Genomic DNA, 56,975 nt, shown 5'->3' on the forward strand with positions numbered 1-56,975 from the left:
GGGGGGGGGGGGGTGTTTTGGTTTTTTGGGCGTGGGCCCGGCGCGCGGTTGTGGTCGCTCCCCCCCCCCCCCCCCCCCCCCCCCCCCCCACGACCAACTCGACCCAGGACCATGGCGGCTTCTGGTTGGATGAGCGAGTGAACTTCGTGATCGGCGTCTTCGATCTCTTCGCCTACACCATCCCCGGCGCGCTGTACGTCGCGTTCTTCGGGTATCTCGGGGCGAAACTCCACATCCTGACCGCGGCGAGCGTCGGCGGCGTGCCCACCGTGGTACTGGTCGTCGTGATCGTGGTGCTGAGCTTCCTGCTGGGCTATTTGGCCTATCCGCTCGGTGAAGCGATGGAGCGGATCGTGCCGCGGAGGCGGAGCAGGAACGCCGCCGAGGAGTTCCTCCGCCGGATGCCCGCGGCCAAGGATCGCGCGTTCCTGAAGGAGAACACGCATCTTCTGCTGTGCGCGCTGCAACTGCACGACAAGGAGGTCGCGGCCGACGTCACGCGGCTGCGCGCGTCCGGGCTGATGGTGCGCAACTGCGCGCCGCCGTTGCTGTTCGGCGCGGTCGCCGCGATCGTCGAGATCTTCGCCGGGAAGCATCCGTTCATCGCGGCCGGGCTCGCGGCGCTGTTCCTGTTCGCGTCGCTCACGTTGGTTTCGCAGAGCCGGAAGCTCGGGCTCTGGGCCGGGATGAAGACCCTCGAGCTGTGCTTCTGGTTGCCGGAAATCGACGAGAAGCTGGTGGCTCCTCAGAAGGACGAACCCAGCAAGACCCCGGCGACGGCGACTTCGACGCAGCCACCGAGCACGTCCCCGGTGACTCCGCCCAGCCGCTGAACGCACCGCGCCAGCAGCGCCGACGCCGCCAGGTATCCCAGCGTCACCGCGACCAGCCCTTGCCACCACGGAAGTACCAGTGCCGCCGTGCCCGCTAGGACGGCGAACACGACCGCGGCCGTCCACACCGGCACCGAACCGGCGACGGTCGCGCCCAGCCCCTCGGGCCGGGCCGAGGGGACGCCGCGCGCGCAGCACAGCGACAGCACCCCGCGGCCGGCGACGACCGCGATCGCGACCGCCGCGATCCCGTGTCCGGCTGAGATCGCCCCGGCCAGCGCGCCGACCTGCACCAGCAGCGTGAGCACCAGGGTCGCGATCCCGGTCGGCCCGGAGTCCCCGCGCCGCATGACCTCCAGCGCGCGTGCGCGGTCGTACGAAGCGCCGAGTCCGTCGGCGGTGTCGGCGAGCCCGTCGAGGTGGAGCCCGCGGCTGCCCAGCGCCACCGCACCCAACGCGAGTGCTGCCGAAGCGAAAGCGGGCAGGCCGACCAGTTCACCCAAGAAGACGATCACCGAAGCGACGGCGGCGAGCGGCAGCACGGCCAGCGGGCCGAGCACCATCGCGCCGCCTGCCACCCGCCGGTCGATCAGGCCCGGCGCGGGCACCCGGACCGTGGTCAGGGTGCCGACGGCCATCTTCAGCGCGTCGGCGATCAAGCCAGATCCGCCAGCAGACCCATGTCCGCGAGGATCGCCCGCGCCGCCCTCAGTGTCGGCACCGCCTGCACGGCCCCGCTGCCCTCGCCGAGCCGCAGCCCGAGGTCGAGGATCGGCTCCAGCGCGAGCGCCCTCAACGCGAACGCCTGCGACGGCTCGGTCGACCGGTGCCCGGCCAGCCACCACTGTTCGGCACCCGGCGCGATCTCGCGGGCGACGAGCGCCGCGGCCCCGGAGAACACGCCGTCGAGCAGCACCGGAACCCCGCGGACCGCGGCCTGCACGAGGAAACCCGCCGTCGCGGCGAGACAGGCGCTGCCGAGTGACGTCAGCACCGCGAAGGGGTCTTTCACCGCACCGGCCCTGATCAACGCGGCCTCGACGACCGCGAGCTTCCGTGCCCGCCCGTCCTCGTCGATCCCGGTGCCCGTACCGACGACGTCTTCCGGGAAAAGGCCGAGCAGCGAGGCGACCACGGCCGCGCAGATCGTCGTGTTGCCGATCCCCATGTCGCCGGGGATGAGCAGATCCGCGCCGCCGTCGATCTCCTCGTCCGCGATCGCCAGCCCGTGCTCGAACGCCGTGCGCGCCTCACCCTCGGCGAGGGCGTCCTCGGCGTCGATCGCGCCGGAACCCCGGCGGACCTTGTGCGCGGTGACCTGGGCGGGCACGTCCGCGCCGTCCCAGTCCACCGCGATGTCCAGCACCCGCACCGTCGCTCCGGACAGCCCGGCCAGCACGCCGACCCCGCTCTTCCCGGCCAGGAACACCCGGACCATCGCCGCGGTGACCTCGCGCGGATACGCCGACATCCCGGAGACGCCGTGGTCACCGGCGAACACGACCACCCGGACGTCGTCGAGCGGCCGCGGCGGGACGACGCCGTGCGCCGCGCTGAGCCAGGCGGCCAGGTCTTCGAGCCGCCCGAGCGAACCCAGCGGCTTGACCAGACCGTCCAGCCTGACGCGAGCCGCGGCTTCGGCGGCGGCGTCCGGGGTGGCGATACGCATGGCGACTCCTGAGTGTCTGGTGACCCGCCTCAGCGAGGTGGCAGGACCACCGTGAGGTGGACGACCAGGCAGCGTCCTGCCTCCGTCGATCGTTGCCGCGGGTTCACGCGTGTGTTTACTTTCCGGACAAAACCTCGGCTCCGCCCACTGATCTCCTAGGGCAGGTCCAGCATCCGTCCGGCGACGACCAGCACGGTCCGGTCGGACCCGGCGGACACCCGGTTGTTCAACGCGCCCAGCACATCACGGAACACCCGTCCGGACACCGTCCGAGGCACCACACCGCTGCCGACCTCGTTGCTCACCGCGATCACCGGCACGTCGGCCTGCGCCCACGCCGCCAGGAAGTCCTCCAGCCGGTCGTCGAGCCGTCGCTCCCAGCCGTCGCGTTGCTCCCAGGCGCCGACCTCGTCGAGCACCCGGCTGATCCAGGTGCCGAGGCAGTCGATGAGCAGCGGCTGCGTCGCCGTCCGCAGCACCGTGGCCAGGTCGGTGGTCTCGACCGTCTTCCAGTTGGCCGGTCGCCGCGCCCGGTGCGCGGCCACGCGAGCGGCCCATTCCGGATCGGCGGCGCTCGGCGGCAGCCCTGGCGCGATGTAGGTCAGGTGCGGGTGGCGGGACGCGAGCCGCTCGGCGTGGTGTGACTTCCCAGAGCGGACGCCACCCAGTATCAGCACCTTGCCGTCGTCGCGCGAATAGCGGCGAAGTGCCCGCGCGAGAGTCTCCAGGACACCCGCGAGGCGATGCGTCAGCTTGGTCATACCCCGCATTCTCGTGCACGCGCTACGGTTCGCCACGTGCCACTCCGACAATCCGCCACCGCGGCCGGACTCGTTACCGGTTACGTCGCCGACGTTGTGTTCGGAGATCCACGGAAGAGGCATCCGGTCGCCGGCTTCGGCCGCGCCGCGCAAGCCCTCGAACAGCGGGTTTACGCCGATTCGAAGGTGAGGGGCGCGGCGTACACCGCGATCTGCGCGGGCAGCGTCACCGGATTGGGGGTCGCGGCCCAGATCTTGACCCGTAAGCGGCCGTTCGCCCGGTTCGCGCTCACGGCGGCGTCCACGTGGGTGGTTCTCGGTGGACGCGGGCTCGCGGCCGAGGGCACCCACATGGCCAGGCTGCTCGACGACGGCGATCTGCCCGGCGCGCGGCAGCGGCTTTCGCATCTCTGCGCCCGCGACGCCACCGGCCTCGACACCGGCCAACTCGCGCGCGCGACCGCCGAGTCCATCGCCGAGAACACCTCGGACGCCGTCGTCGCGCCGCTGCTGTGGGGAGCGGTCGCCGGGATTCCCGGCCTGCTGGGCTATCGCGCGCTCAACACACTCGACGCGATGGTCGGCTATCGCTCGCCGAAGTACGCGAACTTCGGCTGGGCGTCGGCCAGGACGGACGACCTGGTCAACCTGGTCCCGTCCCGGGTCGGCGCGGCGCTCACGGCGGCGTCGGCGCCGCTGGCGGGCGGTTTCGCCAAACCCGCGTTCCGGATCTGGCGCCGCGACGGGAAACACCATCCGAGCCCCAACGCGGGCCAGGTCGAGGCCGCTTTCGCCGGCGCGCTCGGGATCAGGCTTGGCGGGACGAACAGTTACGGCGGCCGTACCGAACGCCGGGGCGTCCTCGGCGACGGCCGCGAGCCGGAACCGGTGGACGTGCGGCGCGCGGTCCGGCTGTCGCGGGCGGTCGGTCTGGCCGCGCTCGCCGTCGCGGTGGCGATCACCCGATGAACGGCCTGCTCATCGCGGGGACGACGTCGGACGCGGGCAAGAGCCTGGTCACCGCCGCGTTGTGCCGCTGGCTCGCGCGCCGGGGCGTGCGGGTCGCGCCGTTCAAGTCCCAGAACATGTCGAACAACTCGATGGTGTGCGCGGACGGCGCCGAGATCGGCCGCGCGCAATGGTTGCAGGCGCGGGCCGCCCGCGTCGAACCCGAAGCCGCGATGAACCCGGTGCTGCTGAAACCCGGAAGCGATCGCCGCAGCCATGTCGTCGCGCTCGGGAAGCCGTTCGGCACGCTGGAAGCGGGGGAGTACGCGACCGGCCGGGCCGGTCTCGCCGAGATCGCCTTCGACACCTTCGCCTCACTGCGAAAGCGCTTCGACGTCGTGCTGTGCGAAGGCGCGGGCAGCCCGGCCGAGATCAACCTGCGGGAGGGCGACTACGTCAACATGGGGCTGGCACGGCGCTTCGGCCTGCCCGTTGTCGTCGTCGGCGACATCGACCGCGGCGGTGTCATGGCCGCGATGTTCGGCACCCTCGCCCTGCTGTCCGCCGAAGACCAGGCACTGGTCTCGGGCTGGCTGGTCAACAAGTTCCGCGGTGACGTCGGCCTGCTGCGGCCGGGACTGGACACACTGGAGAAGCTCACCGGCCGCGAGGTCTTCGGCGTGCTGCCCTGGCTCGACCAGGTGTGGATCGACTCGGAGGACGCGCTGGCCGCCGCGGGCTGGGGCGCCTCGGGCGGGTCTCTGCGGATCGCCGTCGTGCGGTTTCCGCGTGCCTCCAACGCGACCGACGTCGACGCGCTCGCCGCCGAGCCCGGGGTTTCGGTCGCGTTGACGGCCGACCCGGACACGGTCCGTTCCGCCGACGTGGTGATCCTGCCGGGTTCCCGCGCGACCGTGGACGATCTGGCGTGGCTGCGGGCGCGCGGCCTGGCGGACGCCGTCCGCGCCCGGGCCGAGGCGGGGCGTCCGGTACTGGGCATCTGCGGCGGCTACCAGATGCTGGCCGCCGAGATCGAGGACGACGTCGAGTCCGGCGCCGGAACGGTCCCCGGTCTCGGGCTGCTGCCGACGCGCGTCTCGTTCGGCGCAGACAAGGTGCTGGCCCGGCCATCGGGCGAGTGGCACGGCCAACCCGTGGAGGCGTACGAAATCCACCACGGCACGGTGACCGCCACCGGCCCCGCCGAGTCCTTTTTGGACGGATGTCGGCAGGGCCCGGTGTGGGGCACGATGTGGCACGGCGCCTTCGAGAACGACGGTTTCCGCCGCGCCTGGCTGGGCGAGGTGGCGGACTGGTCACCGGTCGACGGCGCGCCCGGCTTCGGCCTGCTCCGGGAGAGCATGCTGGACCGGCTCGCCGACGCCGTCGAAGACCACGTCGACACCGCCCGGCTCCTGCGCCTGATCGAGGACGGTGCCGACGGCGGTCTTCCGTTCGTGCCGCCCGGGGTCTCGTGAGTGGTGAGGACGGCACCTTTCCTCGGCCTTCGCATTGTTCCCAGTACATGAAGGCCCCCTTCCTGGCGCCCAGGTACAGGAAGGGGGCCTTCCTGTACTGGCATCAGGCGAAGGAACGCCGCAGGCGGCGGTGTCGCTCACGCGTGTCGTCCATCCCGTCACGCGAAACGACCGGCACCGCACATTACGGGCTCGTGAGGACGGTTAGAGCCATCCCACCACTCAGGAGCCCAGAGCGGCCTTGCTCTTCAACGCCTTCTCGGCCAAAGCACCGAAGGTCAGGCCGAGCGCGGTCCAGAGCACCACCTGCGTGCCCGCCGAGGCCAGCCGGAAGGTCCACAGCGTGGAACCGGGGAACCCGGTGGGAACTTCGTCGATCGACGGCAACAGCGCCGCCGCCACCGCGATCAGCACGACGTACCCGCCCGCGGCGATCAGGCCACCGCGCCAGGCGCCGAGCCTGTCGGCCAGCTTCCGGCCGAACGCCGCGGCGAGGATGCCGATCAGCAGCGAAAGCGCGACGAAGCCGAAGTACAGCGAAGTCCGGCTCCCGATCGTGCCCGACTGCCCGACCGCGGGCGGATTCCCCGGATACTTCAGGAACGGCACCAGGAACACGACCACGAAGGCGCCGCCCGCGAGGAGCGCCGCGGTCACCCGCGGCCGAAGGGTGCCGAGCCGTCCGTAGACGAAGGCGAAAGCGAGCGAGAACAGCCCGCCGACGGCGACCCCGTACAGGCCGACACCGGTCAGCAGGCCCACCGTGCTCTGCACACCACGGGTGACGAGCTCTTCCTCCTCCGCCCCGGCCTCGGCGGGGGCGTGTTCGTGGGCACCCGGAGCACTGTGCGAATGCGCGGCGGCGCCTTCGAGACCGATGGCGGTATCGACCGAAGGCTCACCGAAGAAATAGGCGAAAAGGGTCGCCAGGACACCGGCGACCAGGCCCGCGAGCATGCCGCGGACCAGCAAGGTCCTCATCATGGGTCGGGTGCCCGCCTAGTGGCAGGGGAAGGCCAGCAGGTGCCGGCCGTCGTGGACGAACTCGTGGACGTACGAGTTCGCGAACACCGACACCGCACCCTGTTCGGCGCTGATGAAGTACAGCGTGATCAGCGAAAGGAGGATGACGAGCACCGCCCAGGGCAGGATCTCGCGGACGGGGATCCGGACGGGGACGGGTACTGCTGCTACCGCTTCGGACATGGCGGTGGGACCTCCTCGGGCTAGCGCGGCCTCTTCAGGGGTTACACGACGGCTCCGGGTCTGGCTTCCCCGATGGCTCGGGGTCACAGTGGCGCGACCGCGCGGATTCTCACCGCGTTCCGGGTGCCGTCGTCTGGCCGGTCGAGCGTAGGTCGTCACGAAGTGTCAGGTCAATGTGACCGAACCCAATCGGCGCAGGCTCGTTACGCCGGGGATCAAGGCGGCGGGCATCCACCGATCGGTTGATGACGGCTCCACCGTCTTCCGCCTCAGCCGTGGCCACGCGGTGGATTCGGCGCACCCCTGCCGCGCGGCAGGGTCTTCGTATGGCAATCATCGAGGTGGAAAACCTCGTCAAGCGCTACGGCGACCACACCGCGGTGGACGGGGTCGGTTTCGCCGTCGAGCAGGGCGAGATCTTCGGCATTCTCGGCCCCAACGGGGCGGGCAAGACCACGACGGTCGAGTGCGTCGAGGGACTGCGCGTCCCGGACGGCGGGACCATCCGGGTCTGCGGGATCGATCCGCGACGCGAAACCGGTGAGCTGCGGCAGCTGCTCGGCGCGCAACTGCAGGAAAGCGAGTTGCCGGACAAGCTCAAGGTCGGCGAGGCGATGGAGTTGTACGGCTCCTTCTACCGTGAACCGGCCGACTGGCGGGAACTGCTGGCCACCCTCGACCTGACCGACAAGGTCGACACCCAGTTCCGCAAACTGTCCGGCGGGCAGAAGCAACGGCTGTCGATCGCGCTCGCACTGATCGGCGATCCGAAGGTGGCGGTGCTCGACGAGCTCACCACCGGCCTGGACCCGCAGGCCCGCCGTGACGCGTGGGACCTGATCGAGCGCGTCCGCGAGCGCGGCGTCACGATCCTGCTGGTCACGCACTTCATGGAGGAAGCGGAACGACTGTGCGACCGGCTCGCGGTGATCGACTCGGGCCGGGTCGTCGCGCTCGACACCCCGGCCGGGCTGGTCTCCAGCGTCGACGACCGGCAACGCATCCGGTTCCGTCCTTCCGCCCCGCTGGACCACTCCACGCTGACCGCGCTGCCCGAGGTCACCTCGGTCGACCGCGCGGGCGACCAGCTCGTCGTGACCGGCACCGGGAACCTGCTGCTCGCCGTCACCACCGTCCTCGCCCGCAACCAGGTCACCGCGGCCGGCTTGCGCGTCGAGCAAGCGTCGCTGGACGACGCGTTCGTCGCGCTCACCGGCCGCACCATCGACTCCTGAGGAGAACACCGTGTCCGCCCTCGCCCGGCTCACCGTCACCGAGACCAAGCTGTTCTTCCGCGAACCGATGCTCGTGTTCTTCGTGCTCGCGTTCCCCCCGCTCCTGCTCGTCGTCCTCGGCGCGTTCCCCGCGCTGCGAGAACCCAGCGAAGACCTCGGCGGCGCCAAGGCGATCACCCTGTATCTGCCGATCATCGTCGCGATGGGCCTCGCCATGTTCGCGCTCAACAGTGTGTCCCAGCTGCTCGCCACCTACCGGGAGAAAGGTGTGCTGCGGCGCATGCGGACCACCCCGGTCGAACCGCGCGTCCTGCTCGGCGCGCAGCTGCTGATGTCCACGATCATGTCCGTCGCGACGACGCTGGTCGTGCTGGCCATCGGCAGGGTGCTGTTCGACGTGGGACTGCCCCGGCAGCTGCCCGCCTACCTGATCGCTTACCTGCTGACCGCGCTCGCGATGTTCGCGATCGGCCTGCTCGTCGCCTCCGTCGCGCCGACCGGCAAGAGCGCGGGCGCGATCGGGACCCTGCTGTTCTTCCCGATCCTGTTCTTCGCCGGTCTCTGGGTGCCGCGCGCCGAGATGAACGACGTCCTGCGGAAGATCAGCGACTTCACCCCGCTGGGCGCCGGCGTGCAATCATTGCAGGACGCCGCCGCCGGTCACTGGCCGCAACCACTGCAGGTGGCGGTCTTGCTGGGGTGGACGATCGTGGCGGGCGGGCTGGCCGCCCGGTACTTCCGCTGGGAGTGAGTCGTGGGCATCGAAGCGGAGCTGCGTGCGGAGTTCGACCGCTGGGAACGGGTCGAGACGGCGGTCTTCAAAGTCCTTCCGTACGTCCTGCTGGCGATCGGCGTCCTCATCTCGGTGCTGCTGCCGATCTGGCGGGTGCCGGTGCTCCTGCCGGCGGTGCTCGCGCTTTCGGCCGGGATCCTGGCCTGGTCCTTCTGGTTTCACACGCTTCACCCGGAATGGCACCGGAACGGCCCGCTGATGGGCCTGTACTACACGGGGCTGATGGTGCTGACGGCCTCCGTGGTCGCCATAGCGCCTTGGTACGGCCTGTTCGCGTTCATCGGCTACCCCCAGGCGTTCCATTACCTGAAAGGCCGCTGGCGGTACGTGGGGGTCGCGGCCACGTCCGTGATCTCGGCGGTGGCGTACCTGGGCGGGCTGAGCGGCATCCAGGACGAGGACATGTGGGTGGCGTGGGTGGCGCTCAGCGTGATCATCACCGTGCTGGCCGGGGCCTTCTCCCATATCGCCGAGCAGTCCGACCAGCGCAACCTCAAGCAGAAGCAGGCGCTCGTCGAGCTGCACGAGGCGAACGCCAGACTGGAAGCGGCGCTGGAGGAGAACGCCGGCTTGCACGCCCAGCTGCTGGTCCAAGCCCGTGAGGCCGGGGTGCTCGACGAGCGGCAGCGGATCGCCAGGGACATCCATGACACCCTGGCCCAAGGCTTGGCCGGCATTCTCACCCAGCTCCAGGCCGCCGAGCAGACCTTGAGCGAGCCTCCGGTGCTGCACCGGCACGTGACGAACGCGATGAACCTCGCGAGGGAAAGCCTGACCGAGGCACGCCGGACGGTGCACGCGGTGCAGCCGGAGCCGCTCGCCGAGGGCAGGCTCCAGGACGCGATCGGCGATGTGACCAGACGCTGGTCGGAGGTGAACCACGTCGACGCGGTGCTGACCACCACCGGCGACCCACGGCCGATGCACGCCGATGTCGAGGTGACGCTGCTCCGGGCCGCGCAGGAAGCACTGGCCAACGTGGCCAAGCACGCGAAGGCGGGCCGGGTCGGCCTGACCCTGTCGTACATGGAGGATCTGGTGACCCTCGATGTGCGCGACGACGGGGTGGGCTTCGAGCCCACCGTCAAGCGCGCCAACGGTTCCGCCCACGGCGGGTTCGGGCTGGCCGGTATGCGGCAGCGCGTGCAGCGCCTCGCCGGCCGGCTCGACATCGAGTCGGAGCCGGGTGGGGGCACCGCGATCTCGGCCTCCGTACCGGCGATCCCGGCCGGAGCCGAGCGGTGATCTCGCTGCTGATCGTCGACGACCACCCGGTCGTACGGGACGGGCTGCGGGGCATGTTCAGTGCCGACCCGCGCTTCGAGGTCCTCGGCGAGGCCGGGAACGGCGAGGAGGCCATCACCGCCGGGGTGAAGCTCCGGCCCGACGTGATCCTCATGGATCTGCGGATGCCCCGGATCGACGGCGTCACGGCCATCGAGGAGCTGGCGAAACGCGGGGTGACTTCGCGGATCCTCGTGCTCACCACGTACGACACGGACAGTGACGTGCTGCCCGCCATCCAGGCCGGTGCCACCGGTTACCTGCTGAAGGACGCGCCGAGGGAGGAACTGTTCCGCGCGGTGGAGGCGGCCGCGCAGGGAAAGGCGACGCTTTCTCCCGCCGTCGCGACCCGGCTGATGGGGCAGATGCGGCGGCCGACCTCGGGGCCGCTCTCACACCGTGAACGGGAAGTACTGGAATTGATCGCCCAGGGCTCGACGAACCGCGAGGCGGCGAAGAGGCTGTTCATCAGCGAAGCGACAGTGAAGACACATCTGCTGCACGTGTACGCGAAACTCGGCGTCAACGACCGGGCGGCGGCCGTGGCCACCGCGTTCTCCCAGGGATATCTGACACCCCGCGGCTGAGGCGAGGGCGTTGGCGGAAGCCCTGCCGTCCACGGCGGGCCGCATGCCAAAATCCAGCTATGACACCTGCGGTGGCGGCACTCGACGTCGGCGGAACGTCCATCAAGGCGGCCCTGTACGACGCGGACCTGAAAGACCTCGCCAGCCTGCGCGAGCCGACGGCGCGCGGAGCGGACGGCGAGGCGCTCGCCGATCAGGTCGCACGGATCGTGGAAACGCTCGGCAAGCAGGCGGGCACCGGCACGCCCGACGCGGTCGGCGTGGTCATCCCGGGCATCGTCGACGACGTCGAGCGGGTGGCCCGGTTCTCGGCGAACCTCGACTTCCGGAACGTGCCGTTCGGCGAAATGCTCGACAGCAGGCTGGGGCTGCCGTTCGCGTTCGGGCACGACGTTCGCGCGGGCGGGCTCGCGGAGTTCCGTGTCGGCGCGGGCAAGGGCTGCTCCGACGCCGCCTTCATCCCGGTCGGCACCGGGATCGCGGCCGCGCTCCAGCTCGACGGGAAGCTGTACGCCGCGGGCGGGCAAGGCGGCGAAATCGGGCACATCGACGTCGGCCACCGGTTGCCGTGCGGGTGCGGGGCGACCGGGTGCCTCGAAGCGATCTCCTCCGCGTCGGCCATCGCCCGCCGCTACAGCGAGCACACCGGGCGTCCGGCCGAAGGCGCCGAGCAGGTGGTCGACGCCGCCCGGCACGGTGACGAAGCCGCGATCTCCGTGGTCGACGACGCGCTCGAGGGGCTCGGCCACGGCATCAAGACCTTGGTCACCTTGCTCGCGCCCGAAGTCGTCGTCCTCGGCGGTGGCCTGTTCACCGCGGGCGACTACGTCCTCGAGCCGGTGCGGGCGTGGCTGGCGGCGAACCTGCAGTTCCAGCGGATGCCCGAACTGCGGATCGCGCAGCTCGGCGACGAGGCGGGCAGGCTCGGCGCGGCGCTACTGGCGCTCGACCGGCTCAAGCCTTGACCACCCGCACGCCTTCCTCCTCGAAGGCGTGCACTCGCTCGGGGTCCGCGCGGCCGTCGGTGACGAGCACGTCGACATCGGTCGTCGCGCAGATCTTCGCGAAGGCGTGACCGCCGAGTTTCCCGCTGTCGGCGAGCACGACGACCTGCCGGGCACGGGCCGCCATCAGCCGGTTCGTGCTCGCGTCGCCTTCGTGGTGCGCCTGCGCGCCGTGCACCGGGTCGAAGGCGTCCACCCCGAGGAACACCAGATCCAGCGAGATCTGGTCGAGGAACAGCTGGGACAGCGGCCCGGACAGGTCGAACGACTGCTGTCGCGCGACCCCGCCGGTCACCACGATCTTGATATTGGGCCGTACGGCGAGTTCGTGGGCGATGTTGAGCGCGTTCGTCACCACGGTGAGCGATGGCCCGCCGGTCGGCTCGCCCATATCCGGCCGGGTCGCGAGCGCGCGGCCCACCTCGGTGCTCGTGATGCCGCCGTTGAGCCCGACCACCATGCCGGGGTCGACCATTTTGGCCGCGGCGGCGGAAATCCGTTGCTGTTCCGGCGCGTTGCGCGCCGCCTTGTGCCGTAACGGAAGGTCGTAGGCCACGTTGCTCGCGACGGCACCGCCCCGCGTGCGGACCACGAGATTCCGGCCCGCCAAGTGATCGAGGTCCCGGCGAATCGTCGCGGGAGAGACACCGAGTTCGCCCGCCGACACCTCGACGTCGACTTTTTCCCGCTCTCCCACCATGTCCAATAAAGCCGTCAGCCGTTCATGGCGATTCATCTCCAGCTCCCTCCCCGAAGCGCGATGTCGCTTACCGCACCGGACAAAGTACTACGCGTCGCGAAACGGGCGGAGGGAAGCAGCAGGTTTGGCACATCGAGGAGAAAAAGCGAAGAGAGCGGGCGCCGGCCACCCCCAGTATGACCGGCGTCCGCTCGGTGGCCGGTACGCCCAGGACCGGCCCGTTTTCGCCGGCCGTCACCGACTCCGAACTGAGATCCGATTTACGTCCGTTCCGGTGACGTCCAGCGGATGACCCGCCATCCGCTCACCGGAACCGGCCACGGGGGGTGAAAAATCAGCCCTTCCGCCGAGTCCGCGCAAGAAGGCGAGGGACGGCATGAAGAAGTAGTCGCCACCCTTCAACGTCACCGCCTGCGGGAACGGATCCGCGGTCACCGTTCGCGTGCCCGCCCATTCCGTAATGTAGACGGATTCCGGGCGCGGGCCGTGACCGATCACCGGATCGAGCCCCGGCGGCTTGACCCCGTCGCCCGGGATCGGGAACCCGGGGTTGTTCGACCAGTTCGCCTGGGTGAACTCGAACTGGTCGCCCAGTGCCGAATTGAAGGCCATGAACAACGGGCCGAACCCGCCGCTCGGCCGGGCCGACGGCGGCAGGTCGGCATTCGGGTCGTCGGCCCGTTCGCCGTACGGCACGCCTCGCCGCGCCATCAGGTGCGGACGCTCCTGCGGTGGCTCCTCCGCGCCTCCGCTGCCCCGCGGATTCGTCTTCCGGATATGGACTTGGAAGGGACACTTGGCGCCGGCGGCGTCGTTTTCGTAGTCGAAGTTGTTCGGTACCGGACTTTCCGCGCCTTCTTCCCGTTGCGCGGTCAGTGGTGTGCCGTCCTCGAACCGGCCGACGATCATCGCCCCCGCCCGTTCCCGGTCTTCGCCGACGAGACCCAGCTGATCCGCCAGAACCTCCTCCGACTGCTTGAATCGCCGCACATTCTGTTCCAATTCGCGGAAAACGAAGTAGCTGCCGAAATGCACTCCGGGATCGGGAGCCGCGTGATCCGGGACGAGCACCTGGTTCAGCGGAGCGGTCGGAACCCAGACCTCTTTCTCACTCACGACCCTTTCGCGTAACGCCCAAATCGGGCACCTTCAACCCGGAAGCGTCCCCTATGGACAGTCGAGGTGACCAGCGGTTATACGACCATGAAGGCCCCCTTCCTTGCGCTGGACGCAAGGAAGGGGGCCTTCAGGTACTTGAAGTCGCCTAGGTGAGCGGACGGTCGGTCGGCGCGATCGGCGCGGGCAGGACGTCCCGGCCGGTGAGGAAAGCGTCCACCCCGGCCGCGGCGGAGCGGCCTTCGGCGATCGCCCATACGATGAGCGACTGGCCACGGCCCATGTCGCCCGCCACGAACACGTTGTCGACGCTGGTCTTGAAGGACTTGTCGCGGGCGACGTTGCCGCGCTGGTCCAGTTCGACGTCGAGCGACTCCAGCAGGCCTTCCCGCTCCGGGCCGACGAAGCCCATCGCGAGCAGCACCAGCTGCGCCGGGAGTTCGCGTTCCGTACCGGGCACGGGGACGAACTTGCCGCCCTCGTTGCGCACCTCGACGAGCTTCAGCGCCCGCACGCGCCCGTCGGCGTCGGCCAGGAACTCCTGGGTGTTGACCGAGTACAGTCGCTCGCCACCCTCTTCGTGCGCGGACGAGACGCGGTAGATCATCGGGTACGTCGGCCACGGGTGCACGTCGGACCGCGAAAGCGGCGGCTTCGGCATGATCTCCAGCTGCGTCACCGATTTCGCGCCCTGGCGGTGCGAGGTCCCGACACAGTCCGCGCCGGTGTCGCCACCGCCGATGACGACGACGTCGAGGCCCTCGGCGCTGATCGGCGAGACGTCCAGCTCACCGGCGGCGACCCGGTTGGCGTGCGGGAGGAACTCCATCGCCTGGTGGACGCCGTTGTGCTGGCGGCCGTCGATCGGCAGGTCGCGCCACGCCGTCGCGCCACCGGCGAGGACCACGGCGTCGTACGACGACTTCAGTTCCTCGACGGTGAGGTCGACGCCGACGTTCACCGAAGTCCGGAACTCCGTGCCTTCGGCTCGCATCTGGTCGAGACGCCGGTCGAGGCGGTGCTTCTCCATCTTGAATTCGGGGATGCCGTAGCGCAGCAGCCCGCCGATCCGGTCGGCCCGCTCGAAGACCACGACGCTGTGGCCCGCGCGCGTGAGCTGCTGCGCCGCGGCGAGTCCCGACGGGCCGGATCCGACCACCGCCACCTTCTTGCCGGTGAGCGCCACCGGTTTCCGCGGCGTGACCCAGCCTTCTTCGAAGGCCCGGTCGATGATCGAGATCTCGACCCGCTTGATGGTGACGGGATCGTCGTTGATCCCGAGCACACACGCCGTCTCGCACGGCGCCGGGCAGAGGGTCCCGGTGAACTCCGGGAAATTGTTGGTCGCGTGCAGCCGCTCGGCCGCCTCGCGCCAATCATCACGCCAGGTCAGCGTGTTCCACTCCGGGATGAGGTTCCCGAGCGGGCAGCCCTGGTGACAGAACGGGATGCCGCAGTCCATGCAGCGGCCGGCCTGCTTCTGCAGCTTCGACGTCGCGAAGTTCTCGTACACCTCGCGCCAGTCCATCAGGCGCAGGTCGACGGGACGGCTCTTCGGCGTCTCGCGAGTGGTGGTCAGAAAGCCCTTGGGATCAGCCATGAGCTGCCTCCATGATCGCCTCGTTCACATCACGCCCGTCGCGCTCGGCCTTCGCCTGCGCCGCGAGCACCCGCTTGTAGTCCTTCGGCATGACCTTGCCGAATCGGTCGACGGCGGTGTCCCAATCGGCGAGCAACGCACGCGCGACCGCGGATTCCGTTTCGTCGTAATGCTTTTCGAGTGCCTCGCGCAGGAAGTCCACATCGGACGAATCCAGCGGGTCGACGTCGACCATCTCCGGGTTGATCCGGTGCGCGGGCAGGTCCAGCACGTAGGCGACGCCACCCGACATGCCCGCCGCGAAGTTGCGGCCGACGTTGCCGAGCACGACGACACGGCCACCGGTCATGTACTCGCAGCCGTGGTCGCCGACCCCCTCGACGACGGCCAGCGCGCCCGAGTTGCGCACGCAGAACCGCTCGCCGACCTTGCCGCGGATGAAGATCTCGCCGCTGGTCGCGCCGTAACCGATGACGTTGCCCGCGATGATGTGCTCTTCGGCGTTGTACCGCGCCACCTTCGGCGGCCGCACGATGAGCCGCCCACCCGACAGACCCTTGCCGACGTAGTCGTTGCCGTCACCGTAGAGCCGCAGGGTGATGCCCTTGGGCACGAACGCGCCGAACGATTGACCGGCGGTCCCGGTGAAGGTGACGTCGATCGTGTTGTCCGGCAGGCCCTCGCCGCCCCAGCGCTTGGTGAGCTCGTGGCCGAGCATGGTGCCGACGGTCCGGTTCACGTTGCGGACCGGCAGTTCCAGCCGCACCTTGTCCCCGGAGGACAGCGCGCCCTCGGCGAGCTGGATCAGCGTGTTGTCGAGCGCCTTCTCCAGCCCGTGGTCCTGCACGGTCTGCTGGTGACGCAGCCCGGCCGGGGCCATGTCGGGCACATGGAAGATCGGCGACAGGTCGAGTCCGGCGGCCTTCCAGTGATCGATCGCCTTGCGCTTGTCGAGCATCTCCGCATGGCCGACGGCCTCGGCGATGGACCGGAAACCCAGCTCCGCCAGGTACTCCCGGACCTCCTGGGCGATGAACTCGAAGAAGTTCACCACGTACTCCGCCTTGCCGCTGAACTTCTCCCGCAGCTTGGGGTTCTGCGTCGCGACGCCGACCGGACAGGTGTCGAGGTGACACACCCGCATCATGATGCAGCCGGACACCACCAGTGGCGCGGTCGCGAAACCGAACTCCTCGGCCCCGAGCAGCGCGGCGATGACGACGTCCCGGCCGGTCTTGAGCTGGCCGTCGGTCTGCACGACGATCCGGTCGCGCAACCGGTTGGCCAGCAGTGTCTGCTGCGTTTCGGCGAGCCCGAGTTCCCACGGGCCGCCCGCGTGCTTGATCGACGACAGCGGGGAAGCACCCGTGCCGCCGTCGTGCCCGGAGATGAGCACGACGTCCGCGTGCGCCTTGGACACTCCGGCCGCGACCGTGCCGACGCCGACCTCGGACACGAGCTTCACGTGGATGCGCGCGGCCGGGTTGGCGTTCTTGAGGTCGTGGATCAGCTGGGCGAGATCCTCGATCGAGTAGATGTCGTGGTGCGGGGGCGGCGAGATCAGCCCGACGCCGGCCGTGGAATGCCGCGTCTTCGCGATCCATGGGTACACCTTCGCGCCGGGCAGCTGGCCGCCCTCGCCGGGCTTCGCGCCCTGCGCCATCTTGATCTGGATGTCGTCGGCGTTGACCAGATACTCGCTCGTGACGCCGAACCGGCCGCTCGCGACCTGCTTGACCGCGCTGCGGCGCTCAGGGTCGTAGAGCCGGTCCGGATCCTCGCCACCCTCACCGGTGTTCGACTTGCCGCCGAGCCGGTTCATCGCGATGGCCAGGGTTTCGTGCATTTCCGCCGAAATCGATCCGTAGGAGATCGCGCCGGTGGCGAACCGCTTGACGATCTCGGCGACCGGCTCGACCTCCTCGATCGGCACCGCGGGCCGCTGCCCGACCTTGAAGTCGAACAGGCCGCGCAGCGTGTACAGCTTCTGCGCCTGGTCGTCGACGGCCTTCGTGTACTCCTTGAAGACCTCGTACTTCCCGGCACGGGTGGAGTGCTGCAGCTTGAACACCGTCTGCGGGTTGAACAGATGCGGCTCGCCCTCGCGGCGCCACTGGTAGTCCGAGCCGGTCTCCAGCTCGCGATGGTTCGCGCGGAACCCGTCGCGCGGGAACGCGCGGCGATGCCGTTCGGCGACCTCCAGCGCGAGCGTGTCGAAGCCGACGCCGCCGAGCCGGGAAGTGGTGCCGGTGAAGCAGTTCTGAATGACCTCGTCGCCGAGCCCGACCGCCTCGAAGATCTGCGCACCGGTGTAGGAGGCCACTGTGGACACTCCCATCTTCGACATCGTCTTGCGGACGCCCTTGCCCAGCGCCTTGATCAGGTTCGCGGTGGCCTGCTTGGCGGTGAGACCGGGGATCAGGCCACGGTCGGCCATCTCCTCGACGGTCGCCATCGCCAGGTACGGGTTCACCGCCGCGACGCCGTAGCCGATCAGCAGCGCGATGTGGTGGACCTCGCGCGCGTCACCGGCCTCGACGATGAGGCCGACCCGCGTGCGGGTCTTCTCCCGCACCAGGTGGTGGTGCACCGCACCGGTGAGCAGCAGTGACGGGATGCCCGCGTGGTCTTCGTCGATCCCGCGGTCGGACAGCACGATCAACCGCGCGCCCTCGGCGATGGCCGCGGACACCTCGGCACGGATCTCGTCGAGCCGTCGCACGAGCGCCTCGCCGCCGCCGTGGACGTCGTAGGTGCCGTGCACGGTGACCGCCTGGAACTCTGGCAGGTCACCGTCGTCGTTGACGTGCACGAGTTTCGCGAACTCGTCGTTGTCCAGCACCGGGAAGGGGAGCACGATCCGGCGGCACGACTTCGCGTCGGCCTTCAGCAGGTTGGGCTGCGCGCCGAGCTGGGTGCCGAGCGAGGTGACGAGTTCCTCGCGGATCGCGTCCAGCGGGGGATTGGTCACCTGGGCGAAGAGCTGGATGAAGTAGTCGAAGATCAGCCGCGGGCGGCTGGACAGCGACGCGATGGGCGAGTCGTTGCCCATCGAGCCGATCGGTTCCGCGCCGGTGCGAGCCATCGGTTCGAGCAGGACGTCGAGTTCCTCTTCGGTGTAGCCGAAAGCCTGCTGACGGCGCACGAGCGCGGCGTGCGGGGGAATCTCGCGCTCACGCTCGGGAAGCCCGTCGAGCGGGAGCAGCCCGTCCTCGACCCATTCGTCGTACGGATGTTCGGTGGCGAGCCGGTCCTTGATCTCCTCGTCCTCGACGATCCGGCCGGCGGCCGTGTCCACGAGGAACATGCGGCCCGGCTCCAACCGTCCTTTCCGGACGATCGTGGACTGCTCCAGCTCCAGCACGCCGACCTCGCTGGCGAGGACGACGAGGCCGTCTTCGGTGACCCAGTACCGGGCGGGGCGCAGGCCGTTGCGGTCGAGCACGGCGCCGATCTGGGTGCCGTCGGTGAAGGAGACCAGCGCGGGACCGTCCCACGGCTCCATCAGCGTCGAGTGGAACTCGTAGAACGCGCGGCGCGCGGGGTCCATCTCCTGATGGTTCTCCCAGGCCTCGGGGATCATCATCAGCACCGCGTGCGGCAACGGCCGTCCGCCGAGGTGGAGCAGCTCCAGCACCTCGTCGAAGGACGCCGAGTCGCTCGCGCCGCGGGTGATGACCGGGTAGATCCGCTTGAGGTCACCGGGGATCAGGTCGGATTCGAGCAGCGCCTCACGCGCGTCCATCCAGTTCCGGTTGCCGCGCAGGGTGTTGATCTCGCCGTTGTGGGCGACATACCGGTACGGGTGCGCCAGCGGCCACGACGGGAAGGTGTTGGTGGAGAAGCGGGAGTGCACCAGGCCGATGGCGCTGGTGACGCGCTCGTCGGTGAGGTCGGCGAAGAACTTCTCGACCTGCGGCTCGGTGAGCATTCCTTTGTAGACGATCGTGCGCGAAGACAGGCTCGGGAAGTAGACAGTGCCCTCCCCGTCCTCGACCAGTTCGTGCTCGGCGCGTTTGCGCACCACGAACGCGGCGCGTTCCAGGGCCAGGCCCGCCAGCGCGTCCTGCCCGGCCAGGAACAGCTGGCTGAAATGCGGCATGGTCTCGGCCGCGCCGGTGCCGACGTGTTCGGTGTGGACGGGAAGGTCGCGCCAGCCGAGCACGCGCATGCCCTCTTCGGCGGCGACGCGCTCGATGGTCGTCATCGCCCGGCCACGGGCGATTTCGTCCTGCGGAAGGAAAGCCGTGCCGACGGCGTACGCGCCGGGCTCGGGAAGTTCGAAGCCGACGACCTCGCGATAGAACTCGTCGGGGACCTGGATGAGGATCCCGGCGCCGTCGCCGGTCTCCGGGTCGGCGCCGCGGGCCCCGCGATGTTCCAGGTTCCGCAGCGCGATCAGTGCTTTGGCGACGATGCCGTGATCGCGTTTACCGGAGAGATCGGCGACGAACGCGACACCGCAGGCGTCATGTTCGAACTCCGGGTCGTACAGGCCTTCGGGGGCCTTGCTGCCCTTGTAGCTGGCATGGTGGGTCACGGCTGGCCGCCTCCCAAGGCGTCGGCGCGACCGGTACCACTCCGTTCGGGTGGTTCGTGCGTGAACCAGTTAACGGAGTGGTCCGGGACCGCGATGGTCAGTCGAGAGGGAACGAGCCCGCCCACCGAAACGGGGGCAGGCCTCGTAGAGCCGCACTGCACTGGGCGGCCGATGCGCATATCGGTACTGCTGTGCACGTGGATGCCGTCTGGCCACCGTGGTGGGCGGCTGACGGGTACACGTGTTACTCCCGGGTTCGCCGGTCTTATGACGATAGTGTGAAATCGCTGTTATCGACATACGTCGGTTGATCGGGGTGGGAAATGCCACGTCGGCGTTGACTTCACCCCTCATCTGCCCACTGGCTGGAATGACATGTCCACTGAGTGGGGCATCGGCGCTCTGACCTGCGTAAACTACTGCACGCATCCGCCGATAGTGTGACCTGGATCGCGCAGAAGTGTGGGTTTCGCCGATGGTGCCGTGACCCCGGGTGATCGTCGAATCGCCCGAACGGCAGAGTGACCCGCCTGGTTTGAGAGGCTTGGCCGATGGCGGATCGTTATCTCACCGTGGCGGGTACCGGGGTCCACGAGATCGAAATCCGGCGGTCGCGCTTCCTCTGCGCGCTCGCTCCGGTCACCTCGGAAGAGGCCGCCCGCGAGGTGATCGCCGCCCGGAAGAAGGCCGATCCGGCGGCCCGGCACCACTGTCACGCGTTCGTGTTAGGCGCCGACGGCTCCGCCCAACGCTCCAGTGACGACGGCGAGCCGGCGGGGACGGCGGGTACCCCCATGCTCGAGGTACTCCGCCGCCGGGAGCTGACCGACACCGTCGCGGTCGTGACCCGGTATTTCGGCGGGGTGCTGCTCGGTGCCGGCGGCCTGATCCGCGCGTACGGGCAGGCCGTTTCGGAGGCTGTCGACGTCATCGGCGTCCGGGAGTACCGGCGGCTGCGGCTCGTGGAGGTCGTCGTCGACTACGACCGGGCCGGACGGCTGGAGAACGACATCCGCTCGTCGCCGTACCTGCTGCACGCGACCCGTTTCGAGGACGTCGCGCACTTCGACGTCGGGCTCGCGCCGGATCAGGGGGACACCTTCCACTCCTGGCTGGCGGACCTCACCGGCGGCGAGGCCCTCGTTGAGGAGATCGGCGAGACCTGGCTGCCCACCCCGTGATCAGACGGCGAACTCGCTAATCGCCGTCTGATCACGCGTGTTACGTCTCTGATCACGCGAGTTCGCTCTCTGATCACGTGAGTTCGCCGTTCGGTCACGTGAGTTCGCCGTTCGGTCACGTGGGGGTGCGGGCCCGCCACTCGTCCAGCGTGATGGCGTACTCGACCTCGCCCTCCTCCGTGCCGGGGATCGGGTTGTCGAAGTGTTCGTGATAGGTCCGGATGTGCCGCATCCCGATCTTCTCCATGACCCGCCGGGACCCCAGGTTCACTGCCATGGTCCCCGCCCAGACCCGCTGGACCCCCAGCTCGCCGAACCCCTTCTCCAGGAGTGCGAGCGAACCTTCGGTCGCATACCCCTTGCCCCAGGAAGACCGGTTCAGCCGGTACCCCAGTTCGGGATCGTCCGGGTGATGACCACGCAGCGGACGGAAATGGAACCACCCCAGAAAAGCCCCACCGGCTTTCTCGATCGCCGCCCAGAATCCGTAACCGGGGGAACGCTCGTAGTAACCGAGAAACGCGGGAAGGTCGTGCGTTTCGATCGCCGCCCTGTCGGCGGGTTCGCCCCCATTGAGGTACCGCATGACTTCGGGGTCGTCGTAGAGCGCGAACAGGTCGTCGACGTCGGCGTCGGTGAACTGCCGCAGCAGGAGCCGCTCGGTCTCCAGAAAGACACGCATCGGCAAAGCGTGGCGCCGAGGGCGCGCCCGGGCAACCCGTTTTACGCGGCGACTCCGGGACGGGTGAGGCCGCCCAGTGCCACGGCTCCGGCATCGGTGAGCAGGGCGGGCACGCGCTCGCCCCATCGGCCGCCCCTGGCGGGCGCCACCAGCCCGAGGTGGGCGAGGCGGTGCGCCGTGTGCTGGTCGCAGCAGGCGAGGCCGTCGACGAACAGGTCCGGCTCGCAGCTGCAACTGATCTCGGCGTGGCCCTCGGCCACGGCTCTCAGGGTGGCCCGCTCGCGATGGTTCAGTTCCGTCCGAACGTCCATGGCGTGCCTCCTTTCTGTTCCGCTCTGAACAGTGAAACCCACACCCCCGACAGTTTTCGTCTTCTCCGATGCGAAGTCTGGGATTTCGGCGTACTCAAGAGTGGTGTGTCGGGTATTCGAGGGTGAACACCTAAAGCTTTCATCCGGTATTCGGCGCGGAAGCGGTTCCAGTTCGGTCTTGCGCCTCTTCCACTTCGCCAATCGATCCACCAGGAATGCGTGAGCCGATCGACGTCCTGTGCGGCGACGTGGATCTCGAAGTGACCACGCGGAGGATTCTCGACGCCGCTTCGGCCAACGGCACCACACCGAAGCGCCCTCGACGCGGCCGAGACGTCGCCTTCCAGCCGCCGCAGCCGCGATTCGAGCGCCGGATTGTCGCTGATGTCCTCGTGCAGGTTCCGGACCTGGACACCGATGGAGAACAGGAGCGCGCCAACCGAATCGTGCAGCGCGCTCTGCATCCGCAGCCGTTCGGCGGACAGCGCCGTTTCGCGGTCGGCCTCGGCGACCGACGCCGGTTTCAGCGCCCGGCCCGCCTCGTAGGCGATGTTCCCGAGCGACTGGACCGCGCGTCGTCGCCGAAGTCTCGGCGCTCGCGCATGGCGGCGTACGCGATGGCGACGGTCTCGTTCCCGTTGACGATCGGGACCGCGATCATGGCGGCGAGGCCCTCGCCGCGCACCTGCGCGTCGAACTGGTGGGTGATGCTCGGCGAGTTGACGTAGTCGTTGACCCGCACCGGCTTGCCCAGTGCGAGCACGCGCCCGCCGATGCCCTGGCCGATCGGCACGGCGAGGTCCTGCAGCGCGTCCGTGCGGGCGCCCGACATCCAGCGGATCACCGCCTGTTCGGGCCCGGCCAGCTCGGCGACGAAACCGGAATGGGTGCCGATGGACTCGCGGATCAGCCGCGCGGTGCCGTCGAGCGCCGCGACCCGGTCGAGGGTGGCGAGCAGCTCTTCGCGCTCGCGAAGAAGCCCGCCGAGCACCCGCTGTGCTCGGCGGCGAGGTCTTCAGTGGCGTGCCGTCTCGCCGTCACGCGTTCACGATCGCACATCCGACGTGGTTTCCGACACACCCGTCCGGAGAGGTTCACCGATGCGTTCTCGCCCGCGGTTGTCTTGAATGGACCCGTGGAGATCCTGGCCGACGCCGCGACACTGGCGCTGTACACGACCGATGCCTCCAACTACCGGCACGTGCCGAAGGGTGTGGTGCTGCCGAGGAGTGTCGACGAGGTGATCGCGGCCGTCGCCGCCTGCCGTGAGGCCGGGCTGCCGGTGATCGCCCGAGGCGGCGGCACCAGCGTCGCGGGCAACTCGTGCGGGCCGGGCGTCGTGATCGACACCTCGCGCCACCTCGGCGGCGTCCTCGACCTCGATCCGGGGGCACGCACGGCGAGGGTCGCCCCGGGAACCGTCCTCGACGACCTCCAGCGCCTCGCCGCGCCGCACGGTCTCCGGTTCGGGCCCGATCCGTCGACGCATTCGCGGTGCACGATCGGCGGGATGATCGGCAACAACGCCTGCGGCTCGCATTCGGTCGCTTATGGACGCACGGTCGACGTCGTCCGCGAGCTGGACGTGCTGCTCTACGACGGTACCCGGCTGACCGTCGGCCCGACCTCACCGTCCGAAGTGGACGCGCGGGCGGCCGAGCCCGGTACGGAAGGCCGGGTCTTCTCGGAGTTGCGCGCGCTCGTCCACGACAACCTGGCGCTACTGCGCACCGAACTGTCCACCTTCAGCAGGCGGGTGTCCGGATACGGCTTGGAACACCTGTTGCCGGAGAACGGTTTCGACGTCGCCAAGGCACTGGTCGGCAGCGAAGGCACCTGCGTTACGGTGCTGGAGGCGACGGTCTCGCTCGCCGAGGTCCCGGAACGCAAGGTGCTCGCGGTGCTCGGTTTCGAATCCGACATCGCCGCGGCCGACGCCGTCCCGGCGATCCTGCCGTGGTCGCCGCTGACCGTCGAGGGTGTCGACGCGGACCTCGTCGCGCTGCTGGAACCGGGCCGCGCCGACGGGCTTCCGCCGGGCGGCGCCTGGCTGTTCGTCGAGATGGCCGATCCGGACAAGGCAGGCGGGCTGATCGCGGACCTGCGTGGCGCGTTGACCGGATCCGCGCTGCTGGACGACGCGGCCGCGCAGAAGCGGCTGTGGCGGATCCGGGAAGAGGGCGCCGGTCTCGCGACGCGGCTGGCCGGGGGCGAGGAAGCCTGGCCCGGCTGGGAGGACGCGGCTGTCCCGCCCGAGCGTCTGGGCACCTACTTGCGGGAGTTCAAGCGACTCATGCGCGAGCACGGCCGCAAGAGTGTGGTCTACGGCCATTACGGCGAGGGCTGTCTGCATCTCCGGCTGGACTTCGATCTGCTGTCCCCGCAAGGGATCGCGGGATTCCGGTCGTTCCTCGAAGAGGCGGCCGACCTGGTCGCCGCGCACGGCGGTTCGCTGTCCGGGGAACACGGTGACGGCCAGGCTCGCTCGGAACTGCTGTCCCGGATGTACACCCCCGAGATGCTCGTGCTTTTCGCCCGGTTCAAGGCGATCTTCGATCCGGCGGGCATGATGAACCCCGGCATCCTGGTGAATCCCAGGGCGGTCGACGCCGATCTCCGCGTGCGGCGCGCGCCGCTGGAGCTCGAAGACGTCACCGCGCTCGTGTACCCGGAGGACCGGGGGAACTTCGGCCAGGCGATGCGGCGTTGTGTCGGCGTCGGGAAATGCCGCAACACCACCGGACCCGGCGTAATGTGCCCGAGTTACCGCGCCACACGCGAGGAGAAGCATTCGACGCGGGGCCGCGCGCATCTGCTCGCGGAGATGGTGAACGGCGAACTGATCACCGACGGCTGGCGTTCGGAGGAGGTCGCCGAGGCACTGGATCTCTGCCTGTCCTGCAAAGGCTGTCTGTCCGATTGCCCGGTCGACGTCGACATGGCGACCTACAAGGCGGAATTTCTGCATCAGCACCACAAGGGACGGCTGCGTCCGGCGTCGCACTACTCGATGGGCTGGCTGCCGGTGTGGCTACGCGCGGCTTCGCTGGCGCCCAGGCTGGCGAACACGATGTCGCGCCGGTTCTCCGGGCTGCTGAAGAAGCTCGGCGGGATCGCGCCGGAACGGGACCTGCCGACCTTCGCCCCGGCGCCGTTCACGCGACGCCGCGCCGATCTCAAGCGCTGGGCGATCGGCTCCCGGCCCGTGGTGCTGTGGCCCGACTCCTTCAACAACTACCTCACCCCCGACGTCCTCGACGCCGCGGCCGAGGTGCTCACCGCCGCGGGCTACGACGTCGTCCTGCCCGATCGTGGCGTCTGCTGCGGACTCACCTGGGTGTCCACCGGACAGCTCGACGTGGCGAAGAAAGTTTTGCGCCACACGCTTTCGGTGCTCGAACCGTATCTGCGGTCGGGCTATCTGGTCGCCGGGCTGGAGCCGAGTTGCACGGCCCTCTTCCGCGGCGACCTCCCGGCTCTCTTGCCCGACGACCCGGCGGCGGAACTGCTCGCCGAACGGACCAGGACGTTCGCCGAACTCGTCGAGGACTCGCCGCTCGAATTCCGGTCACTGGAGGTCGAAGCCCTCAGCCAGGTGCACTGCCATCAGCACGCCGTGCTCGGCTTCGACGCCGACGAGGCCGCGATGCGCGCCGCGGGTATCCACAATTCCACAATGGACTCCGGTTGCTGTGGACTGGCAGGAAACTTCGGCTTCGAACGCGGGCACTACGACGTTTCCGTCGCCTGCGCCGAAGACCGCATGCTACCCGCGATCCGCGCCGCGGCCGAGGGCACCGAGGTGGTCGCGGACGGGTTCAGCTGCCGGACGCAGATCGAGCAACTCGACGGTCGGCGGGCCGTGCACCTGGCGGAACTGCTGAGGCGTGCGTTGCCTTAGACGCTCTTGAGTGGCGATTCGGGTTCCATTGAGGGGTAAGGCACGGGTGGCAGGTTGTGAAAGCCGCTTTTCACAACCTTCGACGTTGTGTTGAGTGGCTTTCGCAACCTCGGGGCAGGGTGTGGTAGCGAAAGGGGGCCTTCGCTACGCCGGCGCCGTGGTCCTCACTGAACCCAGGGTCGGGATGCGTCGCGAAAGCCACTTTCGCGACGCCTGACGTCCCGAAAGTGGCTTTCGCGACACCATCACCCCACCGCCGCGAGCGGCAAAGTCGCATAGCCACTGGTCGGTGGCGCTTTGGTGATTCGAACCGGACTTCCGACGGGGGCGGATGACAGAGTGTCTTGAGCGTCAAGCGTCCACAAAGGACATCATTCGGCCGCTGAATGTCCATTTGATGCGTTTATGTACTTTTTTCGACTGGGGTCGTGAACGAAATTTAGGGCTAGAACCCTCTTTTCCCTCACGACCCGGTCGAAAAACGCCCTAATCGGGCACTGTAGCCCCGGAAGCGTCCTGTGTGGACAGTCGAGAAAGATGTCAGGCGACTGTGGCGAACCCGCCTCTGTCACCGCAACATCCACTTGACCAGTGGTTATGCGACTTTGCCGGGCCTGCCTTCCCTACCTTCAGGGTAGGCAGGAGGCCTTCACGGACCGGTGATCGTTGCTCATGTCGCCCGACCTCACGACACCTTTGCTTACCCCTCGATAGAACCCGAAACGCCATTCACGACCGTCCGGCGAGCCGTGCGTCGCGTTCGGCGTACTTCTTCAACGTCAGCAACTGTTTCCGCATCATGATCAGGTCACCCCAGCCCAGCAGGAACTCCTTGAGGCGCCCGCGGAACCCTTTCGAGGTCACGACGATGCGGCACAGCATGCGGCAGGACCGCTCGTCGATCGGTTCGACCGAGTACGTCGCGGCCACCGGGCCGAACAGGTTCTCCGACTTGGCGAAGGTGCGGCCGGTGAGGTGGTGTCCTCGTTCGACCTCGGTCAGCTCGAAGACGATCAGCGTGTCGCCGGGAGCGAGTTCGTCGGCGCCGGGGGTGAGCGTGCCGGGACTGCGGCGCCCCAGGTTGTCGAGCAGGTCGTAGCTGTAGGGCGCGACCGAGATCTGGCAGAGCCAGCGGTAGGCGAGCGCGGCGGGCGCGTGCACGGTGATCGCGCGGTCGAAGCGGGTGACAGGGCCGTCGAGCAGGGTGTCCGCCGGCTGCGGGCGGCGGCGCTCTTCCGGGGTCGCGCCCCAGTTCGCGGGTGATCCGATGGGCATGGCCGCCTCCGTACGGTGCCGTATGGTTCCCCATACGGTAGCGTATGCGCCGTGAAACGGAAGCTCGCACGTGAGGACTGGGCGGACGCGGCCCTCGAAGCGCTGTGCGAAGGCGGGGTCGCCGCGATCGCCGTCGAGCCCCTCGCGGCGAAGCTCGGGACGACGAAAGGCAGCTTTTACTGGCATTTCGCGAACCGGGACGCGCTGGTCGAAGCCGCCGTGCGCCGGTGGGCCGAGCAGGACACCGAAGCGCTGATCACGTTGCTGAACGGCATCGCGGACCCGGAACGAAGGCTGCGTGAGCTCTTCGAACTCGTCTTCGGGGGCAAGGACGACGAGCGGGCCGAACTGGCGTTGCTCGCCCACGCCGGCGACCCGGTGATCGGTCCGCTGCTCGCCGACGTCACCGCGCGGCGCGTCGACTTCATCGTCCGCTGCTTCCTGGAGATGGGCTGCCCGGAAACCGAGGCCCGGCATCGCGGTTGGCTGGCCTATACCGCCTTCATCGGCTTGATCCAGGCGCAGCGCGCGAGTGGCGGGACGCTGCTGTCCGCGGCCGAGCGGCCCGGCTACCTGGAGTTCCTGCGCGGGATTATCGCCGGGTGATAAGGATCTTCGGCTCTTCGGGCGGGTGAGCAGCCGGGGCCTTCCAGTGGTGCTTCACGCCACTCATCATCGGCTCCATGACAGCCATGTATCCCGCGGCGAAGGACGACTCCGCGACCCCGATGGGCGCGATCTACGCCGAGTATCCGCCGATGTCCCGGGTCGTCTTCCCCAGCGGTTGCGAAGGCTGGCTGGTGACCCGATACGAAGACGTCCGCCTGATCTTCTCGGACACCCGATTCTCCCGGAACCTGCTCGCACCGGACGCGCCGTGCCTCATCGAACCGGGTGACTTCTCCACCGGCGAGCACAGCATCTTGAACATGGATCCACCGGATCACACGCGCTTGCGGAAGCTGACGGCGCAAGCCTTCACCGTCCGCCGGATCGCCGGGCTGCGGCCGCGGATCCAGGAGATCGCCGACACGCTGCTGCGGGAGATGGTCGAGCACGGCCCGCCGGTGGATCTGGTGGAAATGTTCGCCTTTCCGCTGCCCACGGCGGTCATGTGCGAGATCCTCGGCGTCCCTTTCGAGGGCAGGGAACGGTTCCGGCAATGGTCACGGGTGATCGTCACGCCGATGGCGTACACCCCGGCGGAAGTGGCGCAGGCCCGGCGTGACGGGGCGGAGGACATGGCGGCACTCGTCGCCGTCAAACGAGCGAAACCGGGCGAAGACCTGCTCAGCGCCCTCGTGCACGCTCGCGACGAGGACGGTGACCGGCTCACCGAAGCCGAGTTGATCGATCTGGCCACGCAGCTCCTGCTCGCCGGGCACGAGACCACGGTCAGCCTGATCGCGACCGGGATCATCCTGCTGGCGGGGAATCCGGACCAGCTCGCGGCGTTGCGCTCGGATCCCGGGCTGACGGCGGGGGCCGTCGAGGAGATCATGCGGTTCGACGGGCCTGCCGACGCGTCACTGCTCCGGGTCGCGCTGGAGGACGTCGAGCTGAGCGGCGGCCTGGTCCGGCGCGGTGAGGCCGTGCTGGCGCACACCGGCGCGGCGAACCGTGACGAGGCCGCTTTTCCCGGCGCGTCACGGTTCGACATCCGGCGCCGGAACGCGCCGCAACTCGGTTTCGGGCACGGCATCCACTTCTGCCTCGGTGCGGCGCTCGCCAGGCTCGAAGGGGAGATCGCGTTCCGGGCCCTGCTCGACGGCCTGCCGGAACTGGATCTCGCCGTCCCGGCGTCGGCCATCGTCTGGCGTCCGCCGCTTTCGATCCGCGGTCCCGAAGCGGTGCCGGTGACGTGGGCTACCACCAGGCGCGGCCGAGGCTCTCCAACGTCGGTTCCTCCGGCGCCGGAAGTACCTTGAAGTACCAGGTGAAATCGCTGTAGACGTGCAAAAGCGCGTACGCCAGGCAGCGCCGGGAGAACGCCTCGTCCGGCTCGACGCCGTATCCGGCCAGCAGCCGCCGCAGGAAGTCCTTGTCCCCGCCGGATATGAACAGGCCGACGGCGACGAAGTCGTACTCGGCCGCGCCCCGCATCGCCGGTTCGAAGTCGAAGAGCCCGGTCAGTCGCGGACGTTCGCCGTCGTGGACGACCATGAGGTGGTCGCGCATGAACTCGGTGTGCAGTGCGACGACGGGCGGGTCGCCCAGGTCGACCGAGTCGAGGAACGCCGGGATCCGCGCGATCCAGCTTTCGTCGAGGCCGGTCCGGCGATGATGGTCGACGACCTTTTCCCGTTGCCCGGCGACGAAGGTGGCCCAGTCCGGCGGGTCCAGGACGTCGAGGCGCGGGTCGCGCAGCGAATGCAGGGCGGCCAGCGCCTCGCCGAGTTCGGGAGCGAGTCGGTGTTTGTCCTCTGTGGACAGCCGCGGCCACACGTCCTTCAGTGTTTCGCCGCGCAGGCGCTCCATGAGCACGTACCCCCAGCCGTCCCGCTCGCCGGCACCGTGCACGGCGGGAGTCGGGATCGGGAGTTTCCCGTGCAGGACCTCGAGCATCGTCCGCTCGGTGGGGAGTTCGCCGAGGTGCACCGGCGGGAACAGCTTGAGTACCAGATTTTCGCCGACGGCGTAGACCGGCAGTGAGCCCTCGGTGAAGGGGACGACTTCGCCGAGAGCGAGCGAATCGGCCAGCGAAGTCACCGCCGGAAGCAGGTCTTGCCTGGTCAGCGCGTCGAACTCGGCTTCGGTGCCGGCGGGTGGGAACGAGATCACGGAGCCGACCGTAGAGCAGCGGGGCGCGGACGGCGACGCATTTACCCGCTGCGCTCCAGGAGCGTCCGCGCGGCACCGAGCACCAGGCGGCAGATGTCGTCGGGATCCGCGCTGGCCAGCGGTTCCTTGCCGGTGATGTCGCGGACCAGGCCGATCCCGAGCAGCCAGGCGAGGATGAGGTCCGCCCGCAGGTCCGCGTCATCGGCGTCGGTCAGCGTGGCGAGGACCTGCGCGTACTCCTCGCCGAGCTGCCGCCGGACCGCCGCCGCGGCGCTGTCGTGGCCGGTCGAGCGCAGATAGGCGTCGAGCGTGCGGTCGCGGCCGGTGTCGGCCTCCAGCATGCTGCGCAACGCCGTCCCGAGCAGTTCGTCCGGTGGCGTGGTGGCGATCTGCTCGCGCCCGCCGCGCGCCAGGACTTCCTCGAAGAGCGCGTCTTTGGAACCGAAGTAGCGGAACAGCAGCGCCTGGTTGACCCCGGCGAGTTTCGCGATGTCCCGCACGGTCGTCCGGTCGAAGCCGCGCTCGGCGAAGAGCGCCGCCGCCGCGTCGAGCAGGGACGCCCGGGTCGCGGCCGCGTCACGCTTGCGGACCTGCGGTTCTTCCGTCATCGGGCAAAGGCTAGCCGGACGTCGCACGGTAGGCGCATTGACGCTCACCGTGGTCGTGGCTAGCGTTGTAAGCAGTTGCTTACAAACCGCCGAGCCAGGGGGTTTCCGGACAAATGACCACCACCGACACCGAATTCGTCGCCTATCCCTTCAACGAAGACGCCGGTCTCGAGCTCAACGAGGCGTACGCGGCGGCCCGCGCCACCAAGGGCATGCTCCGCGTCCGTCTCCCGCACGGAGAGCCGACTTGGCTCGCCACCCGATACGCCGACGCGCGCTTCGTACTGGGCGACAGGCGGTTCTCGCGGGCGATGGCCGAGGAGAAGGACGAACCGCGGATGGCACCGGGCAGGCGGCCGGGCGGGATCCTCAGCATGGACCCGCCCGACCACACCCGGCTGCGCACGCTGGTCGCGAAGGCGTTCACCATGCGCCGCGTCGAACTGCTGCGACCGCGCGTCGCCGAGCTGGCGGCGGGGCTGATCGAGGACATGAAGGCCAAGGGACAGCCCGCCGACCTGGTCGAGGACTACGCGCTGCCGATCCCGGTCGCGGTGATCTGCGAACTGCTCGGCGTCCCCGTCGAGGACCGGCCGAAGTTCCGCGTGTGGAGCGACGCCGCGCTGTCGACCAGCCCGCTGACCACCGAAGAGATGATGGCCAACCAGGACGAGCTGCGGGCGTACATGCACGTGCTCGTCGAGCAGCACCGCGCCCGGCCGCAGGACGACCTGATGACCGCGTTGATCGAGGCGCGCGACGTCCGTGACAGGCTCAGTGAGCTGGAACTGGTCGACATGTGCATCGGCATCCTGATCGCCGGGCACGAGACCACCGCCAGCCAGATCCCCAACTTCGTCTACGCCCTGCTCGAACAGCCGGACCAGCTCGCCCGCCTCCGCGCGGACCTCGACCTGATCCCGGCCGCGGTCGAGGAACTGCTGCGGTTCGTCCCGCTGGGTGCCGGAGCCGGATTCGCCCGTTACGCCACCGAAGACATCCACGTGGGTGACGTGCTGGTGAAGGAGGGTGAGCCGGTGATGGTCGCGATCGGTGCCGCCAACCGGGACGCGCTCCAGTTCACCTCGGCGGAAACCCTCGAATTCGGCCGGGAGAGCAATCCCCACCTCGGTTTCGGGCACGGCGTGCACCACTGTCTCGGTGCCCCGCTGGCCAGGCTCGAACTGCAGGAGGCGTTGCGGGCATTGCTGCGAGATCTCCCCGGACTGCACCTCGACGGCGATATCGTGTGGAAGACGCAGATGCTGGTGCGGGGGCCCCGCTCCATGCCGATCGGATGGTGAGCATGAGCTGGAAAGTCGACGTCGATGGCGATACGTGCATCGGCTCGGGGATGTGTGCCGCGCTGAAGCCGGAGGTCTTCGAACTCGAAGGCGCCACGGCGACGGTGGTCAAGGGGGAGGTGGATCCGGACGAGACGGTGCTGGACGCGGCGGATTCGTGTCCCGCGATGGCCATCGAGGTGACGGAAAAGGGTGAGGTGATCGGGCCGCGGCCCTGATGACCGCTCAGTGACGCGTGGCGGTCGTCGGTGACGAGGAGTCGGACGACAGGGTGAGCGACGACGGCTTGACCCTCCGCACCTCGAACACCGGCGACCTGCCCGCGTTCTCCGCGATGCTCGCGGGCGACGGCGGCTTTCGCCTCCGACCGCGAGCCGTCCTGTCTCGAACTCTTCCGGTCGGCATTACCTGCCGGGTAATCGACTTCGCGCGGTCTCCCTTGCCAAGGTGAACAGGTGCGAAAAATCAAAAGATTCCTTGGTGCGGCGGCGGTTCTGGTCAGTGCGACGGTGCTGGGGAGCGGAACGGCGATGGCGGAGACGAACGAGGGTTGCTCGATCCTGGAGCGGCTGGGCGACCGGGTCGAAGGTGAGGTCTCCCCGAGTGCCTGCGCGTTCATCACGAAACAGACCGAGTTCGGAGCGATGCGTTCGGAGACGCCGGAAGCGCGGGACGCGCGTGTCCGCTTGTACGGCGGCATTTTCGCCGTCGACGGGACGCTGGCCGAATCGGGCAGTGCGCCGCCGGTCGTGGGCAGGACGAAGATCGCGAGCAGTCTGCGGACCCTGCTGGACGCCTTTCCGACGTTCCGGTTCACCCCGGTGAAGGTCGTGGTGAACGGTGACGTCGTCTTCTACGAGGCGGACAACGAAATGACCATCCGCGGTCAGGTCGTGCGCTACCCGGCCGTCTACCGGGTGGTGCTCAAGGGCGGTGAGGTCACCCAGGGGCGGCGCTATCACGATCGGACGGAATGGTTCCGCCCGATCGAACAGGACGCGCTTCGGGAACTGTTCGCCGGTGTCGCCGACGACTGCCCTCGGCAAGGGCCGGCCTTCACCGGACCGGGGCTGACGGCACCGGTGACCGACCCGGGTTGCCATCTCGCTTACCTCGGCAGGCTTGCGGGCGCGATGACCGATGTCCGGCTGGCGGCTGATCGGTCGGCGTCGGGCCCGCGTACGAAGTTCCAGGAGTATCGCGGGACCGTGCGGGCGAAAGGCCGCACGATCGACTTCGGGGTCATCGTCGGGACCGGACCCGGCATGATCCGCTACTACTTCGACACCCTCCCGCTGAGTTACGACGACGCGGAGATGGCCGCCCTGTTCGGCAAGCTGCTCACGGGTTCAGCACTCCCTGCTCGGTGACCACCGCGGTGACCAGTTCGAACGATGTGACGTCGAAGGCCGGGTTGAACACCTCCGCGCCTTCGGGCGCGACCTTCGTGCCGCCGAAGTTCAGGACCTCGCCGGGATCGCGTTCCTCGATCACGATCCCGGCGCCGTCCGGCATCGCGGTGTCCACAGTGGACGATGGGGCGACGACCACGAACGGGACTTCGTGGTGCTTCGCCGCGATCGCCAGGCCGTAGGTGCCGATCTTGTTGGCGACGTCGCCGTTGGCGGCGATCCGGTCGGCGCCGACGAGCACGCAGTCGACCAGGCCGCGGCTCATCGCGGCGGCGGCCGCGCCGTCGGGCTGGATCCGGTACGGAACACCGGCCTGGGCCAGCTCCCACGCGGTCAGGCGGGCACCCTGCAACAACGGGCGGGTCTCGTCGACCAGCACGGATTCGACCAGGCCGCGGGCCTGCAGATGCCAGACCACGCCGAGCGCGCTGCCCCAGCCGACCGTGGCGAGATTTCCCGCGTTGCAGTGGCTGAGCAGCCGCAACGGCCGCCGCTCGCAATGTGCGAGCACCACTTCGGTCGCCAGCCGGGAGGCCTCGTGGTTGATCCGCTCGTCCTCGTCGAGGATCGCCAGCGCCTCGGCGAGCACGGCTTCCGGCCCCTCCGGGAGCTTCGCGAGCGCGCGGGAGACACCCCAGCTCAGGTTGATCGCTGTCGGCCGGGCGCCGGCGACGCGGCGCGCCTCGACCTCGACGTCGCCTTTCGCGCGGGTCGCGAGCACCACGCCGAGCGCCCCCGCCGCGCCGAGCGCCGGTGCCCCGCGGACCGCGAGCCGCTGGACGGCGCCGACGAGTTCGCCGACCGTGCGCAATTCGAGCACGCGATACTCGGCGGGCAGGGCGGTCTGGTCGATGATCGTGACCGCGTCGCCGGTCCAGTCGATCGTCCTGCGCATGGCTCCCCCGTGAAAACCGGTTGTCCCGTCGCGACCGCCTCGGTGAGGATGCGGCTCGTGACCATTCAACGCCACCATCCGCCCGGGTTGCACCCCACGCCCACCTACCACCACGTGACCATCGTCGAAGGACGACGGGACATCCACCTCGCCGGCCAATGCCCGCTGGCCGAAGACGGCAAGGTCGTCGATGGTGACGTGCTCGCCCAGGTCGACCAGGTCATCGCGAACACCGCCGCCGCGCTCGCCTTCGCCAAGGCGACCCCGGCCGACGTGGTCCGCACGGTGGTCTACGTGGTGACGCCGGACGCCGACGTGCTTTCGGCCGTGTGGGACCGGTTCGTCGAGTCGGAGATCGGGGAGGCCTTCACGACCGCGAGCACGCTGCTCGGCGTCGCGCAGCTCGGCTACCCCGGGCAGCTCGTCGAGCTCGACGTCACCGCCGCCACGGCCTGATCTCCTGCCGCCTCTGCGGCGGTCCGTGAAGGCCTCCTTGAAGGACCCAGGGTCCCTCAAGGAGGCCTTCACGGACTTCAGGATCGTGCTCGGCGGGTAGGGAAGGGGGCCATCATGACTTCTTCGGGGCCCGCCCTCGTCAGGTGATGATCGTGACGACCGGCTCCTCGGCCTTCGCGGCCCCCGCGAAGAAGGTCACCAGCTCGTCGTAGTAGCCGCGTACGTAGTCCAGCGCGTCGGGCTCGTCCCAGATCGACGGGTAGATCCCCTCGGACTCGAGGTCCGACAGCTCGGCGCCTCGCGAGAGCCGATCGAACCCGGTCCGCGTCATCTCCGCCGAGATCGTCCGCACCTCGTCCGCGGTGAGCTGCCGCGGCGGCCCGTCACTGTCGGCTTCCCCCAGCGGTGTCCCGCCCAGCACGAAGTCGACCTCGAACCCGGCACGGCCCGCCAGGAACCACAGCGCGTGCCACGCCTTGTCGAGGTCCACCGCCCGTTCGGTGCCGACGGCCTTCTCGGCGTACTCCCAGTACCGCTCGGGTTTCTCGATCAGTTCACGCAGTTCCCCAGGCGTGACCCGCGGATACGCGCCGCACATGCCCATCGGTCAGAGACCGGCCATGAGGTCGGTCTCGGTGATGCCAGGACCCTGTCCGGCACGGATGAACCACTCGACGCCGAACGCCCCCGCGAAAGCCTCGTCCGGCATCGCGAGGAAGAACGACTCCTCACTGATCTGACTGGCGTGCGCGCGCATCGCCGCCCGCTTGTAGGGCAGATACGCGGTGACGTCGACCCTCGCGGTCAAGATCGCTTCGGGCTTGCCGAACTCCGAACCGTCGTCGAAATCGGGGAGGTCCTCGGCCTTCATCTGCCCGGTCCGCACCGCCTCCTCCATGCCGCGGCGCATCTCGTCACTGTTGCTCGTCGCCTCGTAGACCCGCGGCGTGCCCGCCAGTTCGGCCGCGCGCATGCCGACGCGATGCACCTGGATGTGGTCCGGATGCCCGTAGCCGCCGTTGTCGTCGTAGACGGTCAGGACGTCGGCCTGCTCCTCGCGCAGGATCTCGGCCAGCCGCCGCGCGGCCTCCTCGACGTCGGCCTGCCAGAACGTGCCGGGCACGTCGTTGCGCGGCTCGCCCATCATGCCGGAATCGGTGTACCCCAGAAACTCCACCCGCTTGGCCCCCAGGACCTCGGCGGAGGCGTGCGTCTCCTGCACGCGGCGCTGCCACAACTCCTCTCCGTCGTCGAGGAACCCGTCCGGCACCTCGCCGACCTCCCCCCTGGTCGCGACGACGAGCACGACACGGTGACCTTCCTCGAAGGCCTTGCGCATGACGCCACCCGCGACGATGCACTCGTCGTCGGGGTGGGCGTGAAAACTCACCAATGTGGCCATGGTGGGGAAACTACCGGGAGGCACCGACATATTCCGGCGGGCGGCCTGCTCGGGCCCGGCGACACAGTCCTGCCTCACCGGCCCGATCGCGACCTCAGGCCGGAAATACCCGCCCCAGGAACTCCAGCGTCAGTGCCCAGGCGGCCGCGGCGGGCTCGGGCTGATGGAACATCGGTGCCACATGGTTGTGGAACGCGTGCCCCGCGCCTTCGTGGATGTGGATCTCCGCGCCGTCGTGGGAAGCCGCCGCGTCGGCCAGTTTCCGCACGCCTTCGACGGGGATGTACGGATCGGCACCGCCGAACTGGAACTGGATCGGGCAGGTGATCTCGGCCAGCAACGGAAGTTGCGCGGGAACCCGGGAGCCGTAGTACGAGACCGCGACGTCCGGGTCGCCTTCGGCGGCGGCCGCGTAGGCCATCGAGCCGCCGAGGCAGAAGCCGAAGACGCCGGCGCGCCCGTCGGTTTCGGGCAACGCGCGCAGGGTCGCCAGGGTCGCGAGGACGTCGGTGACGGCGCGTGCCGGGTCGAGTTTGCCGGAGACCTCCATCGACGCCGAGACCCCGGCTTCGTCGTGTGTGGCCGACCAGCCGGGGGCGATCCGCCAGAACAGTTCGGGCACGGCGACGACGTAGCCGAGTGCGGCCAGATCGGCGGCGACCGATTTGAGGTAGTCGTCGAGGCCGAAGATCTCCTGGATCAGCACCAAGCCCGGGCCGGAGCCGGATTCGGGCAGCCAGAGCGGAGCGTCGAACGAGCCGTCGGCGACGGTCACCTTGGTCATCGGGTTCCCTCCAGTGCGCGCACGAGACAGTCCGCCACGAGGGCGGCCTGTGTGCCGTCGGGGTCGAGGTCGGGATCGAAGATGGTCAGTTCCAGTCCGGCGGCGCCGGGGATCGCGAGCAGACCGCGAAGGAGGTCCACGAGCTTGTCCGGGCTGAGCCCGCCGGGATCGGGACTGTCCACAGCGGACACGAATTCCGGGTCGAGGGTGTCGATGTCGATGTGGATCCAGAAACCGTCCAACGGCGCGAAGATCTCGCGGGCGGCGGCGAGCGCGCCGCCGGTGCCGGACGCCATGATCTCCTGGCTGGTCACGACGCGAAGCCCGGCTTCCCGCGCCTCGGCGGACTCCTCCGCGCGGACGCCGAGCACGAGGACGTCTTCGTCACGGACATACGGGCGCAGACCGTCCACATCGGCCAGTTCCGGCTGACCGCGGCCGGTCACGACGGCGAGCGCTTCACCGCCGACGGAGGAGACGTGATCGGAGTTGCCGAGGTGCCGGAAGTCGTCGTGTCCGTCGAAGTAGACGATGCCGAAGCGGCCTTCGCGACGCAGGGTCAGCATCGCGGCGAGCGCGATCGAGCAGTCGCCGCCGAGCACGACCGGGAACCCGCCGTCCGCACGGATCTTCGCGAGCCGCCCGGCGAGTGCCTCCGTGTAGGTCGCGATCCCCGCCGCGTTGCGTACGCCGCCCGCGGGCGACCAGGCGGGCAGATACCGAGGCGGGGTGACGACACCGCCGTCTCTTGCGCCCAAACGGGTGAGCAGGCCTTGGTCGCGCAGCGCGCCCGGTGCCTTGTGGCAACCGGGGACCACCCCTTCGGCGGGCGGGCGCAGTCCGAGATTGGACGGTGCGTCGAGCAGTACGAAATTCCCCATGCCCCCACCGTAGTAGTGACGCCTGGTGCCACGCCGCCCATCCCTTTGGGTTGAATCCCCTGATCGCGTTTCGTCCTCTGAATGCGGTACTTGCACACGCAAGGACCGCATTCAGAGGACGAAACGCGGGGGTCAGCCGGTCACCTGGTAGCCCGAAGTCCGGTTCCGTCCGGTGTTCTTGGCCTCGTAAAGCGCCCGGTCCGCGACGGCGATCACGGCGTCCAGATCGGCGACGCCCGGCCGGTCGGCCAGTCCGATCGACACGGTGACGTGCTCAGGCAGGTCTCCGGCGCGTGAAGCCACGCTCGACCGGATCCGCTCGGCGATCGCGTGGGCGTGCACGGCGGACGTGCCGGGCAGCAGGACGACGAACTCCTCCCCGCCGAACCGCCCGACCAGATCCGTGCCGCGCACCTCGGTGCGCAGGGTTTCCGCGATCGCCGCCAGATACCGGTCGCCGACCAGATGCCCGTGGCGATCGTTGATCAGTTTGAACCGGTCGACATCGACCATCAGCAGGCTGGTGTGCCGCCCCGCTCGCCGCGCGCGGTCGAGTTCGTCGGCCGCGGCCTCGCGCCACGCCTTGGCGTTGAGCAGCCCGGTCTTGGCGTCACTGCGTGCCTGCCGCTTCAGTTGCCGCAGCAGCACGCCGCGGTGCAGCACCAGCGTGATCCCGACGACCAGCAACAGCATCACCGGCCAGTCCCGCAGCGCCCACGCCACGATGATCCCGAGCGCGATCGTCGCCGCTTCGAGCGCGTACTCGAACGGTTTCGCCAGCGCGTCGCGCAGTCGCTCGTGCGGGGTGCCGTAGTACACCGCGACCGTCATCAGCGCGGTGTTGACCAGCAGGAACACCCCGCCCGCCGCGACCACCGACCCGAACGAGGAGGCGTCGCGGGGGAGGACGTCGAAGGGGGCCGCGTACCGGGAGAGGAAAGCGGCGGCCGCGAAGCCCGCGAGCACGGTCGCCGAGGCGGAGAACGTGCGGCGGAACAACGGGTTCGGCTGCCCGCGGAACCAGCGGTAGAAGAACGACACGGCGATGACCAGCGCGGCGAGTGCCGGGTGCACCAGCAGTACGGCGGCGAAGGTCCAGACGCTGTCGAGCGAGATGTGCGGCGTGCCCGCGAACCGTTCCCGCACCCGCTCCACCGGACGGGACAACTCCGTGTACAACACGGCGCTGGTGATCAGGATCGCGAAGGGGATCGCGTCGCCCTCGGTGAACGGGACACGGAGAAAAGACCAGGCGGATCCGGCGATCGCCGCGACGTCCACCAGGAGGACGAAGCCGATCAAACCGCGGTGGGGTAGCCGCCACAGCGCCCAATTCGTTAGCGCCACGGAGTCGAACGTAATCGGTTGGATACTAGGTGTCACTACGCTGTATGGGTAGGCGTGGGTGCACCACGCGTGACCGGTATCGGGGAAGTGGAGGGGGTGAGCTCCATGCGCGGGCAGAACTGGTGAATACCCGGTTCCGGTCAAAGGGGGTGAAACGGGGCCACGTGGCGCCAAGCCCGGGTGGCCGGAACAGCCACTACGAGACCGGCGAGTGCGATGACCGAGACCGTCGTCGCGGGTGAACCGAGTACGCCGACGAGCAGGCCGCCGGCGATCAGCCCGATTCCCTGCACGGCGATGAGTCCCGACCCGGCGAGGCCGAAGGCCTGGCCTCGTTCGGTGTCGGGCACCAACCGCATGAAAGTGGTGCTCGCGGTGACCTGGTAGGCCGCGCACATCCCGGACAGCACGAGCAATCCGGCTGCGTAGGGGAGCGAGGGCCGGAACCAGAACGCCACGAGCGGCGCGATCGCGCCGAGCGCCAGCCGCCCGATCATGCGCGACCGGACTTCGGGCCGCACCAGGCGGCCCAGCACGAACACTCCGAGCACGATCCCCGCGGGATGCGCCGCGAGCAGCAGTCCCGCCGTCACCGCCCCGCCGCCGATCTCCGCGGCGTAGGGCACGGCGAGCCCTTCCGGCACGATCACGAAACCGGCCAGCCACGCGAGACCGACCAGCGCGCGCAACCGGCGGTCGTACCAGATCGTGCGGGCGCCCGCACGAAGCCGGCGCAGGGTCGACGTCGCGGGACCTCGCGCACCCGCCGCGGGGCGGGCGCGGACACCGAGGCGCAGGACGATCGCCGAAACACCGAACGTGAGCGCGTCGAGAGCCAGGCCCCTGCCGGTCCCGGCCGCGGCGATCACCGCGCCGCCGAGGGCGAACCCGGCGAGCTGGCCGATCTGGTTGGTGATCTTCAGCAGTGACTGGCCGAGGACGTACTGATCCCCGCTGAGCACCGACGGCAGGACCGCGGCCTGTGCGGCGGTGAACGGCGCGTTGGCCAGTTGCACCACCACCAGCACGACGGCGAGTACGGGCAACGGGATGCCGGGGATCGCGAGCACCGCGACCAGGAGTGCCCGGACGACGTCGGAGCAGACCATCACCGCGCGGCGGGGAAACCGGTCGGCCAGCCCGCCGAGCAACGGCCCGCCGATCAGGTCCGGCAGGTACGTGAGCGCGTAGGTCAGCGCGGGCCACGTCGCCGAGCCGGTCCGCTCGAACACCAGCACCGACAGGGCGACCCTGGCGACCTGGTCCCCGAGGATCGACTGGAGTTCCGCGAACCAGATCGCCCGCAGTTCACCGACCGCGAGGATCTGCCGGAAGGTCGCCTGGGAACTCACGAGGTGACCACCCCCGCTGGGTCGGGTGAGTCACCGAGCGTACCGTCCCGGACGCGCGTGGTGAACCGTCAAGAGACTGAAGGGCGCTGTCCCCCTTCAGCCCTCGCGACTACTCCGTGCCGCAGGTGATCTTCGGCTGCGGGTTGTAGTGCACGTTCCGGGTGTGGCGCCGGATCTCGCGGCCGCTGGAGGCGTCCTTGATGACCCGGGTGTCCGACGTGGTGAAGCCGGGCGCGCCGTTGCTGGGCTTGCAGTTCTCGGCGGGGCCGGACTTCGTCGGCGGCTCGGACGGGTTGCTGCGGCCGCCCGGGATCGACTCGACGGTGTACTTCTTGGTACCCCACAGCCGGATCGTGATGTCCGACGGCGACCAGACGGTCTGGATCGCGACACCGGTGTCCGTGTCGTTGGTGAATTTGAGGTCGATCACGCTGCCGCCGTTGTGGTTCTGGAACACGGTCGCCTCCCGCGCGGCGGGGTAGCGGCTGATGTAGTAGCTGTGTTCCTTGTGCTCGGTGTCCTTCATACCGGCGAAGTACGAGGCGTTGTACAGCGTGGTCGCGAACTGCGAGATCCCGCCGCCGACCTCGCGGCCGGGCGCGCCGTCCTTGATGACGCCGGCCTCGACGTAGCCCTGCGCCGCGCCACGCGGCCCGGTGAACCCGTTGAGGCTGAACGTCTCACCCGGCTTGACGATGGCGCCGTTGACCTTCTGCGCCACGACCCGGATGTTCGTCCCCGAGTCCGGCGCGAACCCGCCGGTCTTGAACTCGCTGACGACCTCCTTGATGCCGAGCTGGTTCGCCTGCTCGGTGGTCACCTTGGCCGGGGTCTTCTTGTAGGTCACCGGCAGCTCGCGGGGTGCCGCGCGCTTGAGTACCTCGAGCACCGGCTTGAGGCTGGGCTCCCAGTCGACGACGTTGGCGTCCTCGGAAGGCTGGACGGTCGGCTTGCCGCCTTCGAAGACGATCTGCGCGTCCTTGCCCTCCTTCTCGGTGGACTTCAGCTGCGGGCCCGCGGCCTCGATGATCTTGTTGTTGTCCACCTTCGGGTTCAGCACGCCACCGTCGGCGGGTTCGAAGGTCAGCGCGCCCGCGATGGCTTCGGGTTTGACGACCGCGTCCTTGCCCTCGCCCTTGATGACCATCGGCGCCGCCACGGCGGGCTTCGCGACCTGCTCGAGAGCGGCGTGGACGGCCTCTGGCGAGACCTTGACCGGTGCCTGGGTGACCGCGAGCGTCAGCGGCTCGCCACTGGCCCAGCGGTCCAGGATCATCCGCTTGGCGGCCTCGACGTCGAGTTTCTGCCCGGTTTTGGGCTCGACGGCGACCGGCTTGGCGTCCTCGAAGCGGATGGTGCCCTCGATGGGGTCACGGTCGATGGTGCCGCGCAGGTTCTCCAGCGCGGCGGTGAGTTTGGCGTCGTCGGTCTGCGTGACGACGCCGACCTCGGTGGTCGAGAAGAACGACGCGATCCGCGCGAACGGGTTCAGCGGCTGGTCGCCCGCCTGATCCAGGGTGGCGGGCCAGTCGAGGCGCAGGCCCGCGTTGTTCGGCGCCAGCGACTCCTCGGCGTCACCCGCGACGATCTTCACCGGCCGGGTCAGCCGCGGCTCGATGCCCCCTCGGAGCTCCTTCTCGGCCGCCGCGCGGTCCATCCCGCCGACGTCGACCCCGGCGACGGTGACGCCGCGGGGGACGCTGCCCTGGGAGACCAGCACATCGAGGGCGTACGCGACGACCAGCAGGCCGAACACGCCGCCGCCGATGAAGGCGGCCTTGCGGTAGCTGCGACGGCGCTTCGGTGGCGCGGGCTCCTCCGGCGTGGCAGACTCCGCGAACCCGGGCGTGACGACCGGGAGAATGTCCGTCTGCTCGGCATGGGACTCGGGCCAACGCGGTTCCTGCGGCAACTCTCCACCCTCCACGGTCCGGCGAGGCCGGGCGTCGTGATCGAACATCCGGGTCTTCCACACGTTCCGGACGTAGGTTCAAGATACGGGGCGCGTTTTGTGGTCGTGCAACTCGCCCGGTTGGGTGAGCGGGTCACTCCGTCGGGTGGTCACTGCGCGTCAGGTTCCGGATTTTCGCCCACTTTCGTGAGAAAACCGAAGTCACAGCCCTCGTCGGCCTGCGTGATGTGTTCGAAGTACAACGCCCCGTAACCCCGTTCGAAGCGTGGAGCAGGCGGGATCCACCGTGTCCGGCGGTGTTGCAATTCGGCATCATCGACATCGAGGCTCAGTCGTCGCGAGGGGACGTCCAAGGTGATCGGATCGCCGTCGCGGACCAGCGCGAGCGGTCCGCCCACATGGGACTCCGGCGCGACGTGCGGCACGCAGGCGCCGTAACTGGTGCCGCTCATCCGGACGTCGGAAACGCGGACCATGTCCCGGACCCCCTTGGCCAGCAGGTGATCGGGCAACGGCAGCATTCCGTACTCGGGCATGCCGGGGCCGCCGAGCGGACCGGATCCGCGCAGCACCAGAACGGAATCCTCGGTGATGCCGAGAGCGGGATCGTCGATGCGGGTCTTCAAGTCCCGGTGGTCGTCGAAGGCCACCGCGGGTCCAGTGTGGACGAGCAGCCGGGGATCGGCGGCGATGTGCTCGATCACCGCGCCCGACGGTGCGAGATCGCCACGCAGCACCGCGACTCCTCCTTCGGCCGCGACAGGGTTTTCGCGGGTGCGGATGACGTCGTCGTTGTGCACCCGCGCCGCTTTCAGGTTCTCGCCGAAGGTCCGGCCGGTGACGGTGACGCGATCGGTGTGCAGCAGGTCGGTCAGCCGGGAGAGGAGGCCGGGAAGCCCGCCCGCGACCGGCCATCGCGATCAGGTGGATGACGGCGTTGGTGGAGCCGCCCAGCGCCGGCACGGTGGTGATCGCGTCGGCGTACGCGCGTTCGTCGAGGATCTTCGTGATGGTGAGGTCCTCTTACACCATGTCCACCACGCGCGCGCCGCTCGCCGCGGCCATCCGGTGGTGCGCCGAGTCGACGGCGGGGATCGACGCCGCGCCGGGCAAGGTCAGCCCGAGCACTTCGGCGACCGACATCATCGTGGACGCGGTCGCCATCGTCATACAGGTGCCGGAAGAACGGGCCAGCACACGCTCCAATTCGGACAGATCCTCGTCGCCGATCAGCCCGGCCCGCTTGTCGTCCCAGTACTTCCACATGTCGGTACCGCTGCCGAGTACCTCGTTCCGCCAGCGCCCACGCGACATCGACCCCGCGGGGACGAAGATGGCGGGCAGGCCCGCGCCATCGACCGGGCAGGACCGCAGGATTTCCTCGGCCTCCATCGAAAGGAGGTTGCGGTAGAGCATCGGTGTCGGCTTCTGGAAGGTCTCCGACAGGGTCGCGACCGGGAACTCCAGCGGAAACCCGCCCGCCTGCCACACCCCGCGTTTGACCTGTTCCGCGCGTTCGCGCAGATGCATGTGGCAGGGGTTGATGTCACTCCAGGTGTCGAGGATCGCGATGACGGGTTTCCCGAGGTGCTCCTCCGGGTTGTAACCGAGTTGCCTACGGAGTTCCTCGAGGCTCCTCATGACAGTTTCCTCATGACAGTTTCCTGATGACACTGAGGATGGCATCTCATATATGATCCGCTCATGTCCTCGACCTTCAGCCTGCCCGCCTCCCGCACCGAAGTGGTGCTGGAGGAGATTCGCCGCGGCATCCTCACCCGGGAGTTGAAGCCCGGCCAGGCGTTGGTCGAAGCCGAACTCGCAACCCGGCTCGGCGTGTCGAAGACGCCGGTCCGCGAGGCGCTCAAGGTGCTGTCGAACACAGGGCTCGTGACGTTCAGCCCGTACAAGGGCGCCTCTGTGTGCGTAGTGGACGCGGAGCTGGCGAAGTCCGTTTACGACGTCCGCATGGTGCTGGAGCCCGAGGCCGTGCGGCGGTCGGTGGAACGCCGTTCCCCGGACCTGCTCGAAGACGCCGCGGAGGCGTTGAAGGAGGCCTCGGCGGCGATTTCGGGCAGGGATCAGGCCGTGCTCAGCCTGCTCAACCGCCGGTTCCACCGCGCGCTCTACAGCGGCTGCGGCAACCCGCTGATGGTCTCGATGCTGGACGGCCTCAAGGATCGCGCCGCGCTGATCTCCGTGGTCGGCTGGGAGGCGAATCCCAGCTGGCGCAAGGAGTGGAACGAGCGCAAGGCGGTACTGGCGGCGGCGAAGAAGGGCGATGCCGAGGGTGCGGCGGGGCTGTTGCGCGCGCATATCGGAGACCTCCTGGACCGGATCCTCGGGGCGATCGGAGACGAATGACGCGCTTACTGCTCATCGCTGACACACATCTGCCGCTGCGCGCGAAGGCGATGCCGGATCAGGTCTGGCGCGAGGTCGAAGCCGCGGACGTCGTCGTCCACGCCGGCGACTGGGTCGAGGTCGCTCTGCTGGACGAACTCGAGGCTCGGAGCAAGCGGCTCATCGGGGTCTACGGCAACAACGACGGCGCGGAGCTGCGGGCGCGGCTTCCCGAGATCGCGCGGGCGGAGTTCGACGGCGTCCGCCTCGCGGTGATCCACGAGACCGGCGGCAAACAGGGGCGCGAGCGTCGCTGCGACGAACAATTCCCGGACACCGACGTCCTCGTGTTCGGGCACAGTCACATCCCGTGGGACACGGTCACGCCGAACGGGCTGCGGCTGCTGAACCCCGGTTCGCCGACCGACCGGCGGCGGCAGCCGTTCTGCACGTATCAGACCGCCGAGCTCCACGACGGCGAGTTGGGCGACGTCGTTCTGCATGAGCTGCCTCTTCGCCGCTGACGGGGTAGACAGGTAGCCATGGAACCGGCGCAGGCGTTGAGGGAGATCGCGTTCCGGCTGGAACGCGCGGGCGAGCCGACCTACCGGGTGCGGGCCTTCCGGCAGGCGGCCTCGGTGATCGCCAAGGTCAAACCGGACGACCTGCGCAAACGTGCCGAGGCGGGCACGCTGACCGCGTTGCCGAACATCGGCAAGGCGACAGCGGCGGTCGTCGAAGACGTCCTCGCCGGGCGCCGGCCCGCGTACTTCGAGAAGATCGGCGAGCCGAAGCTGCCCGACGGCGGCCCGATGCGGGCGGCGTTGCGCGGCGACTGCCACACCCATTCGGACTGGTCCGACGGCGGGAGCCCGATCGAGGAGATGGCCGAGGCCGCCCGCTCGCTCGGTCACGAATGGATGGTGCTGACCGACCACTCGCCGCGGCTGACCGTCGCCAACGGCCTCTCGCCCGAGCGGCTGCGGCGGCAGATGGACGTCGTCGCGGAACTGAACGAGACGATGGCGCCCTTCCGGATCCTGCACGGCATCGAGGTCGACATCCACCTCGACGGCACGCTCGACCAGGAGGAAGACCTGCTGGAGCAGCTGGACTTCGTCGTCGCGAGCGTGCACTCGAAACTGCGGATGCCCGCGAGGGAGATGACGCCGCGGATGATCGCCGCCGTCCGGCATCCGCGCGTCCGGGTGCTGGGCCATTGCACCGGGCGGTTGGTGATGGGCGGCCGCGGGAAACGGCCGGAGTCGGAGTTCGACGCCGAGGCGGTGTTCACCGCTTGCCGGGAAAACGGGGTCGCCGTCGAGATCAACTCGCGACCCGAACGCCGCGACCCGCCGACGCGATTGCTGAACCTGGCCGTGGACCTGGGCTGCGACTTCGCGATCGACAGCGACGCGCACGCGCCGGGGCAGCTGGACTGGCTCGTCTACGGCTGCGCGCGGGCCAACGAACTGGGGATCGAGCCGGATCGGGTGATCAACACGCGGACCGCCGAGGAGCTGCTGGCGTCGTGAGTGGCGATTCGGGTTCTAACCTTCTTTGTCACTCACGACCCCTTAGCGGATCTGTGCATATGGGCATCAATCGGGAATTCAACCGCCCGGAACTGTCCAGCGTGGACTCAGCGCTCATGGCAGGGGATCGCCTACCCCCATAATTGCCTTACCTCTCGTCAGTCGTGACGCCCCGCTTGTGTCATGAAAGGGTCGTTCAGGACATCCGGGCCAGATGGTGCGCCAGTAACGGCGAGGGCGAGAACGGAGAGCGCGGCGCATCGCGGGCCACAGGATGCCACTCATGAAGGATGTCCCTTTCCGCAGAACCTCGGCATTTCTGTCAGATGTGACTGCGGCGTGCGCACACGATAACCACGTTTGACAGTTGGCGGCAGACGGCGAAGCGGTCAAAGATTCTTGCGCAGTAAGGCCGACCCCAGCGGCGTGAGGTGGTGTCGCACGGTGTTGCCCTCGCGCGTGCTGAGCACGAGACCCGCTTCACGTAGCACTGTGGCGTGCTGGCTCGCCGAGGACATGGAGATGCCCGCGCGGTGCGCGACATCGCTGGTCCGGCCACCGCCCGCGATCGTCTCCAGCACGGCGGCACGGGTGTGCCCCAGCAGCGCGGACAAGGCGGAGCCGTGGTCGTGGGGCATGGACTCGGGCGGGTGCTGTTCGATGGGGTGGACGAGCACCGGCACCTGGTCGTTGTCGACCAGGGTCACCCCGGTCCGCCAGCAGAAGAACGACGGGATGAGCAGCAGCCCCCGCCCGTCGAGGTGGAGTTCGGTGTGCACCGGGTAGTCGACCTCGAGCACCGGTGCCTTCCACCGCATCGCGGAGGAGAGTCCGCGCAACAGTCCTTCGACGCCGTCGGCGAGCTGGATTCGCGCCTGTCTCGCGCGCTGACGATCGAAGCACGTGAGGATGTCGCTCCAGACCGGATCGATCACCGCCTGGTGGTACGACCGGACCGCTCGCGTCAGCGCGCCGAGCGCCGCCGGGTTGGCGTCACCCAGATCCCGCGCCCACGGCGTCGGCAGCCGGGATCGGGCCAAGATCGCCAGATCCCGGCGCAGGGCGCTGCGTTTGGTGCCGCTCACCAGTTCCAGTTGCTCTTCGAGGTCTTCGCCGGACGGCGTGAGAAAGTCGGGGAAGTACCCGCTGGGCGGGACCAGCGTCAGTAACGGCCCGGCGGCCTTCGGCAGCCGGCTGCGGACAGTGCCGCGCCACTTCCGTACCGGCAGGCCACCGTCCCCACGCTGGAGCCGGTGCAGGCTCAGCGTCGTCTCCCACAGCGGATCCGGCCTCGTCGCGACCCTGACCCGGCCAAGATCCTCTCCGGAAAAATGCACGCGCAGCACAGCTTCCCCCTCCCCAGGCACCCCGGAGAATTAACGCACGAGAGACGCGGTTTGGCGATGTTTCAGCCAGAACTAAAACTGCGCCGGAGGACTCAGCGCGCCTGGCACGGTTCGTGGAGCAGAGTCCTACTACTGAGGGGATGAAGATGAACATCAAGAAATTCGGCCTCGCCGCCACGGGTACGGCGATGGCGCTCGGGTCGCTGTTCGCGGCCACTCCCGCCACGGCGGCGCCGTCGGTGACGAGCGAAGAGATTTCGATCCAGCAAACGTGCCGGAATCTGCCGTACTATTCGGCGGTTCCGGGTGGCTGGGCCGAGTTCACCGTCAGGTGCGGCGGCAACACCGTGACGGTTTCCGGTCGGGTGGTCGACACGGCCTCTGACGACAGGTGCGCCCGGGTCAAGGTGTACTGGCCGAGCGAGAACCGGACCTCCTACAGCCCGAAGGCCTGTCCGAAGGGCAGTTCGAAGGACTTCACCCTGTACGGGCTTTACGCGGCGAACCCGCAGGTCACGCTTTACACCGTGCCCGCTGGCGGCTGACCCTCGCCCACGTGGTGGGGCAGTGTCGCGAAACGCAGGCCCGCGTCGCTCAGCCTGTCGATCAACGCCTGCCCCATCGCGGTCGCCGTGGTGACCTGCCCGGCCGTCGCGGGCAGGTCGTCCAGCGCCAGGCACAGGGCGGACTCGCCGAGCATCTTCGCCGTCTCGCCGTAGCCCGGGTCGCCGCCGGACACCTCGGTCACGACGCGTTCACCGCCGCTTTCGGCGTGGAACCGCACGGAGAACCACGACCGCGCCCGTCGCTGCTCGTCCGGGCCGCCGCCGGGCTTCAGCAGCTTCGACAGCGCCCGCCGCGCGGGCGGGACCTGGGCGGCGGCGAAGAGGAGGCCCATCCCGGCCGCGCCGGCGGCCACCACCGGAAGCCGTTTGACCGCCGCGAAATGCCGGTAGGTGAAGTCAGGGCCGTACGCGGGGAGGGCGGCGGCGGAACGCTGGACGATCATCGGGTCGATGGTCGGCAGCGGTACCGCCCAGAAACCGTCGGGGCCGCGGTGCGGGGTGCCGAGCGTGGCACGCGCTCGGCGGCCTTCCGGCCGTGGTTCGGCCGCCGCGCGGTCCCGTGCGGCGCGGAAACTCGACGGCAGCCTCGAAAACGCCGTCAGCGCCGAAAGGAACGTGCCACCCGACGGCACCGCGCCCGCCCGCACGTATCCGTCGACGCGGATCGGTTTCCCTCGCGGTAACTGGGAAACGGTGAAGAGGCTGCCGAGGTCGTGCGGGATCGAATCGAAACCGCACGCGTGTACCAGCCGGGCACCGGTTTCGACGGCGCGGGCATGGTGGGTGACGTACATCCTGTCGACGAACTCGGGCTCACCGCACAGATCGGCGTAGTCGGTCCCGGCTTCGGCGCACGCGGCGACCAGCGGCTCTCCGTAGTGGACGTACGGGCCGACAGTGGTGGCGACGACCTTCGCGGACTCCGCGACCTTCCGCAGTGAGTCCGCATCGGAGACGTCGGCTCGCGACAACGACAGTCCGGAGAGCTCCGGGTTGATCGAGAAAAGCCTTTCCCGCAACGCTTCCAGCTTGACGGGATCGCGTCCGGCCAAGGCAAGGCGCAGACCGGGCGGGGCGGCGCGGGCGAGATACTCCGCCGTCAGGCCACCGGTGAACCCGGTGGCGCCGAACAGTACGACGTCGTGGTCACGGTCGGTGGGCATGGGTGTCAGGCTACCGCCGATCATCGCCTGTCGCCGGTGTAGACGACGGCGGCGCTCACCGCGTCCACCCCCGTGATCAGCTCGGCGAGCGCCCTCGGGAGGTCTCGGTGCGTGGACTCGGCCCAGCTCCGCAGGCCGGCGCGGTCGAGTTCCGGTTCGCAGAAGTCGTCGAGACCGATGGTCCAGGCCAGCAGCGCCAGGCAGACCGAATGCGGATCCGGCTGTTCGGTGCCGAGGACGGCCGCCCTCGACTTGCTGCGCGCGGCCGTCGACATCAGCAGATCCCGCGGCGGGTACCGGTGATTCTTCCGCATGAGCATCCGGTCGGTCTCGCGGTCGATCACGCCCGCGGCGAGCAGATTTTCCGCCACCGTTCCACCGAGATCGTGGCGAAGATGGCTGACCCAATCCCGGACGGTGTGCGGCTCGCGTTCGCGGAGGATTTCCGAAAACACCCGATCCAGCGGGGGATGCGCGAGGCCGCGCCGGGACAGTGGGCGGATTCGCTTGCGTTCCACGGTGATCCGCTCGGCGAGGAGGAGATCGCAGAGCGCGGAACCGGCCATTCCGATGCCGAGCCCCGTGCGGCGCAGCGCGGGTTTTCCGGTGAACTCGTCGTGGGCGAGGAAGAACAGGGAATCGACCAAGGTCAGCCGACGCATGAATGGCACGCCCTCCGGCGTTGTGGTGCGGGACGGCCAAGGTAGCGGTAGCGCGGGTACCGCTGCGACCCGAGGTCCGTTTTTAGCCTGAACGGACGTACCTCGCCGGGGGGCCCGGCCCTAGGGTGGGATGGCTCTCTCAAGATCAAGAGCCTTCAGCGCCAAACCGACGTCCGGGGGGACGGGTTCATGGGTACGCAAAGACCGCGGCGCGGTCTCGGCCATCGACGGCTCGGAGCCGCGCAGATCGTCTTCTTCGTGGTGGCCGCGGCGGGTCCGCTCTTCGCCATCGCGGGCGGGGTCCCGACGAACTACGCGGTCACCGGCAGCGTCGGGGTGCCGCTGTCGTTCCTCCTGCTCGCCCCGATCCTGGGGTTGTTCGCGGTCGGCTACTCCGCGATGAGCCGCTACATCACCAACGCGGGCGCGTTCTATCCCTACGTCGCCAACGGGGTCGGCAAATCCACCGGCGCCGGGATCGCGTTCGTCACGCTGTTCTCCTACAACGCCATCCAGATCAGCATCTACGGCCTGTTCGGCTGGTCGGTGTCGACGTGGCTGGGCACCCTCACCGGATCCCCGCCGCCGTGGTGGCTGTGCGCGCTGGTGATGGTGCTGGTCGTCGGCGCGCTCGGTGTCCTGCGGGTCGATCTCAACGCCAAGGTGCTCGGGGTGGCGCTGTGCCTCGAGGTCGCCGTCGTCGCGATCGTCGACATCGCGTTGTTCGCGAATCCGGCGGGCGGAAGTGTTTCGTGGGTTCCGCTGGAGCCGTCGAGCCTGTTCACGACCGGTGTGGGCGCGGTGTTCGCGTTCTCCGCCGCCGCGTTCATCGGTTTCGAGGGCGCGGCGACCTACGGCGAGGAGACGCGGGAACCCAGCCGCACGGTCGGCAGGGCGACGTTCGCGGCGATCGGTCTCACCGCGGTGCTCTACGTCGTCTCGTCGCTCGCGCTGGCGGTGGGCACCGGGCCGGACATCATCGTCACCACCGCGGCCGCCCAGGGCCCCGACCTGCTGTTCACCCTGGCGGGACAGCATCTCGGCGACACGTTCTCCGACGTCGCGTACACGCTGTTCGTGACCGGGCAGTGCGCGGCGTTGCTGAGCTTCCACAATGCCGTCGCCCGGTATTTCTTCGCGCTGGGCAGGGAAGGGTTGCTGCCGCGATCGCTGGCCAAGACCAGCAAACGCACCGGCGCGCCGGTGGCCGGTTCGCTCGCGCAGACCGCGCTCGCACTGGTGGTCGTGTCACTGTTCGCGATCGCGGACCGCGATCCGGTGACCGAACTGTTCACCTGGCTCGGCACGACGGCGTCCACCGGGGTCGTGGTGATCATGATCGCCGTCTCGCTTTCGGTGATCGGCTTTTTCAAACGGCGACGGCACGCCGAAAACGCTTGGCGCCGCTGGATCGCGCCGGGGCTGGCGATCCTCGCGTTGTCGGCCGTCCTCGCGCTGATCCTGCTCAATTTCGACCTGCTGCTCGGCCCGGCCGGGACGTTCCTGTTGCGCTGGGGCCTGCCCGGTCTCGTGCTCGTCGCGGCGTTGGTCGGTTTCCTGCGTGCGGAAGTGTTGCGGACCACCGATCCCGGCACGTATGCCGCCATCGGTGGTCCGCTCGAGGACGAGGGCGCCGAACCCGCCGGACCCAGGGCGGGACGATGATCGTCCGCGCCCCGCACCGTCCGAAATGGACACTCTGGTCGACGTGTTGTCCGCGGCCTTCCACGACGACCTGTGCGCGTCTGGGTCTTTCCCGGTGACGGATCCCTCGTCGATTTGTCTATAAAGGACTGGTAAAGTACCGGTCAGATGACGACGAACCGTGCCCCCGCACCACGGCACCGTTCCGTCTTCTTTCTCCTGATCTTACTCGTCTTCGCCTTCGTCACGCCGACCGTTCCCCACGGGCACGGCCGAGCCGAGACGGAAGATCCGGTCGCCGTCTTCGCGACCCAACCGCTGCCCGCCTTCCACGGCGGGCAAGCCGTCCCCCTCGCCGACGTGCCCGCCGAAACGGCGACCGCCGACCTCCTCGACGTCGGTCAGGCCCCTGAGCGGGGCGAACCCGTCGTCGTCACCCGTGCGGTGCCGCAGGCTCCCGCACGGGCACCTCCGCGCTGATACCGGTCCTCAAGCCGCATCAGCCATTTATCGGAGGTCTCCATGAGTTCCGGTCATGCCCTGCTGGCCGTCGGCGGGGCGTTCCTCGCCGCCGGTGTCATCGCCAGAGCGGGCGCCCGCATCGGGCTGCCGACCATCCCCCTGTTCATGCTGGCCGGATTCGTCTTCGGCCCCAACACCCCCGGACTGTCCCTTGTGGACGATCCGGCCGAACTCGGTGTACTCGCCGGGCTCGGTCTCGTCTTCCTCCTGTTCTACCTCGGCCTCGAATTCTCCCTCGACGACCTGGCCAAGGGCGGGCGCAAACTCGTCTGGTCCGGGCTGATCTACCTGATCCTCAACATCGGCGGCGGGCTCGGCTTCGGCTTCCTGCTGGGCTGGGGGACCCGGGAAGCGCTGGTCATCGCCGGGGCCATCGGTATCTCGTCGTCGGCGATCGTCACGAAACTCCTGCTCGAATCCCGCCGGATGAACAATCCCGAATCCCGGCTGATCATGGGCATCATCGTGATCGAGGACCTGTTCCTCGCGCTGTACCTGGCGTTGCTGCAGCCGGTGCTGTCCGGCGCCGGGAGCTTCGGTTCGGCGATGGCCGACTTCGGCAAGGCCTTCGCGTTCCTGATCGTGATGGCCGCGCTCGCCCGCTGGGGCGGCCGGGTGGTGTCGAAGCTGTTCGGTTCGGCCGACGACGAACTGCTGACCGTCTGCTTCGTCGGTGTCGCGGTCATGGGTGCCGCCGTCGCCGAGGAGGTCGGGGTGTCCGACGCCATCGGCGCGTTCATGGTCGGCATGATGCTCGGCGGGTCGAAGGTCGCGCCGCGCATCCACAAACTGGTGCTCCCGTTGCGGGACGCGTTCGGCGCGCTGTTCTTCTTCATCTTCGGGCTCAGCATCGACCCGGGCGCGGTCGGTTCGGTGGTCGTGCCGGTGCTGATCGCGGTGGCGCTGACGATCGCGGCGAACCTGGGCGCGGGCGCGCTCGCCGCGCGGCTGAACGGGTTCGATCGCCAGTCCGGGGTGAACATCGGGCTGACCGTGCTCACCCGGGGCGAGTTCTCGCTGGTGCTCGCCGCGATGGCGACGGCGGCCGGGCTGGACTCGCGGGTCGCGCCGTTCATCGCGGGTTATGTCCTGCTGCTGGCCGTGATCGGTCCAGTCGCGGTCATCCGCTCGGAGAAACTCACCTGGTTGCTACCGGCGGGTATCGTCCGGGGCACTTCGACCCGCCGGGACCGCGAACAGGTGGCACGGGCGACGTGACAAGGAGGCCTGGGTGACGGAACGGTTCGGTGGCTACCAGAACGAGATCTACCTGCAAGGGCTCGGCGGGACCTTACCGCCGTGCTCCACCGACGCCACGAAACTGGAGGAGTCGGCGCGGGAGATCCTCGAGCCGGGGCCGTTCTGGTACGTCGCGGGCTCGGCCGGTTCCGGCGCGACCGCCCGCGCCAACCGGGAGGCCTTCGACCGCTGGCGCCTGGTGCCCCGGATGCTCACCGGCGCCACCGAACGCGACCTGTCGACGACGGTGCTGGGGACGCCGGTGCCGGCGCCGGTGTTGCTGGCGCCGGTCGGTGTCCAGTCGATCGTGCACGAGGGTGCCGAGCCGGCGGCCGCGCGGGCGGCGGCGTCGGTCGGGCTGCCGTACGTCATGTCGACGGCGTCCTCCACGAGCATCGAGGACGTCGCCGAGGCCAGTGGCGAGGGGCCGCGCTGGTTCCAGCTGTACTGGCCGACGGACAACGAGGTCTGCGCGAGCATCCTGGCGCGGGCGAAGGCCGCGGGGTTCACCACGCTCGTGGTCACGCTCGACACCTGGACGCTCGCGTGGCGCCCGAACGACCTCGACCACGCGTACCTGCCCTTCATCAAGGGCATCGGGCTCGGCGTCCCGCTGAGCGACCCGGTGTTCCGCGGCCTGCTGGAGAAGACGCCCGAAGAGGACCCGCCCACCGCGATCCTGCGCTGGATCTCGATGATCACCGGCACGGACAGCACCTGGGACCGGCTGCCGTTCCTGCGCGAGCACTGGGACGGGCCGATCGTGCTCAAGGGCGTCCAGCACCCCGACGACGCCCGCCGCGCCGTCGAGGCCGGGATGGACGGGATCGTCGTGTCCAACCACGGCGGCCGCCAGGTCGACGGCGCGATCGCCTCGCTCGACGCGCTCCCGGAGATCGTCGCCGCGGTCGGCGACCGGCTCGAGATCCTGTTCGACTCCGGGATCCGCACCGGCGCCGACATCGCCAAAGCGCTCGCGCTCGGGGCGAAGGCCGTGCTGGTGGGGCGGCCGTGGGTGTACGGCCTGGCGCACGCGGGGGAGGACGGCGTCCGGCACGTGCTGCGGAGCCTGCTCGCCGACCTCGACCTGACCATGGGCCTGTCCGGGCACCGGACCCTGGCCGACCTCACCCCGGGCTCCCTCACGCGCTCCTGACTCCCGCGTTTCGTCCTCTGAATGCGGTGGTTCGCACTGCCGACCACCGCATTCAGAGGACGAAATGCCTGGGTGGTGTCGTCTCCGGCATATTCGGAGGCCCTGATCGTCACGCACGGCTATCCTGGTGCCGGTCATGGCTTCTCAACCTTCCCCGCTCGGCGCCCTGCGCGCTCGTCTGCCCGAACTGATGTCGCGCGACGAGCACCGCCTCCGGCGCCGGCTCGACGGTGCCCGGAAAGGGCGTGACGCCGAGTCGATCGCCGCGCAGATCGAGGCCGACATCGAGGCCGCCGAACTGCGGGTCACCCGCAGGCGCGACAACGTCCCGAAGATCTCGTTCCCCGAAGAGCTGCCCGTCAGCCGGCGCAAGGACGAGATCGCCGAGGCCATTCGCGACCACCAGGTGGTGATCGTCGCGGGGGAGACCGGTTCCGGGAAGACGACCCAGCTGCCGAAGATCTGTCTCGAACTCGGTCGCGGCATCCGCGGCCAGATCGGGCACACGCAGCCGAGGCGGCTGGCCGCGCGCACGGTCGCCGACCGCATCGCCTCCGAGCTGAACACCGAACTCGGCGAGGCCGTCGGCTACAAGGTCCGGTTCACCGACCACTCCGGCCAGAACACGCTGGTCAAGCTGATGACGGACGGCATCCTGCTCGCCGAGATCCAGACCGACCGGATGCTGCGGCAGTACGACACGCTGATCATCGACGAGGCGCACGAGCGCAGCCTCAACATCGACTTCATCCTCGGCTACGTCAAACAGCTCCTGCCGCGCCGCCCCGACCTCAAGGTGATCATCACCTCGGCGACGATCGATCCGGAGCGGTTCTCCAAGCACTTCGACGACGCGCCGATCGTCGAGGTCTCCGGCCGGACGTATCCGGTCGAGGTCCGCTACCGGCCGATCATCGACCCCGACGACCCGGACGCCGACCAGGACCGTGACCAGACGCAGGCCATCTGCGACGCCGTCGACGAACTCCAGCACGAGGGACCGGGCGACATCCTGGTGTTCCTCTCCGGCGAGCGGGAGATCCGCGACGCCGCGGACGCCTTGTCCAAACAGGACCTCAGGAACACCGAGATCCTCCCGCTGTACGCGCGGCTCTCGTCGTCGGACCAGCATCGGGTGTTCCAGCGCCATACCGGGCGCCGCGTCGTGCTGGCCACGAACGTCGCCGAGACGTCGCTGACCGTGCCGGGCATCAAGTACGTCGTCGACCCCGGCACCGCGCGGATCTCGCGCTACAGCCACCGCACCAAGGTGCAGCGGCTGCCGATCGAGCCGGTGTCGCAGGCGTCGGCGAACCAGCGCAAGGGCCGGTGCGGCCGGACGTCCGACGGTATCTGCGTCCGGCTGTACTCCGAAGACGATTTCGACGCCCGGCCCGAGTTCACCGATCCGGAGATCCTGCGGACCAACCTCGCGTCGGTCATCCTGCAGATGACCTCGCTCGGGCTCGGTGACATCGCGGCGTTCCCCTTCGTGGAGCCGCCGGATCGCCGTCAGGTCACCGACGGCGTCCAGTTGCTGCAGGAACTCGGCGCCTTCGAGATGTCCGACGGCAAGAAGCTCACCGAGACCGGCCGCAAGCTCGCGCTGCTGCCGGTCGACCCGCGGATGGCGCGGATGGTGCTGGAGGCCTCCCGCAACGGTTGCGTCCGCGAAGTGATGATCATCGCGGCCGCACTGTCCATTCAGGACCCGCGTGAGCGGCCGGCGGAGAAGCAGCAGGCGGCGGACGAGCAGCACGCGCGGTTCGCGGACAAGACGTCGGACTTCCTGGCGTACCTGAACCTGTGGGAGTACGTCACCGAGCAGCAGAAGGCGTTGTCCACCGGCCAGTTCCGCCGGATGTGCCGCAACGAGTACCTGAACTACCTGCGCATCCGCGAATGGCAGGACATCTTCAGCCAGCTTCGTCAGCTGGCCAAACCGCTCGGCATCACGCTCAACACGGACGGCCCGGCCGATCCGCAACGGGTGCACACGTCGCTGATCGCCGGGCTGCTGTCGCATGTCGGCCTCAAGGATCCGGCCAAGGGCGACTATCTCGGCGCGCGCGGGGCGCGGTTCTCGGTGTTCCCGGGTTCGGCGCTGTTCAAGAAGCAGCCGCGGTTCGTCATGTCGGCCGAGCTGGTCGAGACCTCGCGCCTGTGGGGCCGGGTGAACGCGCGGATCGAGCCGGAATGGATCGAGCCGCTCGCCGGTCACGTGGTGAAGCGGAACTACTCCGAGCCGCACTGGGAACGCAAACAGGGTGCGGTGATGGCCTTGGAGAAGGTGACCCTGTACGGGGTCCCGCTCGTCGCCGACCGCCGCGTCAACTACGGCCGCATCGACCCCGAGGTGAGCCGCGAGCTGTTCATCCGGCACGCGCTCGTCGAAGGAGACTGGGAGACCAGGCACAAGTTCTTCGCCGAGAACCGCGCGCTGCTCGAAGAGGTCGAGGACCTGGAGAACCGGGCTCGCCGCCGCGACATCCTGGTCGACGACGAGACGCTGTTCGAGTTCTACGACCAGCGTGTCCCGCCCGACGTCGTCTCCGCGCGGC

The 56,975-nt window shown here is 69.0% G+C and carries 49 protein-coding genes and 3 pseudogenes (1 of these 52 running past the window's edge); 25 read left to right on the plus strand and 27 right to left on the minus strand.

Annotated elements, in window-relative coordinates; genetic code table 11:
- Window positions 1-137 precede the first annotated feature (137 nt).
- On the plus strand, window positions 138-833 hold the full coding sequence (locus ACZ6DT_RS26180) for a hypothetical protein (RefSeq protein WP_465599852.1): 696 nt from the start codon (window positions 138-140) through the stop codon (window positions 831-833).
- Here ACZ6DT_RS26180 and ACZ6DT_RS26185 read toward each other — a convergent pair.
- From ACZ6DT_RS26185 to ACZ6DT_RS26195, 3 genes are all read right to left on the minus strand, one after another.
- Window positions 746-1,492: an adenosylcobinamide-GDP ribazoletransferase gene (locus tag ACZ6DT_RS26185; RefSeq protein WP_465599854.1), complete on the minus strand. Its 747-nt coding sequence runs from the start codon at window positions 1,490-1,492 to the stop codon at window positions 746-748. The genes ACZ6DT_RS26180 and ACZ6DT_RS26185 overlap by 88 nt on opposite strands.
- Window positions 1,489-2,502, minus strand: a complete 1,014-nt coding sequence (gene cobT / locus ACZ6DT_RS26190; RefSeq protein ID WP_465599856.1) for a nicotinate-nucleotide--dimethylbenzimidazole phosphoribosyltransferase — start codon at window positions 2,500-2,502, stop codon at window positions 1,489-1,491. Before cobT ends, ACZ6DT_RS26185 begins: the two co-directional genes overlap by 4 nt.
- Before the next feature lie 155 nt (window positions 2,503-2,657).
- Window positions 2,658-3,263 carry a bifunctional adenosylcobinamide kinase/adenosylcobinamide-phosphate guanylyltransferase gene (locus ACZ6DT_RS26195; protein WP_465599858.1) on the minus strand — a complete coding sequence of 202 codons (606 nt, stop codon included), beginning with the start codon at window positions 3,261-3,263 and terminating at the stop codon, window positions 2,658-2,660.
- Between the two features lie 36 nt (window positions 3,264-3,299).
- On the opposite strand from ACZ6DT_RS26195, the gene ACZ6DT_RS26200 reads away from it, so the two are divergent.
- Together ACZ6DT_RS26200 and ACZ6DT_RS26205 are read left to right on the plus strand one after the other, a co-directional pair.
- Entirely contained in the window at window positions 3,300-4,232 is a 933-nt protein-coding gene (locus tag ACZ6DT_RS26200; RefSeq protein ID WP_465599860.1) for a cobalamin biosynthesis protein, read from the plus strand.
- Window positions 4,229-5,689 (plus strand): cobyric acid synthase, encoded by a 1,461-nt coding sequence (locus tag ACZ6DT_RS26205; RefSeq protein WP_465599862.1) that lies wholly within the window; start codon window positions 4,229-4,231, stop codon window positions 5,687-5,689. Before ACZ6DT_RS26200 ends, ACZ6DT_RS26205 begins: the two co-directional genes overlap by 4 nt.
- A gap of 222 nt (window positions 5,690-5,911) precedes the next feature.
- Here ACZ6DT_RS26205 and ACZ6DT_RS26210 read toward each other — a convergent pair whose 3' ends face one another.
- Both ACZ6DT_RS26210 and ACZ6DT_RS26215 read right to left on the minus strand, forming a co-directional pair.
- Window positions 5,912-6,673: a CbtA family protein gene (locus tag ACZ6DT_RS26210; RefSeq protein WP_465599864.1), complete on the minus strand. Its 762-nt coding sequence runs from the start codon at window positions 6,671-6,673 to the stop codon at window positions 5,912-5,914.
- Window positions 6,674-6,688: 15 nt separating this feature from the next.
- The gene (locus ACZ6DT_RS26215; RefSeq protein WP_005162643.1) at window positions 6,689-6,895 is read right to left on the minus strand and encodes a CbtB domain-containing protein; all 207 of its coding nucleotides are present in this window, start codon (window positions 6,893-6,895) and stop codon (window positions 6,689-6,691) included.
- A gap of 326 nt (window positions 6,896-7,221) precedes the next feature.
- Between ACZ6DT_RS26215 and ACZ6DT_RS26220 the strand changes: the two genes are divergently transcribed.
- The 5 genes from ACZ6DT_RS26220 to ACZ6DT_RS26240 all read left to right on the plus strand — a co-directional run bounded on the left by ACZ6DT_RS26220 (window position 7,222) and on the right by ACZ6DT_RS26240 (window position 11,759).
- On the plus strand, window positions 7,222-8,130 hold the full coding sequence (locus ACZ6DT_RS26220; protein WP_465599866.1) for an ABC transporter ATP-binding protein: 909 nt from the start codon (window positions 7,222-7,224) through the stop codon (window positions 8,128-8,130).
- 10 nt (window positions 8,131-8,140) lie between these two features.
- On the plus strand, window positions 8,141-8,881 hold the full coding sequence (locus tag ACZ6DT_RS26225) for an ABC transporter permease (protein WP_465599868.1): 741 nt from the start codon (window positions 8,141-8,143) through the stop codon (window positions 8,879-8,881).
- A gap of 3 nt (window positions 8,882-8,884) precedes the next feature.
- Window positions 8,885-10,168, plus strand: a complete 1,284-nt coding sequence (locus ACZ6DT_RS26230; RefSeq protein ID WP_465599870.1) for a sensor histidine kinase — start codon at window positions 8,885-8,887, stop codon at window positions 10,166-10,168.
- Window positions 10,165-10,794 (plus strand): response regulator, encoded by a 630-nt coding sequence (locus tag ACZ6DT_RS26235; protein WP_465599872.1) that lies wholly within the window; start codon window positions 10,165-10,167, stop codon window positions 10,792-10,794. Before ACZ6DT_RS26230 ends, ACZ6DT_RS26235 begins: the two co-directional genes overlap by 4 nt.
- 71 nt (window positions 10,795-10,865) lie before the next feature.
- Window positions 10,866-11,759, plus strand: a complete 894-nt coding sequence (locus ACZ6DT_RS26240; protein WP_465600055.1) for an ROK family protein — start codon at window positions 10,866-10,868, stop codon at window positions 11,757-11,759.
- On the opposite strand, the gene ACZ6DT_RS26245 is transcribed toward ACZ6DT_RS26240, so the two are convergent.
- The 4 genes and pseudogenes from ACZ6DT_RS26245 to gltB all read right to left on the minus strand — a co-directional run bounded on the left by ACZ6DT_RS26245 (window position 11,749) and on the right by gltB (window position 19,754).
- Window positions 11,749-12,534, minus strand: coding sequence for a DeoR/GlpR family DNA-binding transcription regulator (locus ACZ6DT_RS26245; RefSeq protein WP_465599874.1), 786 nt, complete (start codon window positions 12,532-12,534; stop codon window positions 11,749-11,751). The two genes, ACZ6DT_RS26240 and ACZ6DT_RS26245, sit on opposite strands and share 11 nt — an antisense overlap.
- A gap of 312 nt (window positions 12,535-12,846) precedes the next feature.
- Window positions 12,847-13,599, minus strand: a pseudogene (locus ACZ6DT_RS26250) (peroxidase); the annotation flags it as partial.
- Window positions 13,600-13,762: 163 nt separating this feature from the next.
- Window positions 13,763-15,214: a glutamate synthase subunit beta gene (locus ACZ6DT_RS26255; protein ID WP_465599876.1), complete on the minus strand. Its 1,452-nt coding sequence runs from the start codon at window positions 15,212-15,214 to the stop codon at window positions 13,763-13,765.
- Window positions 15,207-19,754, minus strand: coding sequence for a glutamate synthase large subunit (gene gltB / locus ACZ6DT_RS26260; protein WP_465599878.1), 4,548 nt, complete (start codon window positions 19,752-19,754; stop codon window positions 15,207-15,209). The genes ACZ6DT_RS26255 and gltB overlap by 8 nt, the downstream gene beginning before the upstream one ends.
- 551 nt (window positions 19,755-20,305) lie before the next feature.
- On the opposite strand from gltB, the gene ACZ6DT_RS26265 reads away from it, so the two are divergent.
- A complete protein-coding gene (locus tag ACZ6DT_RS26265; RefSeq protein WP_465599880.1) occupies window positions 20,306-20,935 on the plus strand; it encodes a YigZ family protein in 630 nt (209 codons plus the stop codon).
- A gap of 115 nt (window positions 20,936-21,050) precedes the next feature.
- Here the strand turns inward: ACZ6DT_RS26265 and ACZ6DT_RS26270 are convergent, their stop codons facing one another.
- The 3 genes and pseudogenes from ACZ6DT_RS26270 to ACZ6DT_RS26280 all read right to left on the minus strand — a co-directional run.
- Complete coding sequence (locus ACZ6DT_RS26270; protein ID WP_465599882.1) at window positions 21,051-21,617, minus strand: GNAT family N-acetyltransferase; 567 nt, start codon at window positions 21,615-21,617, stop codon at window positions 21,051-21,053.
- A 41-nt stretch (window positions 21,618-21,658) separates the two neighbouring features.
- Window positions 21,659-21,928 carry a hypothetical protein gene (locus ACZ6DT_RS26275; RefSeq protein ID WP_465599884.1) on the minus strand — a complete coding sequence of 90 codons (270 nt, stop codon included), beginning with the start codon at window positions 21,926-21,928 and terminating at the stop codon, window positions 21,659-21,661.
- A 308-nt stretch (window positions 21,929-22,236) separates the two neighbouring features.
- Window positions 22,237-22,987 (minus strand): annotated as a pseudogene (locus ACZ6DT_RS26280) (GAF domain-containing protein); the annotation flags it as partial.
- Window positions 22,988-23,063: 76 nt separating this feature from the next.
- On the opposite strand from ACZ6DT_RS26280, the gene ACZ6DT_RS26285 reads away from it, so the two are divergent.
- The gene (locus ACZ6DT_RS26285) at window positions 23,064-25,829 is read left to right on the plus strand and encodes an FAD-binding and (Fe-S)-binding domain-containing protein (RefSeq protein ID WP_465599886.1); all 2,766 of its coding nucleotides are present in this window, start codon (window positions 23,064-23,066) and stop codon (window positions 25,827-25,829) included.
- A gap of 729 nt (window positions 25,830-26,558) precedes the next feature.
- On the opposite strand, the gene ACZ6DT_RS26290 is transcribed toward ACZ6DT_RS26285, so the two are convergent.
- Window positions 26,559-27,104 (minus strand): SRPBCC family protein, encoded by a 546-nt coding sequence (locus ACZ6DT_RS26290; protein WP_465599888.1) that lies wholly within the window; start codon window positions 27,102-27,104, stop codon window positions 26,559-26,561.
- Window positions 27,105-27,155: 51 nt separating this feature from the next.
- On the opposite strand from ACZ6DT_RS26290, the gene ACZ6DT_RS26295 reads away from it, so the two are divergent.
- Window positions 27,156-27,710, plus strand: coding sequence for a TetR/AcrR family transcriptional regulator (locus ACZ6DT_RS26295; protein ID WP_465599890.1), 555 nt, complete (start codon window positions 27,156-27,158; stop codon window positions 27,708-27,710).
- Window positions 27,711-27,787: 77 nt separating this feature from the next.
- A complete protein-coding gene (locus tag ACZ6DT_RS26300) occupies window positions 27,788-29,032 on the plus strand; it encodes a cytochrome P450 (RefSeq protein ID WP_465599892.1) in 1,245 nt (414 codons plus the stop codon).
- Here ACZ6DT_RS26300 and ACZ6DT_RS26305 read toward each other — a convergent pair.
- Both ACZ6DT_RS26305 and ACZ6DT_RS26310 read right to left on the minus strand, forming a co-directional pair.
- Window positions 28,971-29,885 carry a phosphotransferase family protein gene (locus ACZ6DT_RS26305; protein WP_465599894.1) on the minus strand — a complete coding sequence of 305 codons (915 nt, stop codon included), beginning with the start codon at window positions 29,883-29,885 and terminating at the stop codon, window positions 28,971-28,973. The genes ACZ6DT_RS26300 and ACZ6DT_RS26305 overlap by 62 nt on opposite strands.
- Window positions 29,886-29,926: 41 nt before the next feature.
- Complete coding sequence (locus tag ACZ6DT_RS26310) at window positions 29,927-30,493, minus strand: TetR/AcrR family transcriptional regulator (protein ID WP_465599896.1); 567 nt, start codon at window positions 30,491-30,493, stop codon at window positions 29,927-29,929.
- A 113-nt stretch (window positions 30,494-30,606) separates the two neighbouring features.
- Here ACZ6DT_RS26310 and ACZ6DT_RS26315 point away from each other — a divergent pair, with 113 nt between their 5' ends.
- The 3 genes from ACZ6DT_RS26315 (at window position 30,607) to ACZ6DT_RS26325 (ending at window position 33,167) form a co-directional block, all read left to right on the plus strand.
- A complete protein-coding gene (locus tag ACZ6DT_RS26315; RefSeq protein WP_465599898.1) occupies window positions 30,607-31,797 on the plus strand; it encodes a cytochrome P450 in 1,191 nt (396 codons plus the stop codon).
- Between the two features lie 2 nt (window positions 31,798-31,799).
- Window positions 31,800-32,015: a ferredoxin gene (locus ACZ6DT_RS26320; protein WP_125785759.1), complete on the plus strand. Its 216-nt coding sequence runs from the start codon at window positions 31,800-31,802 to the stop codon at window positions 32,013-32,015.
- A gap of 237 nt (window positions 32,016-32,252) precedes the next feature.
- The gene (locus ACZ6DT_RS26325; protein ID WP_465599901.1) at window positions 32,253-33,167 is read left to right on the plus strand and encodes a nuclear transport factor 2 family protein; all 915 of its coding nucleotides are present in this window, start codon (window positions 32,253-32,255) and stop codon (window positions 33,165-33,167) included.
- Here the strand turns inward: ACZ6DT_RS26325 and mtnA are convergent.
- Complete coding sequence (mtnA, locus tag ACZ6DT_RS26330; RefSeq protein WP_465599903.1) at window positions 33,139-34,104, minus strand: S-methyl-5-thioribose-1-phosphate isomerase; 966 nt, start codon at window positions 34,102-34,104, stop codon at window positions 33,139-33,141. The genes ACZ6DT_RS26325 and mtnA overlap by 29 nt on opposite strands.
- A gap of 48 nt (window positions 34,105-34,152) precedes the next feature.
- Here mtnA and ACZ6DT_RS26335 point away from each other — a divergent pair, with 48 nt between their 5' ends.
- A complete protein-coding gene (locus tag ACZ6DT_RS26335; RefSeq protein ID WP_465599905.1) occupies window positions 34,153-34,560 on the plus strand; it encodes a Rid family hydrolase in 408 nt (135 codons plus the stop codon).
- A gap of 139 nt (window positions 34,561-34,699) precedes the next feature.
- On the opposite strand, the gene ACZ6DT_RS26340 is transcribed toward ACZ6DT_RS26335, so the two are convergent.
- The 8 genes and pseudogenes from ACZ6DT_RS26340 to ACZ6DT_RS26375 all read right to left on the minus strand — a co-directional run.
- The gene (locus ACZ6DT_RS26340; protein WP_465599907.1) at window positions 34,700-35,164 is read right to left on the minus strand and encodes a YfbM family protein; all 465 of its coding nucleotides are present in this window, start codon (window positions 35,162-35,164) and stop codon (window positions 34,700-34,702) included.
- 3 nt (window positions 35,165-35,167) lie between these two features.
- Window positions 35,168-35,962, minus strand: coding sequence for a PIG-L family deacetylase (locus ACZ6DT_RS26345; protein WP_465599909.1), 795 nt, complete (start codon window positions 35,960-35,962; stop codon window positions 35,168-35,170).
- A gap of 94 nt (window positions 35,963-36,056) precedes the next feature.
- Window positions 36,057-36,746, minus strand: a complete 690-nt coding sequence (locus ACZ6DT_RS26350) for a dienelactone hydrolase family protein (protein WP_465599911.1) — start codon at window positions 36,744-36,746, stop codon at window positions 36,057-36,059.
- Window positions 36,743-37,627 (minus strand): arginase family protein, encoded by an 885-nt coding sequence (locus tag ACZ6DT_RS26355; protein WP_465599913.1) that lies wholly within the window; start codon window positions 37,625-37,627, stop codon window positions 36,743-36,745. Before ACZ6DT_RS26355 ends, ACZ6DT_RS26350 begins: the two co-directional genes overlap by 4 nt.
- Before the next feature lie 132 nt (window positions 37,628-37,759).
- A complete protein-coding gene (locus ACZ6DT_RS26360; protein WP_465599915.1) occupies window positions 37,760-38,974 on the minus strand; it encodes a GGDEF domain-containing protein in 1,215 nt (404 codons plus the stop codon).
- A 140-nt stretch (window positions 38,975-39,114) separates the two neighbouring features.
- Window positions 39,115-40,326 (minus strand): MFS transporter, encoded by a 1,212-nt coding sequence (locus tag ACZ6DT_RS26365; RefSeq protein ID WP_465599917.1) that lies wholly within the window; start codon window positions 40,324-40,326, stop codon window positions 39,115-39,117.
- A 109-nt stretch (window positions 40,327-40,435) separates the two neighbouring features.
- Window positions 40,436-42,286 carry a VanW family protein gene (locus tag ACZ6DT_RS26370; protein ID WP_465599919.1) on the minus strand — a complete coding sequence of 617 codons (1,851 nt, stop codon included), beginning with the start codon at window positions 42,284-42,286 and terminating at the stop codon, window positions 40,436-40,438.
- A gap of 101 nt (window positions 42,287-42,387) precedes the next feature.
- Window positions 42,388-43,855: pseudogene (locus ACZ6DT_RS26375) on the minus strand (dihydroxy-acid dehydratase domain-containing protein); the annotation flags it as partial.
- 87 nt (window positions 43,856-43,942) lie between these two features.
- On the opposite strand from ACZ6DT_RS26375, the gene ACZ6DT_RS26380 reads away from it, so the two are divergent.
- Genes ACZ6DT_RS26380 through ACZ6DT_RS26390 form a run of 3 tightly spaced genes read left to right on the plus strand, consistent with a single transcriptional unit; the run spans window position 43,943 to window position 46,116 of the window.
- Window positions 43,943-44,602, plus strand: coding sequence for a GntR family transcriptional regulator (locus ACZ6DT_RS26380; RefSeq protein ID WP_465599921.1), 660 nt, complete (start codon window positions 43,943-43,945; stop codon window positions 44,600-44,602).
- Window positions 44,599-45,105, plus strand: coding sequence for a metallophosphoesterase family protein (locus ACZ6DT_RS26385; protein ID WP_465599923.1), 507 nt, complete (start codon window positions 44,599-44,601; stop codon window positions 45,103-45,105). Before ACZ6DT_RS26380 ends, ACZ6DT_RS26385 begins: the two co-directional genes overlap by 4 nt.
- A gap of 18 nt (window positions 45,106-45,123) precedes the next feature.
- Window positions 45,124-46,116 carry a PHP domain-containing protein gene (locus tag ACZ6DT_RS26390; protein WP_465599925.1) on the plus strand — a complete coding sequence of 331 codons (993 nt, stop codon included), beginning with the start codon at window positions 45,124-45,126 and terminating at the stop codon, window positions 46,114-46,116.
- A gap of 389 nt (window positions 46,117-46,505) precedes the next feature.
- Here the strand turns inward: ACZ6DT_RS26390 and ACZ6DT_RS26395 are convergent, their stop codons facing one another.
- Window positions 46,506-47,462 (minus strand): ArsR/SmtB family transcription factor, encoded by a 957-nt coding sequence (locus ACZ6DT_RS26395; protein ID WP_465599928.1) that lies wholly within the window; start codon window positions 47,460-47,462, stop codon window positions 46,506-46,508.
- A gap of 146 nt (window positions 47,463-47,608) precedes the next feature.
- Between ACZ6DT_RS26395 and ACZ6DT_RS26400 the strand changes: the two genes are divergently transcribed.
- Window positions 47,609-48,007 carry a hypothetical protein gene (locus ACZ6DT_RS26400; RefSeq protein ID WP_465599930.1) on the plus strand — a complete coding sequence of 133 codons (399 nt, stop codon included), beginning with the start codon at window positions 47,609-47,611 and terminating at the stop codon, window positions 48,005-48,007.
- Here ACZ6DT_RS26400 and ACZ6DT_RS26405 read toward each other — a convergent pair.
- Both ACZ6DT_RS26405 and ACZ6DT_RS26410 read right to left on the minus strand, forming a co-directional pair.
- On the minus strand, window positions 47,983-49,191 hold the full coding sequence (locus ACZ6DT_RS26405) for a saccharopine dehydrogenase family protein (RefSeq protein WP_465599933.1): 1,209 nt from the start codon (window positions 49,189-49,191) through the stop codon (window positions 47,983-47,985). The genes ACZ6DT_RS26400 and ACZ6DT_RS26405 overlap by 25 nt on opposite strands.
- Window positions 49,192-49,211: 20 nt before the next feature.
- Window positions 49,212-49,853, minus strand: a complete 642-nt coding sequence (locus ACZ6DT_RS26410; RefSeq protein WP_465600057.1) for a GOLPH3/VPS74 family protein — start codon at window positions 49,851-49,853, stop codon at window positions 49,212-49,214.
- Between the two features lie 189 nt (window positions 49,854-50,042).
- On the opposite strand from ACZ6DT_RS26410, the gene ACZ6DT_RS26415 reads away from it, so the two are divergent.
- From ACZ6DT_RS26415 to hrpA, 5 genes are all read left to right on the plus strand, one after another.
- Complete coding sequence (locus ACZ6DT_RS26415) at window positions 50,043-51,518, plus strand: APC family permease (RefSeq protein ID WP_465599935.1); 1,476 nt, start codon at window positions 50,043-50,045, stop codon at window positions 51,516-51,518.
- 147 nt (window positions 51,519-51,665) lie between these two features.
- Window positions 51,666-51,977, plus strand: coding sequence for a hypothetical protein (locus tag ACZ6DT_RS26420; RefSeq protein ID WP_465599937.1), 312 nt, complete (start codon window positions 51,666-51,668; stop codon window positions 51,975-51,977).
- Window positions 51,978-52,019: 42 nt separating this feature from the next.
- The gene (locus ACZ6DT_RS26425) at window positions 52,020-53,237 is read left to right on the plus strand and encodes a cation:proton antiporter (protein ID WP_465599939.1); all 1,218 of its coding nucleotides are present in this window, start codon (window positions 52,020-52,022) and stop codon (window positions 53,235-53,237) included.
- 13 nt (window positions 53,238-53,250) lie between these two features.
- Complete coding sequence (locus tag ACZ6DT_RS26430) at window positions 53,251-54,414, plus strand: lactate 2-monooxygenase (protein ID WP_465599941.1); 1,164 nt, start codon at window positions 53,251-53,253, stop codon at window positions 54,412-54,414.
- Between the two features lie 190 nt (window positions 54,415-54,604).
- Window positions 54,605-56,975 carry the 5' portion of an ATP-dependent RNA helicase HrpA gene (hrpA, locus tag ACZ6DT_RS26435; RefSeq protein ID WP_465600059.1) on the plus strand. The gene runs 1,457 nt beyond the window's last position, so 2,371 of the gene's 3,828 nt are visible here — the first part of the coding sequence; it begins with the start codon at window positions 54,605-54,607; the stop codon falls past the right edge of the window.

The organism is Amycolatopsis sp. NPDC041971 (assembly GCF_055588925.1).

Bases quoted from the DNA above. Each gene is read 5' to 3' on its own strand.
- cobT (WP_465599856.1), bottom strand. From the start codon at position 2,502: ATGCGTATCGCCACCCCGGACGCCGCCGCCGAAGCCGCGGCTCGCGTC.
- ACZ6DT_RS26195 (WP_465599858.1), bottom strand. From the start codon at position 3,263: ATGACCAAGCTGACGCATCGCCTCGCGGGTGTCCTGGAGACTCTCGCG.
- ACZ6DT_RS26205 (WP_465599862.1), top strand. From the start codon at position 4,229: ATGAACGGCCTGCTCATCGCGGGGACGACGTCGGACGCGGGCAAGAGC.
- ACZ6DT_RS26210 (WP_465599864.1), bottom strand. From the start codon at position 6,673: ATGATGAGGACCTTGCTGGTCCGCGGCATGCTCGCGGGCCTGGTCGCC.
- ACZ6DT_RS26215 (WP_005162643.1), bottom strand. From the start codon at position 6,895: ATGTCCGAAGCGGTAGCAGCAGTACCCGTCCCCGTCCGGATCCCCGTC.
- ACZ6DT_RS26220 (WP_465599866.1), top strand. From the start codon at position 7,222: ATGGCAATCATCGAGGTGGAAAACCTCGTCAAGCGCTACGGCGACCAC.
- ACZ6DT_RS26245 (WP_465599874.1), bottom strand. From the start codon at position 12,534: ATGAATCGCCATGAACGGCTGACGGCTTTATTGGACATGGTGGGAGAG.
- ACZ6DT_RS26255 (WP_465599876.1), bottom strand. From the start codon at position 15,214: ATGGCTGATCCCAAGGGCTTTCTGACCACCACTCGCGAGACGCCGAAG.
- ACZ6DT_RS26265 (WP_465599880.1), top strand. From the start codon at position 20,306: ATGGCGGATCGTTATCTCACCGTGGCGGGTACCGGGGTCCACGAGATC.
- ACZ6DT_RS26270 (WP_465599882.1), bottom strand. From the start codon at position 21,617: ATGCGTGTCTTTCTGGAGACCGAGCGGCTCCTGCTGCGGCAGTTCACC.
- ACZ6DT_RS26275 (WP_465599884.1), bottom strand. From the start codon at position 21,928: ATGGACGTTCGGACGGAACTGAACCATCGCGAGCGGGCCACCCTGAGA.
- ACZ6DT_RS26290 (WP_465599888.1), bottom strand. From the start codon at position 27,104: ATGCCCATCGGATCACCCGCGAACTGGGGCGCGACCCCGGAAGAGCGC.
- ACZ6DT_RS26300 (WP_465599892.1), top strand. From the start codon at position 27,788: ATGACAGCCATGTATCCCGCGGCGAAGGACGACTCCGCGACCCCGATG.
- ACZ6DT_RS26310 (WP_465599896.1), bottom strand. From the start codon at position 30,493: ATGACGGAAGAACCGCAGGTCCGCAAGCGTGACGCGGCCGCGACCCGG.
- ACZ6DT_RS26315 (WP_465599898.1), top strand. From the start codon at position 30,607: ATGACCACCACCGACACCGAATTCGTCGCCTATCCCTTCAACGAAGAC.
- ACZ6DT_RS26320 (WP_125785759.1), top strand. From the start codon at position 31,800: ATGAGCTGGAAAGTCGACGTCGATGGCGATACGTGCATCGGCTCGGGG.
- mtnA (WP_465599903.1), bottom strand. From the start codon at position 34,104: ATGCGCAGGACGATCGACTGGACCGGCGACGCGGTCACGATCATCGAC.
- ACZ6DT_RS26335 (WP_465599905.1), top strand. From the start codon at position 34,153: ATGCGGCTCGTGACCATTCAACGCCACCATCCGCCCGGGTTGCACCCC.
- ACZ6DT_RS26340 (WP_465599907.1), bottom strand. From the start codon at position 35,164: ATGGGCATGTGCGGCGCGTATCCGCGGGTCACGCCTGGGGAACTGCGT.
- ACZ6DT_RS26345 (WP_465599909.1), bottom strand. From the start codon at position 35,962: ATGGCCACATTGGTGAGTTTTCACGCCCACCCCGACGACGAGTGCATC.
- ACZ6DT_RS26350 (WP_465599911.1), bottom strand. From the start codon at position 36,746: ATGACCAAGGTGACCGTCGCCGACGGCTCGTTCGACGCTCCGCTCTGG.
- ACZ6DT_RS26355 (WP_465599913.1), bottom strand. From the start codon at position 37,627: ATGGGGAATTTCGTACTGCTCGACGCACCGTCCAATCTCGGACTGCGC.
- ACZ6DT_RS26370 (WP_465599919.1), bottom strand. From the start codon at position 42,286: ATGTTCGATCACGACGCCCGGCCTCGCCGGACCGTGGAGGGTGGAGAG.
- ACZ6DT_RS26380 (WP_465599921.1), top strand. From the start codon at position 43,943: ATGTCCTCGACCTTCAGCCTGCCCGCCTCCCGCACCGAAGTGGTGCTG.
- ACZ6DT_RS26385 (WP_465599923.1), top strand. From the start codon at position 44,599: ATGACGCGCTTACTGCTCATCGCTGACACACATCTGCCGCTGCGCGCG.
- ACZ6DT_RS26390 (WP_465599925.1), top strand. From the start codon at position 45,124: ATGGAACCGGCGCAGGCGTTGAGGGAGATCGCGTTCCGGCTGGAACGC.
- ACZ6DT_RS26400 (WP_465599930.1), top strand. From the start codon at position 47,609: ATGAACATCAAGAAATTCGGCCTCGCCGCCACGGGTACGGCGATGGCG.
- ACZ6DT_RS26405 (WP_465599933.1), bottom strand. From the start codon at position 49,191: ATGCCCACCGACCGTGACCACGACGTCGTACTGTTCGGCGCCACCGGG.
- ACZ6DT_RS26410 (WP_465600057.1), bottom strand. From the start codon at position 49,853: ATGCGTCGGCTGACCTTGGTCGATTCCCTGTTCTTCCTCGCCCACGAC.
- ACZ6DT_RS26415 (WP_465599935.1), top strand. From the start codon at position 50,043: ATGGGTACGCAAAGACCGCGGCGCGGTCTCGGCCATCGACGGCTCGGA.
- ACZ6DT_RS26420 (WP_465599937.1), top strand. From the start codon at position 51,666: ATGACGACGAACCGTGCCCCCGCACCACGGCACCGTTCCGTCTTCTTT.
- ACZ6DT_RS26425 (WP_465599939.1), top strand. From the start codon at position 52,020: ATGAGTTCCGGTCATGCCCTGCTGGCCGTCGGCGGGGCGTTCCTCGCC.